The organism is Asanoa hainanensis (genome assembly GCF_900188485.1).
GTDB classification, from domain to species: Bacteria; Actinomycetota; Actinomycetes; order Mycobacteriales; family Micromonosporaceae; genus Asanoa; species Asanoa hainanensis.
The window spans coordinates 1-57,671 of record NZ_FZPH01000018.1 but is presented as its reverse complement, the minus strand read 5'-3'; the positions used below and the strand labels follow the sequence as shown (position 1 = coordinate 57,671).

Genomic DNA, 57,671 nt, shown 5'->3' with positions numbered 1-57,671 from the left:
GGCCGATCGGGGTCCAGTTGACCGGGGCCGAGCAGGCGGCCGCCCGAGCCGCCGAGGCCGCTCACCGCACCCTGCGCGACGCGCTGGTGGTCAGCCTGACGGGCAGCGGCCTGCCGCCCGCCGCGGCTGCCTACCGCCTGCCGGAGCCGGTCGTCGACCGCGCGGCCGCGCTGCGGGTGGCGATCTCCGTCGAGGAGAAGACGGCGGCGGTCTGGCGGGCCGCCCTGTCGGCCACCGTCGACGCCCAGCGTCGCCAGGCCCTCGAAGCGCTCACCGGCTGCGCCGTCCGGGCCACCCGGTGGCGCCGGTTCGCCAAGATCGACCCGATCACCGTCGCCTTCCCTGGGAAGGCACCGGCTTAGCCCGATTTGCCAGCCGCATACTCCGTATGCATACTCAGTAGCCATGTCCATCAGACACGGCCTCCTCGCGCTGCTCGAGCGTGGCCCCATGTACGGCTACCAGCTCCGGGCCGCCTTCGAGGAGTCGACCGGCGCCACCTGGCCACTCAACATCGGGCAGGTCTACACGACCCTGTCCCGCCTGGAGCGCGACGGCCTGGTGCGTCCGCTGCCCGAGAACGACGGGGGGCAGCGGCCGTACGAGCTGACCGACCTCGGCCGCGCCGAGATCACGGTCTGGTTCGTGACGCCGATCAGCCGCACCGACCGGCCCCGCGACGAGCTCGCCATCAAGCTGGCGCTCGCGCTGACCACGCCCGGCGTCGACGTGCGCGCGGTGGTGCAGACCCAGCGGACGGCGACCATCCAGACCCTCCAGGAGCTGACCCGCCTCAAGTCGCGGTCCGACGAGCCCGGCGACCTGTCCTGGCGGCTGATCCTCGACGCGATGGTCTTCCAGGCCGAGTCCGAGGTGCGCTGGCTCGACCACTGCGAGGCCAGCCTCGTCCGCTACCGGCCACCAGACCCGGCCGCACCCACCACCGCCGCGCCGGAGGGCGCCGACACCGACGACCGGACGGAGGCCAACCGGTGATCCTCGAACTGCGCGGTGTGCACCGCACCCACGGCACCGGCGAGACCGCCGTGCACGCCCTGCGCGGCGTCGACCTCGGCGTCGCGCCCGGCGAGCTCGTGGCCGTCATGGGCCCGTCCGGCTCCGGCAAGTCCACCCTGCTCAACCTGGCCGGCGGGCTCGACTCGCCCAGCCAGGGCGCGGTGCTGGTCGAGGGCGAGGTGCTGGGCGACCTCAACCGCAAGCAGCTGGCCCGGATGCGCCGCCGGCACGTCGGCTACGTCTTCCAGGACCTCAACCTGCTGGCCAGCCTGACCGCGGTCGAGAACGCGGCGCTGCCGCTGGAGCTCGACGGCATGTCCGTCCGCAAGGCCCGCAAGCTGGCCGAAGCCGCGTTGGACGAGGTCGGCCTGGCCGACCTGGCCAAGCGCTTCCCCGACGAGATGTCCGGCGGGCAGCAGCAGCGGGTCGCGATCGCGCGGGCGCTGGTCGGCGAACGGCGGCTGGTGCTCGCCGACGAGCCGACCGGCGCGCTCGACTCGGCCACCGGTGAGGCCGTCCTGCGGCTGCTGCGCAACCGGGTCGACGCGGGCTCGGCCGGCGTCCTGGTGACCCACGAGGCCCGGCACGCCGCCTGGGCCGACCGCGTCGTCTTCCTCCGCGACGGCGTCGTGGTCGACACCACGAGCCCGGTCGGCGAGCCCGAGCAGTTGCTCGAGGCCAAGGCATGAGCATTTGGCGCACGTCGTTGCGGATCGCGGTTCGCGAGGCGCGGCGGGCCAAGGGGCGCACCGCGATGGTGCTCGTCCTGATCAGCCTTCCGGTGCTTGGCCTGGCGTTCGCGGCGGTCACCTACGACATGTTCGACCTGCGCCCGTCCGAGAAGATCGACCGGCAGATCGGCGCGGCGGACGCGAAGATCCAGTGGTACGACCACACGGCGATCAGGCAGAACCTCTCGGGCGACAGCTGGACCAACGAGGTCGAGAACGCCGGACCGGGCAAGCCGTTCCAGCCGACCGAGCGGGAGGTGCTCGCCCAGCTTCCGCCCGGCAGCACCGTCGCTCCGCTGAGCAGCGCCTGGCTGGAGATGCGCACCGCCGCCGGCATCGGCAGCCTCGAGGTGGTCGGCATCGACGCCGCCAGCCCGCTGGCCAAGGGCATCGTCACCGTCCTCGACGGCCGGGCGCCGAAGGCCGGCAACGAGGTGGCGCTGAGCCGCCAGTCGATGGACCGGATGGGCACGCACATCGGTGGCACCGTGCAGGACGCCGCCCGCACCACGACGTACTCGGTCGTCGGCCTGGTCGAGTCGCCCAGCAACCTGGGCGAGCTGATGGTCACCCCGCCGGACACCGAGCAGGTCTCCGGCTGGCTGGTCGACACGCCCGGCCCTGTGTTGTGGTCGGACGTGCGACAGCTCAACGCCCAGGGCATCGTGGTCGAGTCGCGGTCGGTCAACCTCGACCCGCCGGCCAACCCCGAGGGCGTGCTGCCCGACAGCGGCGGCGGTGGCCGCGCGGAAGGACTGCAGATCGCCGCCGTCATCGGTGGCCTCGGCCTCTTCGAGGTGGTGCTGCTGGCCGGTCCGGCGTTCGCGATCGGCGCCCGGCGGCGCCGCCGCGAGCTCGCGCTCGTCTCGGCCAACGGCGGCACCCCGGCGCACCTGCGCCGGATCGTGCTGGCCGACGGCGTCGTGCTCGGCCTCGCCGGTGCGGTGTTCGGCATCGTCCTCGGGTCCGCCGCCGCGGTGGTCGCCCGGCCGCTGGTCGAGGTGTACGTGGCCGGCGAGCGGGCCGGCGGCTACCGGTTCTACCCGGTCGCCCTCGCCCTGGTGGCCGCCCTCGCGCTGGTCACGGGAGTCCTGGCCGCGCTGGTACCGGCGGTCTCCGCGGCCCGGCAGGACGTGGTCGCCGCGCTGACCGGCCGGCGGGGCGCACTGCGCTCCCGGCGCCGCTGGGTGGTCCTCGGCGTCCTGCTCGTCGTGTTCGGTGGCCTCGTGGCCGTCGCCGGCGCGCTGACCGGGCGGGCCGTGGGCATCCTCGGCGGCCTCGTGCTGGCCGAGCTCGGCCTGGTGCTGATCACCCCGGCGCTGGTCGGTGTGATCGCGTCGCTGGGCCGGTCCCTGCCGCTCGGGCCGCGGATCGCCCTGCGCGACACCGCCCGGAACCGCGCCGCCGCCGCGCCGGCGATCTCCGCGGTGATGGCCGCGGTGGCCAGCTGCGTCGCCCTCGGCACGTTCCTGGCCAGCGACAACGACCGGCAGGTCGACCAGTACCGGACCGGCCTGCCGCTCGGTTACGCCGCCATCCAGCTCGCCGACGCCGACAAGGGCGTGCCGACGACGGACCGGGTCACGGCCGCCGTGTCGCCGAGCCTGGCGGTCACCGGCGTGCAGCAGGTCGACGGGATCACCTGCCCGACGAAGGGCGGCGAGAGCCAGTGGTGTTACGTGGCGGCCAAGATGCCCGCCGAGCTGGCCTGCCCGTTCAGCACCACCGCCGGAGAGCTTCCCCCTGAGCAGCAGAAGCAGGCGCTGGCCGACCCGCGCTGCGCGTCCGCCCGCTATCAGTTCGGCAACTCGCCGTTCAACGCGGTGGTCGGCACGGGAGCGAACATGGCAGCGCTGTCGGCACCCTCGGCGGAGGACCTCCGGGCGGCGGCCACGGTGCTCGCCGCCGGCGGTGCCGTGGTCAGCGATCCCCACCTGCTCACGGACGGCAAGCTCACCCTGGAGGTACGCGGCGACGACGGCTCGGGCGACGGCACTGAGAAGGTGCTCCGGTCGGCGACCGTCGCGGGCTACGCGCTGCGCACCGGTGTCGAGGCGGCCCAGGGCCCACCGGCGATCGGCATGGTGCAGCGCACCTACCTGTCGCCCGGCGCGGTCGCGGCGCTCGGCCTGAGCACCGTGCCCGAAGGGTTCGTGGTGTCCACCGCGAAGGTGCCCGACCAGAGCGCGCAGGACAAGCTGGCGGCCGCGGTCGCCGAGCTGCCCGGCCAGGGCTACGCCGTGGTCGAGACGGGCGCGCCGACGGGAGTGCCGCTGGAGGCGCTGGTGCTCGCCGCCGCCGCGATCATCGTGGCGCTCGGCGCGACCTTCGTGGCGACCGGCCTGACCGCCGCCGACGGCCGGGCCGACCTGTCGACCCTGGCCGCGATCGGTGCGGCGCCGAGTGTGCGCCGGGTGCTGACGCTCAGCCAGGCCGGCGTGATCGCGGGGCTGGGCTCGCTGCTCGGCACGGCGGCCGGGCTCGGCACGGGCTGGGCGATCCTGGCCGCGTACAACCGGCAGTTCACCGGTCGCTGGCCGCAGGAGCTCCCGTACCCGTTCGCGGTGCCCGGTGTCGTCCTGCTCCTGCTGGTGTCGATCCCGGTGATCGCGATGCTCGGCACCGGCCTGGTCACCCGGGCCCGGCTGCCGATCGAGCGCCGGGCGGATTGATCGAGGGGCGTCCTTAGCCGCAGAATGCGTCGATGTCACTCTTTCGGGCGACGGCCCGGCGCCTCGGACCCACCCGGTTCCTCTACCGGGTGGGTCCGGTGCTCGTGCCGCTGGACCGGATCGTCAGCCGGCTCACCCGCGGTCGCGTGGTGGCCCTCGGCCTGATCCCGTCGGCGCTGATCACCACCCGCGGGCGACGCAGCGGACAGCTCCGCGACAACCCGCTGCTCTGCCTGCCCGACGGCGACGGCTTCGTCGTGATCGGCTCCAACTGGGGCCGGCCGGGGCAGCCGGCGTGGGCGCTCAACCTGCTCGCCGACCCGGCCGCGACGCTGACCATGGGCGGCGCGGCGGTGCCGGTCAAGGCTCGCCTGCTCGACGGCGACGAGCGTGCGCGGGCGTGGGCGCTGCTCGTCGCGGCCTGGCCCGGCTACGTGACCTACCAGACCCGGGCGCCGGGGCGGCGGATGCACGTCTTCCGGCTGGAGCCGGTCTGACCCGGACGGTGTCCCGGCATCGTGCCATCGAACCGGCGGGTACGAGCGTCGTGGCGGGAGCGCGCCCACTCTGATGGGCATGACGGTCATCCATTGGATCGGCCCGACCTGAGGCGACACAATGGCGCCCGTGGCCGATGAGCCGAACCCGTACCTCGCGAACCCCCGTTGGGTGGTGGCCGAGCTCGTCGCCGACGCGGCCCGCCGGCGCCACCCGGCCGACATTCTCGCGATCGGCGTGCACGGCTCACTCGCGCACGGCGACGACACCGACACCAGCGACGTCGACCTGGTCGTGGTCACCTACCGGCGGGGCGCGGGCCCGCAGCCGGTCACCCGGAGGGTCGACGGCGTCCTGGTCGACCTCGGCGTGGTCGGCGCGGAGGAGTACCTGCGGCACGCCCGCACGTTGAGCACCTCGTGGCCGTTGGCCGCCGACCGCTACGTGACCACGAAGCCGATCCACGACCCGGACGCCTGGCTGGAAAAACTCCGCGACGTCCACCTCGGCCGGTTGGCCGAGGCCCGCACCGCCGAATTCACGGCCCTGGCCCGCGAGGCGTGGTGCCGCGGCGCCAGCGCCCACGCTCGCGCGACCCGCCTGGCGGCCTGGTACGAAACCGACACGGCCCTCCTGATGCTGGCCGAGGCCCGCCTGGCCGCCGCCACTGTGGTCGGACTACTGACCCGGACCTACTTCCGCAACGGCGCCGACGCGGTCCGCCGCACGGGCGTGGCTTCAGCCGACCTGTCGGAGCTGGGCACCATCCTGCGCGACCAAGCCAAAGACCTGGCCGACCGCGGCCGTCCCGTTGACGGCACGGTCAGCGATCTTTTCGACCGTTGATCTTCGGCTTCCCACCGCGGACCTGGCAGGGCCGGGCCCCCAGGGCCCGGCCCGGTCTCCGGCGGGAGCAACGGTCGCGCCCACGACGAACCCGGGAACCGATCCAGACCTTGATCTTGATCCTGATTTGGTGAATTTCGCCTATTCGGCGGACAGCCATCCTTGATCGCCAAGCCCGGCGATATCGAGCACCCGCCTGACTCGCCGGGAGGGGATCACCGCGAGATGTGGGATGCGATCAGTGAGACGCACGAGAGCTTGAATTGCGGCTGAGTCGAAAAAGGTCACGGCACGGAGATCCAGGGTGACGTGCTCGGCCGATTCTCGGGTCGCGGCCTGGAACATCTGGTCCGCGGTGGCCATGTCGACCTCGCCGGTCACGACCACGCGGCGGTGGTCGGCGTCACCCTCGCTGGTGGCGGAGAAGACCGTCTCCTCTTGATCCACGGCACAACCTTGGCACACCCCTCAGGCCCCGGCAAGCAACCCCTCGGCGTCGTTAATGTATGAAGCATGTCCGACCGTGCTCCGCTGTCTCCCGGCAAGATCTCGCCGTGGCGCCAGGTGCCGCCTTCGATCGCCCGTCCTGAATACGTCGGCAAGAAGGCACCCACGCCCTGGCGCGGCTCCGACGTGCAGACGCCGGAGACGATCGAGAAGATGCGGGTCGCCTCGCGGCTGGCCGCGCAGGCCACCCAGCTCGCCGGTGAGCACTGCAAGCCGGGGGTGACCACCGACGAGATCGACAAGGTGGTGCACGAGTTCCTGGTCGACCACGGCGCCTACCCGTCGACGCTGGGTTACAAGGGCTTCCCGAAGTCCTGCTGCACCAGCCTCAACGAGGTCGTCTGCCACGGCATCCCGGACACCACCGTGCTGGAGGACGGCGACATCATCAACGTCGACGTCACCGCGTTCATCGGCGGCGTGCACGGCGACACCGACGCGACCTTCCTGGTCGGCGACGTGGCCGAGGAGAACAGGCTGCTGGTCGAGCGCACGCACGAGGCGATGATGCGCGGGATCAGGGCGGTCGCGCCGGGCCGGCAGATCAACGTGATCGGCCGGGTCATCGAGTCGTACGCGAAACGGTTCGGCTACGGCGTCGTCCGCGACTTCACCGGGCACGGCATCGGCGAGGCGTTCCACAGCGGCCTGTACGTGCCGCACTACGACAGCCCTCGGCCGACCGACGTGATGGAGCCGGGCATGACGTTCACGATCGAACCGATGATCACATTGGGTACGTACGAGTACGACATGTGGAGCGACGGCTGGACCGTCGTTACGAAGGACCGGAAGTGGACCGCACAGTTCGAGCACACGATCGTGGTGACCGAGGACGGTCACGAGATCCTGACCCTTCCGTGACCGCGCTGGACCCAGAGCTACCAGCTCCGCACCACCACGCCGACGTCTCCGGCGGCCGCCTACGACCGGCCGTGTTCGGCGCGATGGACGGCCTGGTCACCAACATCGCCCTGATCGCCGGCGTCGGCGGTGGCGGGGTGAGCTCGCACACCCTGGTCCTCACCGGCGTGGCGGGCCTGGTCGCGGGGGCGATCTCGATGGGCCTGGGCGAGTACACGAGCGTGCGCAGCCAGAACGAGCAGGTCGGCGCCGAGGTGGCCAAGGAGCGGCTGGAGCTCGAGCGGCACCCCGAGCAGGAGGCCGAGGAACTGGCCGACGCCTGGGTCCGCCGCGGGCTGCCCCGGGAGCTGGCCACCCAGGTCGCGCACGCGCTGCGCGACAACCCTCGCGAGGCGCTGCGGGTACACGTGCAGGAGGAGATGGGCGTCGACGCCGAGGACCACCCGTCTCCGTGGGCGGCGGCGATCCTCTCGTTCGTGTTCTTCTCGATCGGTGCGGTCATCCCGCTGCTGCCGTACCTGCTCGGCCTGTCCAACCTCTGGGTCGCGCTGGGCGCCGGCGGTGCCGGGCTCTTCCTGGCCGGTGCGCTGGTCGGGCGGTTCACCCAGCGTCCGTGGTGGAGCGGCGGCCTCCGCCAGCTCGTGCTGGGCGGGCTGGCGGCCGCGGCGACCTACGGCATCGGCACGCTGATCGGCGTATCGGCTTCCTGACCGGGACCGTCGACCTCGAAGCCGGGTAGCCCGTCGATGCTGGTGGCGTTCTTGGCGCGCCGGTAGTCGGCCAGCGCCGCCTCGTCCTTCCGCTCCGCCCAGCGCAGCAGCAGGTCGCGGTCGCCCTGGTAGCTCATGAACGGCACCGAGTAGCCGCACGAGTCGCTGACGCGGGTCACCTCGACCGTGATCACACCCCGCAGCCCGTGCAGGTCAGGGGCGTCCGGGAAGTCGGCGAGCAGGCGGTCGAGCTCCGGGCTGCCGATCGGGGTGTGGGTGCCCCGCCCGTGCAGCCGGACGATGTTGGGCGGACCCTCGAACGCGCAGAACATGATCGTGATGCGGCCGTTCTGCCGCAGGTGGGCGAGCGTCTCCGCACCGCTGCCGTGGAAGTCGAGGTAGGCCACCCGATGCTCGCCGAGCACCACGAACGTGCCGGCCATGCCCTTGGGCGACAGGTTGACGTGGCCCTCGTCGCCCGACGGGGCGGTCGCCACGAAGAACATGTGCTGGGCCTCGACGAACTCCCGCAGCCGACCGTCGATCTTCTCGTGCAGCTTCATGCTTCCGATGGTGCCACCGGCCCGCGCGGGGCCCGAAACCGATTTCAGCTGCTGGAACCCGCGTTGACCAGGGCCGCGAAGAGCCGGTGGTCGGTGGTGTCCTCCGGATGCCACTGCACGCCGATCGCGAACCGCAGCGCCGGGTCCTCGACGACCTCGATCAGGTTGTCCTCGGGGCACCAGCCGGTCGCCGTCAGCTTCCCGGGGTCGGCCACGCCCTGGTGGTGGAACGAGTTGACCTCGACCGACTCGCCGAGCAGGCCGCGCGCCAGCGACCCGGGCGCCAGGTCGACCCGGTGGAAGCCGAACCGCGGCCCGGACACCGGCCGGTGGTTGTCGTGGCCGAGCACCTCGGGCAGGTGCTGGTGCAGCTTGCCACCGTAGGCGACCGTCATGAGCTGCATGCCGCGACAGATCGCCAGCGTCGGCAGGTCGGCCGCCAGCGCGGCGCGCAGCAACAGCATCTCCGCGGCGTCCCGCTCGGGCTTGACCTGGGTGGTCGGGTGCGCCGGCTCGCCGTAGAGCGCCGGGTCGACGTCGGACCCGCCCGTGAACACGATCCCGTCGAGACCGTCGAGGGCGTCGACATCGGGCGCGTCGGGGGTGATGAGGACCGCACGCCCTCCGCTGTTGTGCACCGCCTGGACGTAGGCCAGCGGCAGCACGGCGGCGAACGTGTCGTTGAGCCCGAACCTCGCCTCTTCGGCGTAGGTCGTCAGGCCGATCACAGGCCGAGACATCAGCTCACTCTAGCGAAAAAACCGGTTCTTACGATCGCGAAAGGTCTGGTCGAGCGCCAAACCTCAGGGACAAAGATCGCGGTCCCGGGTCCGCGGTGGTCCGGACCGTCGCTCCCGCCGGAGAACGCTCCGCTTCGCTACGCTGCCAGGCTCGCGGCACACAACCGAAAGCAAGGGACCCTTGTTATCGCTTTTCGCATAACAAGGGTCCCTTGCAATCGCTGGCCTGGTCAGGCGGCTCGCGCCGCCGCGTCTACCAGGGACTCGAAGATGCGGCGTTCGCCTGCCTCTTCCGGGTGCCATTGGACGCCTAGGACGAAGGGCTTTGTTGGGTCTTCTACCGCTTCTACTACGCCGTCGTCTGCCCAGGCCGTTACCGTCAGGGAGCCTGGGTCGGCTACGCCCTGGTGGTGGTAGGTGTTGACCTCTACTCGGCCGTCGCCCTCCGGGCCGTCGCCGGCTACCTCGGCGGCCAGGGAGCCGGGCTCCAGGGTGATGCCGTGCCAGCCGTAGACGCCTGGACCGGGCCGGTGCTTGTCCGAGCCGACGACGTCCGGCAGGTGCTGGTGGAGCCGGCCGCCGCAGGTCACCGCGAGCAGTTGCATGCCGCGGCAGATGCCGAGCACCGGCAGGTCGGTGCGCAGGGCCGCCTGAAGCAGCAAGGATTCGCCCCGATCGCGGTCGGGGCGGCTGTCGGTGAGTGGGCCGGGCTCCTCCCCGTACAGGTCGGGCCCAAGATCCGCGCCCCCGGCAATGATCAGTGCGTCGAGGGCGCGGAGTACGTCCGCATCAGTGTCATCCGGGGGAAGTATCACCGCCCGCGCGCCGGCGGCGGTCACCGCATCGACGTAGGACTTTCTGATCAACGCCGCGTCCTGGTCGATCCACACACCCCAGGACGCCGGTTCTACATAGGACGTAATTCCGACGATTGGTCGCACGGTTGTTGAGAACCTCCTGTCTATACTCTGCTACCCGGCGACCAGATCGACAAACGATCGCTACAGGGGTGTGACGTATGCCCCTGTAATTCCGCCGTCGACGACGAATTGCGCCGCCGTCATGAACGACGCGTCGTCACTGGCGAGGAAGGCGACGGCTGCCGCGATCTCTTCCGGCGCACCGAACCGCCCCATCGGCACGTGCACCAGCCGTCGCGCCGCCCGCTCCGGATCCTTGGCGAACAGCTCCAGCAGCAGCGGCGTGGCGATCGGCCCAGGGCACAGCGCGTTGACCCGGATCCCCTCGCGAGCGAACTGGACGCCCAGCTCACGGGTCATCGCCAGGACTCCGCCCTTGCTGGCGGTATAGGCGATCTGCGAGGTTGCGGCGCCCATCAGGGCCACGAAGGACGCGGTGTTGATGATCGAACCCTTGCCCTGCCGGCGCATGTGCGGGATCGCGTACTTGCAGCAGAGGTAGACGCTGGTGGTATTGACCCGGATGACCCGCTCCCAGGCGTCGAGTCCGGTTTCCAGGATCGAGTCGTCGTCCGGCGGCGAGATTCCGGCGTTGTTGAAGGCGATGTCGACCCGCCCGTACCTTTGGGCGACGCCGTCGAACAGCTCGCGGACACCGTCCTCGTCGGACACGTCGCAGAGCACGAACTCCCCGCCCACCTCGTCGGCCGCCGCCTTGCCGGCCTCGGCGCCGACGTCGACGCAGACCACTTTGGCACCCTCGGCGGCGAACCGCCGGGCGGTGGCCAGGCCGATGCCGCTTCCGGCACCGGTGATCACGGCCACCCGGTCTTGGAGCCTGTTCATCGAACCTCTCAATCAGTCGCGAGGAAGACGTTTTTCACGTCGGTGAACGGCAGCAGCGCGTCGGGGCCGAGCTCCCGGCCGAGACCGGACTGCTTCATGCCGCCGAACGGGGTCGAATAGCGGACTGACGAGTTGGAGTTGACCGACAGGTTGCCGGTCTCGACACCACGGGCCACCCGGATCGCCCGGCCGGCGTCGCGGGTCCAGATCGAGCCGGACAGGCCGTACTCGGTGTCGTTGGCCAACCGGATCGCGTCGGCCTCGTCGTCGAACGGCAGCACCGAGACGACCGGGCCGAAGATCTCCTCGCGCCAGTGCCGGTCCGCGGGCGAGTCGGCCAGCAGTACCGTTGGCGCGTACCAGAATCCGGGGCCTTCCGGAGCGGTGCCGGTGAAGGCCACCCGGGCAGCGTCGTCCACATAGGATTTAACGGTGTCCCGCTGCGCGGCGGTGATCAGTGGGCCCATCTGCGCCGTCTCCAGCGCCGGGTCCTCCACGCGGAAGGCCCGCACCGCCGGCTCCAACAGCTCCAGGAATCGGTCGTACGCCTGGCGCTGCACGAGGATCCTCGACCGTGCGCAGCAGTCCTGCCCGGCGTTGTCGAAGACCGCGGCCGGCGCACCCGCCGCCGCCCTCTCCAGGTCGGCGTCGGCGAACACGATGTTGGCGCTCTTACCGCCCAGCTCCAGCGTCACCCGCTTGACCTGGTCGGCACAGCCCCGCATGATCCGCTTGCCGACGTCGGTCGAGCCGGTGAAGCAGACCTTGCGTACCGCCGGGTGGGTCACGAACCGCTCGCCGACCAGGGATCCGCGCCCCGGCACGACGGTGAACACGCCCTCCGGCAGCCCGGCCCTGGTCGCCAACTCGGCCAGCCGCAAGGCGGTCAGCGGCGTGACTTCGGCCGGCTTGAGCACGACGGTGTTGCCGGCCGCCAGCGCCGGCGCGAAACCCCAGCCGGCGATCGGCATCGGGAAGTTCCACGGCACGATGATGCCGACCACGCCGAGCGGCTCGTGGAAGGTGACGTCGAGCCCGCCGGCGACCGGGATCTGCCGGCCCATCAGCCGCTCGGGCGCGCCCGCGTAGTAGTCGAGCACGTCGCGGACGTTGCCGGCCTCCCAGCGGGCGTTGCCGATGGTGTGCCCGGAGTTGCGCACCTCGAGCTCGGCCAGCTCTTCGATGTGCGCGTCGACGGTCGCGGCGAACCGGCGCAGCAGCCGGGCCCGGTCGGCGGGCGCCATCGCCCGCCAGCGCGGGAACGCCGCGTGGGCGCGCTCGATGGCGGCGTCGGTGTCGTACAGGCTGCTCGCCGGCACGGTCTCGATCGCCAGCCCGGTGGCCGGGTTGACCAGGTCGGTCACGGTGTTCTCTCCCCTTTGGTCTACAGGCGCTCGAAGCCGCGGAACAGCTCCCAGTCGGTGACCGCCGCGTCGAAGGCGGCCAGCTCGATCCGGGCGCGGTTGGCGTAGTGGTCGACGACGTCGGCACCGAACGCGGCGCGGGCGGCGTCGGAGCCCTCCCAGAGCGCCGCCGCCTCGCGCAACGTGCTCGGGACCCGGGGTGACGTGTCGTCGCCGTACGCGTTGCCGGTGAACTCGGCCTCCAGGGGCAGCTCGTTCTCGATGCCGTGGATGGTGCCGGCGACGAGCGCGGCGATCGCGAGGTAGGGGTTGACGTCGGCGCCCGGCACCCGGTTCTCCACCCGCATGCCCTGGCCGTGCCCGACCACCCGCAGCGCGCAGGTGCGGTTGTCGCTGCCCCAGCGCAGGGCGGTCGGCGCGAACGATCCCGGCTGGTAGCGCTTGTAGGAGTTGATGTTCGGCGCGAACAGCACGCTGAACTCGCGCATCGTGGCCAGCAGCCCGGCCAGCGCGTGCTGCCCGGTCTTCGACAGATGGGCCGGGCCCTCCCCCAACATTGCCGACTGCCCGTCCGGCCCGCGCAGCGAGAAGTGGATGTGGCAGGAGTTGCCCTCCCGCTGGTTCGGCTTGGCCATGAAGGTGATCGACATGCCCTCCTGGGCGGCGATCTCCTTGGCGCCGTTCTTGTAGATGACGTGGTGGTCGGCGCAGGTCAGCGCGTCGGCGTAGCGGAACGCGATCTCGTGCTGGCCCAGGTTGCACTCGCCCTTGGCGCTCTCCGGCACGAGCCCGGCGCCGGCCATCTCGTTGCGGATCCGGCGCAGCAGCGGCTCGACCCGCGCGGTGCCGAGCATCGAGTAGTCGACGTTGTAGAGGTTGGCCGGGTTCAGGTCGCGGTAGCCCCGCTGCCAGGCGTCCTCGTACGAGTCCTTGTAGAGGACGAACTCGAGCTCGGTGCCGGCGTACGCGGTGAGCTCGTGGGCTCTGAGCTTCTCCAGTTGCCGCCGCAGGATCTGCCGGGGGCTCGCGGCGACGTCGCCGGAGCCGTCGAGCCAGGCCAGGTCGGCCAGGAGCAGGGCCGTGCCCGGCTGCCACGGCACGCGACGCAGGGTGCTCAGGTCGGGCACCATCGCGAAGTCGCCGTAGCCGCGGTCCCAGCTCGACATCGCGTAGCCGTCGACGGTGTTCATGTCGACGTCGACGGCCAGCAGGTAGTTGCACCCCTCGGCGCCGGCCTCGGTGACCTCGTCGAGGAAGAACCGGCCGTGGATGCGCTTGCCCTGGAGGCGGCCCTCCATGTCGGTGAGCGCGAGCGCGACGGTGTCTATCTCGCCACCGTCGACGGCGACGGCGAGCTCTTCGAGCGTGAACGCCGGTTCTCGGGTCATCCTCGCGCCTCCATCAGCTTTTTAAAGGTCTACTAGCAAACCAATACGGCGTCAATCATCCGAGCAAGCCGCGCAGCAGTTCGGCGGTCGCGTCGCAGTGCTCCTCCATCGTCGCCCGCGCGGCGGCCGCGTCCCCGGCAAGAATCGCGTCGACGACGCGGGTATGTTGCCGGTCCGAGTGGTCGAGGTTCTTCTTGATCACAGGAATCGCGACCAGCAGCCGGTCGAGAGCGAGCTGCACGTCCGCGACGGCGGCGGCCAGCGAGGGGCTCCCGCCGGCGGCCGCGATGGCCAGGTGCAGGCGGGAGTCCGCGACGCGCCGGGTGGTCGGGTCGCGGTCGCGGGAGGCGGCCAGACAGGCGACGAGCTGTTGCCGCTCGGGGGCGGTCAGGGTGCGGGTGGCGGCCAGCCCGGCCGCCCCGGGCTCGAGCACCCGCCGAAAATCGAGGGCGTCGTGCAGGCTGTCGCCCATCTGCCGGGCAAGCTCGGCGGCACCCTTCGCTTTCGGCGCGGCCTTCCGTCCCTTGTCGACCTCGCCGGTGACCGGCGCGACCACGAAGGTGCCACCGGTGCGCCCTCGTCGCGACTCGAGAAAGCCGGCCTCGCGCAGGGCCCGGATGGCTTCCCTGAGCGTGACCCGGCTGACCTGCAGCTGCTCGGCCAGATCCCGTTCGGCGGGGAGCCGGTCACCGGCCCCGACGAGCCCGAGCCGAATCGCCTGCGCCAACCGCGACACGGTGATCTCGAACGCGTTCCCACCGCGGACGGGCCGCCAGAGCGGCACCCCGGCAACCGCCGGCGCCGAATCCCCACGCCGCCTCGCGGCCCGGTCCGGTTGGGGCGCGAGCGGTTCGCCGTCGTTGGTCTCGGCTTGTGGGTCGGGATCGCGGGGACGGCGCTGCTTCACGATGGCGGGCACCGCCGCAGCGGACGCGGCCGACCTCCGTGCTGTTCGTGCGGACGGCCGGAGCGTGTCCGCTGCGGCGGATGCATCCGCCGCCGGCTTTCGCCCACGACGGGCAGACGATCGCCGCGGCTCCACGATCTCCGCAACCACCGCCCCCGTTGCGTCAGGGGATGCGGCGGGCCTCTGCCTGCGGTGGTTGGATGGCTGTTGCGGGTGCGTGGCGGTCGCGCGGTCCGCGGCTTTCCTGGATCGGGGGCCACCCGACTCCGCCACCGACGCCGCGTTCGCTGGCGGACGGGAGTCCGCCGCCAGTGCTGCCACGCTGTCCGCAGGAACGACCCGCTTGCGCGGGCCGGGCGAGGTCGCGGCGGGGTCCGGTGGGACGTCGGTGGGTCCGGGGGCGGCGGGCTGGGCGGGCTTGGCCGGGCGGGGTCGCCGGGGCGGTGGGCGGACCGCGTCGGTAGGCATTGCGCGTACCCCCAAATGGATGTGGCCTCTCCCCCGCGACCGGCGGCGTGCCGGTCGCGGAGGAGCCGAAGGCCCGAGGGTCAGGGCGTGGGCGTGCTGGCGCCGGACGTGTCCGGTTCGTCGACTGTACGGCGGGGGCCCGTGAACCACTTGCGGGCGGAGACCCGCCACCAGATCCAGACCGCCAGGAGCACACCACCGACCGCCAGCGGGGCGTAGTTGACCGCGCTCCAGGTGAAGTCGTCGCTGAACGGGACCGCGGCCGGGGTGAACGGCAGGATGAAGTAGATCGAGATCACCGCGATCTCGATGACCGCGATCCAGCCGAGCACCTTGTAGCGCTTGCCGAGCGTCCACGGACCCGGCCGGAACGCGTCGCCCAGGCGCAGGCGCAGCGCGATCGGGATGAGGAACGCCAGGTACAGGCCGATGACCGCGACCGAGACGACCGCGTAGAAGGCGACCGGGATGCCGTTGTACTGGTAGAGCGCCGGCAGCGTCAGCACGCCACCGGCGACGGTGCCGGCGACGATCGCGTACACGGGAGTGCCGTCGCGGTTGACCTTCGACCAGAGTCGCCAGCCCGGGACCGCGCGGTCACGGCTGAACGCGTACGTCATCCGCGACATCGACGTCACGCAGCTCATGCCGCAGAAGAACTGGCCGATGGTGGAGATGATGATGACGATCTTGAACATCACCGGGGTGAGCGCGGTCTCGAAGATGGCGCCCGAGAAGCCGCCTGCCTCGTTGATCGCGTCGACGTCCGTGGCCGCGAACAGGAACGCGAGCAGCAGGATCCAGCCACCGATCGCCGAGTAGAAGATCGACTGCCAGAGACCGCGGGCCGCGGCGTGCGAGGCGCCGCGGGTCTCCTCCGAGACGTGGGCGCAGGCGTCGAAACCGGTGATCGTGTACTGGGTCAGCAGGAACCCGAGCGGCAGGATGAAGAACCAGAACATCAGGCCGTTGTGGTCGCCGTCGCCGAAGCCCGAGTTGTTGAAGCGCTCGGTGAAGACGAACTGGAAGCTCTGGTGGTTGTCCGGAACGATGATCAGAATCAGGACGACCGCCGCCGCACCGGCGACGTGCCACCAGACCGAGACGTTCTGCAGGATGTCGATGATCGCGTGGCCCCAGATGTTGATGATGCCGTGCAGGGCCAGGATGATCACGAACAGCAGGAACGCCTGGTTGAGCGTCCCGGCCCAGCCGTCGAAGAGCGCCGACAGGGTCAGGTTGAGGAACGTCGCACAGCCGTAGTCGACCGACGCGGTGACCGCGATCAGGCCCACCAGGTTGAGCCAACCGGTGAACCAGCCGTGCACCGGCTTGCCCATCTTCGCGGCCCACCAGTAGATGCCGCCGGCGGTGGGATAGGCGGAGACCAGCTCGGACAAACAGAGGCCGATGATCAGGATGAAGATCGAGATCAGGGGCCAACCCCAGGAGATCGCGACTGGGCCGCCGTTGTTCCAGGCTTGGCCGAAGGTGGTGAAGCAGCCGGCCAGGATCGAGATGATGGAGAACGAGATGGCGAAGTTGGAGAATCCGCTCCACTTGCGCCGGAGTTCCTGCTTGTAGCCGAGCTCCGCGAGCCGCTGGGCATCTTCGTCCAATGGCTGCTCACCCGTTTCGGGCGACGTGGTCGTCACTGCGACACCTCCCTGAGGTGGTCATAACGGGGTGGCCGGGCGGCCCGCGGCGGTGTCGATCAGACGACCCAGGTCGGGCGCGTCGAGATCGTTGGTGGCGCGGGCCCATTTGTCGGCCGCTTCGTTCCAGTAGTCGAACGTCGACCCCGGCGCCCGCAGCAGCCCGTGGTGCACGGAGAACCAGAGCGTCCAGGTGACGTTGGACAGGATCAGGTTGAGCCGCACCCGCGCGTGCAACGCGGGCGTGCTCTCTGTGCCGAAGTAGGCGGCCGTCAGAGCCGCCGTCCGGTCGGGGTCGAAGTCGGCCTCGGCCGCTATGTCACCCAGCTCGAAAGCCGGGTCGTTGTTGCCGGACAGCTGGTAGTCGACGATGCGTACCTCGCCGGCCACGTCGATGAAGTTCTCGGGGAGCAGGTCGTTGTGGCACGGCCTGGTTTGTCGTTGTTCGACGGCCCGCGCGATCGCATCCACTTCGGACTCGCGATCGTGGTAGCCGGCCGGCACTCGCAGGTCGTGTCGCGCGCAGAGGTCGAGGAGTTCCCGCCGCTTGGCGACGATGTCGAAGTCGTTGGTGAACCGCGGGCCGGTGTGGAGCTTGCGGCAGGCGGCGGCGATCTTCCGGATCGTCGCGGGGTCGCGCACGTCGTCGGCGTGCAGCGTGCGCCCGGGCAGGAACTCGAGCACGAGCGCGGGTACGTCCGGCATCACCTCGATCACCCGGGCCCCGGCCCCGCTGTCGGCCGCGCGCAGGGTGTTCTCGATCTCCTGCGCGGGCGAGACACCAAGACCAGCGGCGGAGACCGCCGGATCGAGTACGCGCAGCAGGTAACTGCGCCCGCCGGTGTCGACCCGCCAGATGTGGTGCGACAGTCCACCCGCGATCGGGGTGGTGCGCACCGGCCGCCCGGCGAAACGCGGCACACGCCGCAGCACCTCGTCGGCCTCAGGTCGCTCCGCCATCCGCATGCCCGCCTCCGCATGGCGCGTCTTAGGCGGGAGTGTTCGCCTCCGTGATCACCCCGGTCAATACTCACGAGGATAAAAGTTCACTGACCGGATAGCTGATTTGGTCATACCTTTTTGGGTGGTAGGACTGCGCAGGTGCGGACTGATGCGCGTGTGGTGATCGTCGGCGGCGGGGTCGCGGGCTGCAGCATCGCGTACCACCTGGCCCGGCTCGGCTGGACAGACGTCCTGGTCGTCGAGCAGCACGAGCTGACCGAGGGAACCACCTGGCACTCGGCGGGTTTCGTCGGCCAACTGCGCTCGACGATCAGCCAGACGCGCATGATCATGTACTCGTCGGGCCTGTACGCGGAGCTGGCCGGCCTTGGCTTCGACTCCGGGTGGCGCGGCGTGGGCGGTGTCCGCCTGGCCACGACCGCTGCGCGGGTCGAGGAGCTGCTGCGGCAGGCGTCGTCGGCGACCACGTACGGGCTGTCGCTGGAGCTGCTCTCCCCTGCTGAGCTGGCTGACCGTCTTCCGTTTCTCGAGGTCGCCGACGTGCTGCTGGCGGGTTGGCTCCCGGGCGACGGCTACCTGCGGCCCGACCGGTTGGCCGGCGCGCTCGCCGCGGGCGCCCGCGCGCTCGGGGTCTCGTTCGCCACCGGCACGGCGGTGACCGGGGTCGAGGTGGTCGACGGCCGGGTGCGCGCGGTGCACACGTCGCGGGGCCGCGTCGCCACCGAGATCGTGGTCAACGCGGCGGGCGCGGCGGCCGGTCACGTGGGCGGGCTGGCCGGGGTCTCGGTCCCGGTCGTGCCGATCAAGCACCAGTACGTGGTCAGCTCCCCGCTGCCGCTCTCCGACGTGCCTGCCCTGCCGACGGTCCGGGACCCGGACCACATCGTCTACTTCCGGGGCTCCGACGAGGCGGCGACACCGGACGGGCTGTTGATCGGCGGCTACATCCGCACGCCGTCGGTGTGCTGGCCTGCTTCGGGCCCGCCGCTGGCGTCGCCACGGGCGCTGTTCCCGCCGGAGCTGGACCTGTTCGCGGAGTCCTGGGCGGCGGGGCAACATCGGGTGCCTTCGTTGCGTTCGGCCTCGATCGCCCGGGTGGTCAACGGCGCGGAGGCCTTCACCCCCGACGGCGAGTTCCTATTGGGTGAGACCGCGGTGCGCGGCTTCTGGGTGGCGGCGGGCTTCTGCGTACACGGCCTGGCCGCCGCCGGTGGTGTGGGCAAAGTGCTGGCCGAGTGGATCGTCGACGGCCAGCCCGAATACGACGTGTCGCATATGGACATTCGCCGCTTCGGCGCGCACGCGGCCAGCCGTTCCTGGGCAACGGCGAAGGCGCTCGACGCGTACTCCCGCTACTACGACGTGGTCTATCCCCACACCGAGTGGACGGCCGGACGACCGTTGCGCCGGTCGGCCATCTGGCCGCGGACCGGTGCGGCTGCCCTCGGCGAGAAGGCCGGGTGGGAGCGGGTCAACTGGTTCGGTGTGCGGCCGGGTGACCCCGACGCGGCCCGCCCCGCGGGTTGGGCCGGTCGCACCTGGTCGCCGGCGATCGCGGCCGAGTGCCGGGCCACCGCGTCGGCGGCGGGACTGTTCGACCAGTCGTCGTTCGCGAAGCTCGACGTCCGCGGCGCCGGCGCGGCCACGTTCCTGCAATGGATGTGCGCGAACGACGTCGACCGCCCGGTAGGCGGCGTCGCCTACACGCAGTTGCTCAACGCCCGCGCGGGAATCGAAGCCGACCTGACGGTGACCCGCCTGGCCGAAGACCATTTCCGCGTGGTGACGAGCACGGCGTCGGGTGTACGCGACGCCGCGTGGCTGCGCCGCCACGCCCCCTCGGACGTCGTGATCGACGACGTCACCGGCGCCTCCGGGTGCCTGTGCCTGTGGGGCCCGGCGGCACGCGAGATCGTGGCACCGCTGGTCGACGGCGACCTGGACGCCCGCTTCATGCGGGCGAGCCGAATCACCCTCGGACCGGTGCCGGTGCTGGCCCAGCGGGTCACCTTCGTCGGCGAGTTCGGCTGGGAGCTCTACGCGAGCACCGAGTACGTGTTGACCTTGTGGGACCTCCTGGTCGAAGCGGGGGCACCGCACGGCTTACGACCGGCCGGCTACCGCGCGATCGAGTCGATGCGGCTGGAGAAGGGCTACCGCGTCTGGGGCTCCGACATCACCCCCGAGACGACGCCGCACGAGGCCGGGTTGTCGTTCGCCGTCCGCACGGACAAGGACTTCCTGGGCAGCGAGGCCCTCCGTGCTGCCGCCCCCGAACGCCGCCTGCGCTGCCTGGTCCTGGACGACCCGTCGATGGTCTGCCTGGGCACGGAACCGGTCCGGACAGCCGGCGCCGCGGTCGGCCGCGTGACCTCAGGCGGCTACGGCTACCGCGTCGAGGCGTCGATCGCCTACGCCTACCTGCCGTCCACGGTGGCCGAGGGCGATCGGGTCGAGGTAGGCATGTTCGGCGAATGGCAGCACGCCACAGTCACCCGAGAACCCTTGTACGACCCGGACAACACCCGAATCCGAGGCTGACACGAGTCTGGACGAGGTCGGGCTCGACCCACGGACGACGCGCGGCTCTGGACCACGTGGGCAGGGCCCGCGGGAGGAGGCACGGCCACCCCGACCACGCGTCGACGAGGCACTTCGGCTTGCCCGCTGTTCCGACGCGACGGCGCGGCTCAACTGGTTCCGCTTCGAGCCCAGCAGGCCGACCGTGCCACAGCCATTGACGAACAACGCCTGCCGAGCGCCGAGGCCCGATCGCCGCACTGCTCCAGAATCTCGCCGAACGGCGACCTACGCTTCAACCCGATCCGCACCCTTCTCCCGGCCGCATCCAACGGCCTCCGCATCCACTGCCGCAGTGCGCCCATCCACCGCCACGCCCGTGACCGCATCGGCTCCCGCCGCCGCGGTGCCTGGTGCCGTGCGGGCATCTGCCGCCACGCCCGCCCGCATGTCGGCGCCCACGCGCGCATCTGCCGCCACGCCCGCCCGCATGTCGGCGCCCACGCCCGCATCTGCCGCCATGCCCGCGCCTACTGCGGCGCCCGCGCCCTCGACAGCCGCCACGCCGGCGCCCACCGCCGTCCCCGCGGCGCCCGCGATCACCGCCGCGTCTGTGGGTGGGTCGGTGTCGTCGGCGTCCGGGATCGGTTCGCCTGCCAGGCGCCGCAGTGGCGACAGCCAGGCGACGATCACCCCGAGCCCGCTCATCGCTGCCGTGACGATGATCGCGGTCCGCGGGTTTGTCGTCTCCGAGACGACGCCGCCGATGAGGGCTCCGAGTGGCCAGCCCACGCCGAACGAGAGCATTCGGCCGGCCGTGTTCACGCGGCTCTGTAGTCGGTCCGGTGTGACGCGTTGCCGCAGTGTGATGGCCGTGAGGATGACCACCGAATAGACGATCGCCCACAGGGCCAGCAGCACCGCGGCCACCATCCAGTTGGTGGCCAGCCCGCACGCCAAGCCGAACAGCGCCGACAAAGGCAGGAACCACAACGTGACCCTCGGCTCTCCCATGCGCCGGGCGACGCGTGGGAACAGCAGGGCAGCCACGATGCCGCCGGCACCCCAGACTCCATAGAGGACACCGAGCCGGGCGTCCGGTGCGCGGACTCCCAGCGTCTGGTCGAGCCAGGGCACGAACTGGCCCATGAACGCCCCGCCGGTCATCGACTGCAGGCAGCCGACGATGGTCTGCGTGCGCACGATGGGTTGCCGGCCCAGGAAGACGAGGCCCTCGCAGATGTCGCGCAGCAGGCCCGGCGACGGGCCCACCTCGCCGACCTGCAACGGTGCCGCGATCGCCCGCACCAGCAACGCCGACACCGCGAACGAGACCGCGTCGACGACCAGCAGCGGTGCCGGCTGGGCCACCGTGAGCAGCACGCCCGCGAGGCCCGGCACGACGAGCTCCAGCACCGTGCCGCCGCCGTGGACGGCCGAGTTGGCGGACGCGATGCGGGACCGGCCGACCAGGGCCGGCAGGGCGCCGAAGTTGGCGGCGTCGAAGAAGACGAAGAAGATCTGGGTCAGGAACGCCACGACCAGCACGTGTGGCGCGGTCAGCACGCCGAAGGCGTAGGCGGCCGGGATCGAGCCCAGCACCACCGCGTTGACCAGGTCGGCGGTCACCATCACCCGGCGGCGGTCGAGGCGGTCGGCGAGGGCGCCGGCGAACAGGCCGAAGCACAGGTAGGGCAGGCCCTCGGCGACGACGACCAGCGCGGTCCAGAGTGCCGAGCCGGTCACCGAGTAGATCAACACCGGCAGCACGACGTAGGTCACCAGCGAGCCGGTGACCGACACCATCCGGGACAGCCAGTAGCGACGGAAGTCGGTGTCGGCGAGGAGAGTCACGCGGACATCATGCCGGGGGGCACCGACAAAATACGTTGCCGCGTCGATTTCCGTACCCCATGATTGGTCTCAGGTCAAGGGGCCCCAAAGACACCGCGCACTCGGAAAGCGCGAACGCACCGGTGCGATTTACCTCTCTCATCGCACCGGCGCGAGGCGGCGGGCGGGCGCGCGTGCCAAAACGTGTGTCCGCCCGCCCGTCAACCGTCGAACCTCAACCCCCCGGCATCTCCGCCGAACGCAGCAGCTCGGCAATCGTCGCGGGCGCGGCAGGCGTGCCGAAATGCCGACCCTGCCCGCTGTCGCAACCCAGCGCCGTCAACCGTTCCACCTGCTCCAGCGTCTCCACCGACTCCGCGGTCACCGACAGCCCGAGCGCGTGCGCGAGCCGCACCAGCGCGTCGACGATCCGCTCGGCGACCACGCTCGCCGGATCCTGCGCCCGCATCCCGTCGACGAACGGGCCGGCCAGCTTGAGGGTGTGGATCGGGAGCTGCCGCAGGTACGCGAGATTCGAGTAACCGGTGCCGAAATCGTCGATCGCCAGCCGTACGCCGGTGCTCGCCAACCGCCGCAACGCCCGCACCGGCTCGCCACCCGGCGCCATCAGGGCGCTCTCGGTGAGCTCGAGCTGGAGCAGGTCCGGCGGCAGTCCACTGTGGCGCAACGCGCCGGCGACCTGGTCGACGATCTCCGGGTCACTGACCTGGCGGGCCGACAGGTTGACGCTGACCATCAGCCGGGCGCGCGGAAACTCCTTGTGCCACCGGCCGGCCTCGGCGCAGGACCGCTCCAGCACCCACTGGCCGAGCCGGATGATCAGACCGGTCTCCTCCGCCAGCCCGATGAACTGGTCCGGCGAGAGCAGCCCGAGCGTCGGGTGCTGCCAGCGGATCAGGGCCTCCACCGCGCGCATCCCACCGTTGCCGAGTGAGACGATCGGCTGGTACTCCACGACGAACTCGTCGCGGGCCAGCGCGGCCGGCAGCGCCGCGGCCAGCGCGGTGCTGGTCGCCTCGCGGGCGGCGCGCTCCGGGTCGTAGCGGGCCCACCGGCCACGGCCGCCCTCCGCCTTCGCCCAGTAGAGCGTGGTGTCGGCGGCCTTCATCAGGTCGGCGGCGGTGCCCTCGGTGACGAACCGGTCGACGACGCCCACGCTCGCTGACACGGCGAGCTGGTTCGCTCCGATGTAGACAGGGTCGGCGACGGCCCGCAGCGCCGACTCGGCCACCTCGATCGCGGTGCCCTCCTCGTCGACGTCCTCGACCAGGATGACGAACTCGTCGCCGCCCATCCGGGCCACCAGGTGACCGGCGCCGGCACCCGCCTCGGCGAGCCGGCGCGCGACGACGATGAGCAACTGGTCGCCGACGTCGTGGCCGAGGGCGTCGTTGATGGCCTTGAAGCCGTCGAGGTCGAGGAAGCAGACGCCGACGCGACGGTCGTGCTCGCGGTCCTGGAGCACCGCTTCGAGCCGTTCGAAGAAGAGCGTGCGGTTGGGCAGCCCGGTCAGCGGGTCGTGCAGGGCCTGGAAACGCAGCCGCTGCTGCAACGCGTACCGCTCGGTGATGTCCTGGACCATCGCCACCGTGAAGCGTGGCCGCCCGTCGTCGTGGCGGATCAGCGTGACCGCGAGGTCGGTCCAGAGCTCGCTGCCGTCCTTGCGGAAGTAGCGCTTCTCGATGCGTACCCGATCGCGTTTGCCCTCGATCAGGTCTTCGTAGAGCTCCCAGATCCCCGGGGCGTCGCCGTCGTGGAAGAGCGTGCTGACGTTGAGTTCGCGAAGCTCGTCGCGCGAGTAACCGAGCATGTCGGCGAACGACTGGTTGACGTCGACGATCTGGCCGGTCAGGTCGCCGATGCCGATGCCGATGGCGGCACCGCTGAACACCGCGCGGAAGCGGGCCTCGCTGTCCCGCAGCGCCTGCTCCGCCTCGTTGCGCGCCTCCCACGCCGACCGGCTGATCCGCTCCTGCTGCGCGAACGTGCGGTCGCGCAACGCCCAGGCGAACCCTTCGGCCAGCGCCGCCTGCAGCCGCGTGAGCCGGGCCGCCTGGTCCGGCAACGCCAGGCCCGGCACCACGTCGTCGACCAGATGCTCCGTGAGCGCCCGCAGCGACCAGCCGAGCGTGTCGGGCTCGGTGAGGTTGGCCTCGACCAGCGCCCGACCGACCTCGCGGGCCGGCTCGGCACTGAACTCCTCCGCGGCCAGCGCCTGGGCGAGCCGGACGGCGTGCCCGGTCAGCAGCTCCTGCACCTGTTCGCTGGTCATCGGCACGAACGCACGACGGGCGATGGCGTGCGTCCATCGCCCGGCATAACGCTGTGCGCCCGAGGTGCTGATCTCCGGAGCGGAGAGTGCCATTGTCAGCCCGCGGCCGGCTTTCGGGCGACCCCACCGAACGCGCCGAACCGCTCGGGCTGGTCGTCGACGTCGTCAGGCGAGTCCGGACGCCACAGTGGCATGTGGACGACGCCGGGTTCGAGCAGCTCCCAGTCGCCGAAGTAGGCGGAAACCTGGGCCTTGGACCGCAGCGTGATCTCGGTGGCGGTGCGCGCCGACAGCTTCTGCGCGTCGAGCATCTCCTGCGGCTGGTCCTCGTACGTCGAGTGGGAGATCACCAGGTAGCTGCCGGGCGGCACGGCGTCCCGCAGCGCGGCCATGAGGCGGTCGGGATCGTCGCTGTCGGGTACGAAGTGGACGATGCCGGCCAGCAGTACGCCGATGGGCTTCGTGAAGTCGAGCAGACCGGTCTCGCGCGCCTCGGAGAGGATGTGCGCCGGGTCGCGGACGTCGGCCTGGATGACGGCGGTGAGCGGGTTGTCCTCCAAAATGGAGCGACTGTGCGCGACGGCGACCGGGTCGATGTCGACGTACACGATCCGGGCCTTCGGGTTGATGCCCTGAGCCACCTCGTGCACGTTGCCGACGGTCGGGATGCCGGAGCCGATGTCGAGATACTGGTCGACGCCGAGGCGGGTGAGCTCCGCGACCGCGCGGCGCAGGAAGGCCCGGCCCGCGCGCATGGTGTCGGCCAGGTTCGGCGTCATCGCGGCGATCTGCTGGGCGAGCTGCCGGTCGATCTCGAAGTTGTGTGCCCCGCCCAGGAAGTAGTCGTAGACCCGGGCGGCGCTCGGCCGGCTTAGATCGACCTCCGTCGGTAGCGCCCTGGACTGTTCCATCGTCCGCCTTCGTTCGATGTCGCTGGGCTCGTGGTCGCGCCCGAGCATACTTCTTCCGTGCGGCCGTGCGGTGCTACCCGCGTCGCACCTCCTATTTTGCTCCGTCGGCGGCTGGCACCGGGGTGGCTGCTGGGGAAGCTTTTGCGGGCAGTTGCTCCGCGAGCATGCCGGCCTGGTGCGCGAGCGCGCCGACGACCGCGGGCACGACGGGCAGGACCCAGTCGGCGACGACGCCGGTGTGCGGAAGGTTGAGGATCAGCACGGCGGCCGTCGCACCACCGAGCCCGTGTACGAGACCGCGCCAGGCGGCCCGGCCGGTCTGGGTAACCGCGGCGATGCGCGCGGAGCGTCCGGTGAGGGTGGGGAAGGTGCTGAGCGCGCGGGCGTCCCGGCGGCCGAAGTTGACGCCGGACACGGCCGCGGTGACGGAGGTGCCACCCACGACGGCCGGCAACAGGTCGCGGGTCATCATGTAGAGCACGAGGAAGGCGCCGAGGCCGATCCCGACGGAGATGGCGGCCCGCTTCCATTCGCGCTTGTCGCCGGGGTACCAGTAGTACTTGACCGTGCCCTCGGAGACTTGCTTCTCGATCCTGCCCACCGAGGACCTCCAGTGACGTTTGGTGTCTGATTCGTCACTTAGCGTAGAGGGCGGGCCGATTCCGGCAATCGGAGATTAGCCGAGGAATCCCATCATCTGGGAGGCCTGGGGTCAGAACAGGACCGTCGCGAACTCGCCGACCGGACGGAAACCACAGCGGTCGTACGCCCGACGGGCCGGCTCGTTGTAGTCGTTGACGTAGAGGCTGACCGTGGGGGCGACCCGGCGCAGCGCGTCGCGCATCACCGCGGCCAGGGCCGGCGCCGCCAGCCCCTTGCCGCGCCAGTCGGGCGCGACCCACACACCCTGGATCTGCGCGGTGTGTTTGGTGACGACGGCGAGCTCGGCCTTGAAGATCACTTCACCATCGACCACGCGGGCGTACGCGCGGCGGGCCCGGACCAGGTCCGCCACCCGCCTCCGGTAGCCGACGCCGCCGTCGTCGAGCATCGGCGAGACGCCGACCTCCTCGGTGTACATCGCCACCGCCGCTGGAAAGAGCAGATCGGTCTCCTCGGTGCGGACGACCCGCACGGCCTTGTCGACGCTCAGGTCGGGCACCGCGTCGGCCATCAGCAGCGGCTGGTGCGGGCGGACATCCCGGGCCGGTCCCCAGTGGTCGGACAGCCGCTCCCAGAGGCCGAGGACGGCGTCGGACCGCCCGACGATCGACGAGCAGGTGCGGTCCTCGGCGGCCAGCCGCTCGGCGAACGCCGCGACCGCGGTTGGCCCGGCGTGCACGGGGGTCAGGTGGCCACCCAGCCAGCAGAGCGCCTCGACGTGGCGGCGCGACCCGTAGCCGAAGACCCGCCCGTCGGCCCGCCACCAGGCGAGCCCGCGCGCGGCGACCCGCTCGGCCACCTGGGCCGCGCCATAGGGGTCGGTGTCCAGCAAGCGCTCGACCGCTCCCCGCTCGGTCTCGCCGAGCTGCCGGACGGGCACCATCAACACGTTCTCAAGGGTGCCAGATCGCGGTGCGAACGGCTTCCCCCGGTTTCGGCCCTTGATCATCTCCTTGTTCGTTGTGAGCCAGCTCACTGCGTGTTGTCGACGATGCATTGCCGATATATCGTCAACGTATCGACAACAGATCGGAGGACGACCAGATGAGGTTCCAGCGAGAAAATCTTCATCGCGGCCATCACGGTGGCCATGACGCACGGATGCGCGGTCACGGCTTCCCGGGGGGCGACTTCGGTGGCTTCGGCTGGGGTGCCGGCGGCTTCGGCGGCGGCCCGGGTGGCGGCCGCGGGCGCGGCGGCCGAGGGGGACGCCGACCCAACGTGCGCGCCGCCCTGCTCGCGCTGCTCACCGAGCGGCCGATGCACGGCTACGAAATGATCCAGGAGCTCGAGCAGCGCACGGGCGGCATGTGGCGGCCCAGTCCGGGCTCGGTCTACCCCACCCTCCAGCTGCTGGAGGACGAGGGCCTGATCGCCAGCACCACCGAGGGCGGGCGCAAGAGCTTCGCCCTGACCGAGGCCGGCCAGGCCGAGGCGACCGAGGCTGCCGCGCAGGCTCCTTGGAGCGCCTTCGAGGCCGCCGGCGCCGTCAACAGCTGGCAGGACATCCGCGAAGCGGCGATGGGCACGATGAACGCGCTTCGCCAGGTGCTCCGCACGGGATCGGACGACCAGCGCACCCGCGCGGCCGAGGTACTCGACGAGGCCCGCCGCAAGCTCTACGCGATCCTGGCCGAAGACCCCGAGACCCGGTGATGCTCAACGCGAAAGGCTCCACGAGATCTGCTCTCGTGGAGCCTTTCGTCTCTCTTGGCCTCCGGCCGCAGCCGCCGGACCCGGCACCCGGGGATCAACCGCAAGCAGGGTCTCGCCCGAAGCCGCCGCCGCGCCGGCTGGCTCTCGGCAACCCCAGCCCAGCGACAGGCTCGCGACTGACCGCCCACCTGCCTGCGGCGGTGTCGCCTCGGCGGCAGGGGCTCGGTTTGGGGGTTTCGCTGACCGTGACCCGACGCGGGGCTGGCGAGCGGAGCGCAGCGCAGCGGTCCCTCGCGGGAGGAACGGTCCGCACCACCGCGAACCCGAGTCATGATCCAGACTTTGACCCTGCGAGAACTCGTCTAGTGGACCGTGACGGTCGGGCCGATGGCGAGCTCGCGCAGCTCCTCCGGCAGGTCCGCGCCCATCTCCTCGGCCAGGCGGACCGCCTCGGCGATCAGGGTCTCGACAATCTGCCCCTCGGGCACCGTCTTGATGACCTGGCCCTTGACGAAGATCTGGCCCTTGCCGTTGCCGGACGCCACGCCGAGGTCGGCCTCGCGGGCCTCGCCCGGGCCGTTGACGACGCAGCCCATGACGGCGACCCGCAGCGGCACCGGCAGGCCCTCGAGCCCGGCGGTGACCTCTTCGGCCAGCTTGTAGACGTCGACCTGGGCCCGGCCGCAGGACGGGCAGGAGACGATCTCCAGGCCGCGCTCGCGCAGACCCAGCGACTCGAGGATCTGCTGGCCGACCTTGACCTCTTCGACCGGCGGCGCGGACAGCGACACCCGGATGGTGTCGCCGATGCCCTCGGCCAGCAGCGCGCCGAACGCGACCGCCGACTTGATCGTGCCCTGGAACGCCGGGCCGGCCTCGGTCACGCCGAGGTGCAGCGGGTAGTCGCACTGTTCGGCCAACTGCCGGTACGCCCGGATCATCACGACCGGGTCGTTGTGCTTCACCGAGATCTTGATGTCGCGGAAGCCGTGCTCCTCGAACAGCGAGCACTCCCACAGCGCCGACTCGACCAGCGCCTCGGCCGTCGCCTTGCCGTATTTCTGCAGCAGTCGCTTGTCGAGCGAACCGGCGTTGACCCCGATCCGGATCGGCACCCCGGCGCCCGACGCGGCGACGGCGATCTCCTTGACCTTGTCGTCGAACTGGCGGATGTTGCCGGGGTTGACCCGGACTGCCGCACAGCCGGCGTCGATCGCCGCGAACACGTACCTCGGCTGGAAGTGGATGTCGGCGATGACCGGGATCTGCGACTTCTTCGCGATCGCGGGCAGGGCCTCCACGTCGTCCTGCGACGGCACCGCCACGCGGACGATCTGGCAGCCGGACGCCGTGAGCTCGGCGATCTGCTGCAGCGTCGCGTTGATGTCGGCCGTCAGCGTGGTCGTCATCGACTGCACCGACACCGGCGCACCACCACCGACCGCCACGGAGCCCACCTGGATCTGGCGGCTCTGCCGGCGTGGGGCCAGCGGCGGGGGCGGAACGGCCGGCATGCCGAGACTGATCGCGGTCACGGGAACACTCACCTCGGAACGGTTGTGCGCGGGATCTAGAAGAGCGTGATGGGGTTGATGATGTCAGCAGTGATCGTCAGCAGGGTAAAAGCCCCACCTATCAGGATAACGACGTACGTAACGGGCATCAGCTTGTAGTAGTCGACGCGCCCTGGGTCGGGCTTGCCGAGCCGCGCGGCGACCCACGACCTGGCCCGCTCGAACCACGAGATCGCGATGTGGCCACCGTCAAGGGGTAGCAGCGGCAGCAGGTTGAACACACCAATAAAGAAGTTCAACGAGACGAACAGCAGGACAAAGATTTCCCATGCGCTGTGTTCGACGGCCTCGCCACCGAGCCGGCTGGCTCCGACGACGCTGATCGGGGTGTCGGCGTCGCGCGGCTCGCCGGTGACCGCGTCCCAGAGGGCGGGGATCTTCTGCGGGATCCGCTGGAGCGACTGCACGGTGCCGACCGCGAGGTTGCCGGTGTAGTCGGCGGTGGCGGGCACGGCTTCGACCGCGTTGTATTTGACCATGACGGGCACGCCCGGCGGCGGGATCGGCCCCTGGACGCCGAGGGCGCTCACCGCGCTGACCGGGCCTTCCGGGTTGTCGACCGGAGGCCGCTGCACCGAGGCGAGGTTGACGTTGACCTGCTGGTCGGCGCCGCCGCGCTGGTAGTTGACCGTCGCCTGGGAGCCCGCCGGGAGCTTGCGGATCTCGTTGACCAGGTCGTTGTAGGTCGCCACCGGCACACCGTTGATGGCGGTGATCTTGTCGTCGTCCTGGAGGCCGGCCTGCTTGGCCGGGCTCGCCGGGTCGCCGGGGATGCAGTCGCGGTTGGCGGTCGCTCCGACGATCACACAATCAGTGATCTTGACGTACGCCGGCTGCGGTTTGGCCAGTTCCGGGTTAGGCAGGCCGATGAACATCGCGGCCAGCCAGAGCGTGACGATGGCCAGCAGGAAGTGGGTGACCGAGCCGGCGCTCATCACCACGGTGCGCTTCCAGAGGGGGAACCGCCACATCGCGCGCGGCTCGTCGGCCGGGTCGACGTCGTCGTCCTGCGGCGTCATACCGACGATCTTGCAGAAGCCGCCGAGGGGGATGCCCTTGAGCCCGTATTCGGTCTCGCCACGCTTGAACGACCACAACGTCGGCCCGAAGCCGACGAAGTACTTGGTCACCTTCATGCCGAAAGCCTTGGCGGTGAGCATGTGCCCGGCTTCGTGCAAACTGACCGATATCAGGATGACAAGGGCGAAAAGCGCCACACCGATCAGATACATCAAGCTCCCCTCACCGCTGACCCGATCAGTTCCCGCGCCTGCCTCCGGGCCCAGGTTTCCGCGGCGAGCACGTCATCGACGGTACCTGGTTCGGCGAAGTCGGGTGCGGCCGTGAGGACTTGCTCGACGGTGTCCACTATGCCGAGGAAGGGCAAACGGCCGGCCGTGAAGGCGGCCACACACTCTTCGTTGGCGGCGTTGTAGATCGCCGGCCGGCACCGCCCCGCCCGGCCCGCGTTCTTGGCCAGCTCGACCGCCGGGAACGCGGCGACGTCGAGCGGCTCGAAGGTCCAGGTGTTGGCCGTCGTCCAGTCGACCGGCCTGGCCGCGTCGGGCACCCGGTCGGGCCAACCGAGGCCCAGCGAGATCGGCAGCCGCATGTCGGGCGGGCTGGCCTGCGCGATCGTCGAGCCGTCGAAGAACTCCACCATGGAATGGATCACCGACTGCGGGTGGACGACAACCTCGATGCGGTCGTAGTCAACGTCGAACAGCTCGTGCGCCTCGATCACTTCGAGCCCCTTGTTGACCATGGTGGCCGAGTTGATCGTGACCACCGGCCCCATGTTCCAGGTGGGGTGGGCCAGGGCCTCGTCGGGCGTGACCTCGGTGAGCTCGTCGCGGCGGCGCCCCCGGAAGGGCCCGCCGCTGGCGGTGAGCACCAGCTTGCGCACCTCGCGCTCGGCGCCGGACCGCAGGCACTGGGCCAGCGCGGAGTGCTCGGAGTCGACCGGCACGATCTGCCCGGGCCGCGTCACCGCGGCCTTGACCAGGCTGCCGCCGGCGATCAGAGACTCCTTGTTGGCGAGCGCGAGGGTACGGCCGGCCTTCAGCGCGGCCAGGGTCGGCGCCAGGCCGAGCGAGCCGACGACGCCGTTGAGCACCAGGTCGGCGGGCCATTCGGCCAGCTCGGCCATGGCGGTCGGCCCCGCCAGGATCTTGGGGATGCGGAAGTCGCCGGTCGCGTAGCCCTTCTTGGCCGCCTCGGCGTAGAACGCGAGCTGGAGATCCTGCGCCGTGGACGCCCTGGCCACCCCGACGGCCTCGACGCCGAGCTCGAGCGCCTGGGCGGCGAGCAGGTCGACATTGCCGCCACCGGCGCCGAGCGCCACCACACGGAACCGCTCGGGATTGCGGCGCACGATGTCGACGGCCTGAGTGCCGATCGAACCCGTGCTGCCGAGCAGGACAATCTCGCGGGGCGCGGGCCGGTTTGCTTGGGTCACTCGGTCATTCTCCCCTATCGGGACGCGGGGTCCGAAGTTGTCCACAGGCCGGCGCGGGGAGGTGGCAGAAGGCCGTGCCGCTCCAGCAGGTCGCGCAGGTCGGCGCGGTCAGTGCTGGACAGGGCCCCGATCGGCACCGGGATGTACTGGTTCCGCGCCTGGAACAGCAGCAGCGTGTTCGAGAAGATCTCCGCACGCAGCAGTGCCGTCCAGGGCATGCGCGACTCGCCGTCGTCGTAGCGCCGCAGGACGCCGTCCTCGTCGAACTCGTACTCGATGGTCATGCCGGCGGTCGCCCGCTGCTGCCGTCGCACCGACGCCACCATGAAGCTTGGCGACGCCAGCAGCACCAACCCGATGACGATGATCGCGGCGTCGAGCGCCAGGTCGCCGCCGTCCAGCACCGCGATGGCGACGATGCCGAGCGCGAGCACCAGCAGTCCCACGGCCCAGAAGCTACGGAACACCCAGCGCGACACGTGGCGGAGGGCCGCGACGGGCCGCCGGGGATCCGGGGCGGCGACGATGACGATGCGCACCGGAGGAGGGTAGATCGGCTGCCTGGTCCGGCGGGTGCCCGGTCAGCGATCTGCCGCCGGTGCGCTGCGGCTCGAGGCCGCTCGAGGCCGCAGGTGACGGCCCGCGGCAGGTGCCCGCCCGCGGCCGCAGGTGGCGGCTCGCGGCGGTCGGCCGGTCCGGTCAGCGATCGCCGGCCGAGAGCCGGTAGGTGTCCAGTTCGATTCCGCCGTACCAGGTTGTCCGGGTTCCGACCGAGGCCATGCCCAGCCGGTGAGCGACGGCGACCGAGGGCGCGTTGCCTTCCCGGATGACCGCGTAGATCTCCTGGAGGCCGGCCGCGAACACGCGGTCGATGGCCGCGCGCGCTGATTCCGTCGCGTAGCCGTGCCCCCACGAGTCCGGATGCAGATGCCAGCCGACCTCGATGTCGTCGCTCGGCTCGTTGTCGACGCCGGGCAAGGGCACGACGAGCACCGAGCCGGCCGTGGCGCCGGTGTCACGGACGTCGACCGCCCAGATCCCGTGCAGGTCGTCGCTCCGGTCCCGCCACCGCCGGACGACGGCCAACGCCTCGCTCGGGCTCTCGAGCACACGCGGCCGGGCACCGAGCCACTGGGCAACCTCCCAGCGGGACAGCATGTCGAAGACCCGAGCGACGTCGGCGTCGCTCTCGGTCCACTGCCGAACGATCAGGCGATCCGTCTCGAAGACCGTCATGTCCAGGGATGTTAGGGAGTGCCGGTCGCCCTTCCGGGGAAAGTGAGGGCATGATCGAGGGCCTGGGAAGGGTGGCGCGAGCCGCGTTCGCCCCCTTGCGTGGCCGGGACCTGTCGCTGCACGCGGCCGCCATCACGTTCTACGGCGCGATCGCGATCGTCCCGGTCTCGCTCCTCGCACTCTGGCTCACCGGCCTCGTGGTCGGTGCTGACCGGGTGCGTCGACTGACCGCGTACGCGACGGACACCCTGCCCGCATCGATCGGCGCCGACCGGGCGGCGGCCGCGCTGGTCGAGGGTGGCCTCACGCTGACACCATTGCTGGCTCTCGCGGCCCTGCTGCCAGCCTCGTTCTACGGCGAGGGCCTGCGGCGGGCGTTCGTGTCGGCGGCGGAGCCCGGCACGGAACGCCTGGTGGGTTGGCGCGGCCGCCTGCTGTTGCTGCCGTTGCTCGCGCCGACGCCCGCACTGGTGCTCGCCACCATCGCCGCGTTGCCCTACACGACGGGCCTGGTCCGCCGCGGTGGCTGGTCGGTGGTGCTAGGCGTGGTCCTGTCGTTCCTGGCCGTTTGGCTGGTCCTGACGCCCGTGCTGATCTGGGTGTACCGGGTTGTCGGCCCCGGCCGACCCGACTGGCGCTCCACCTGCCTGGTGGGTTCGTTCACGGCCGCCAACCTGTCCGGCTTCCTGCATGGGTTCGTCCTGTTCACCTCCTTCCCGCTGGACCTAGGCATTCCTTTCGGTGGCTTCGACGCGGTCGGGGCCGCAGTGGCGGTGCTGCTCTGGCTCTACCTGTTCCACGTCATCGTGCTGGCCGGGTATTCCGGAACGCTCGCACTCAGCAAGACCCTCGCCGAGCGTCATGCGGCAGCGGCTCGCGCGGCCTGAACCAGATCGACCACGTGGTCCGGCCCTTAACACGCCGGCCCTGGCACGGACCCGCGCGACCCAACCAGATCGACCACGTGGTCCGGCCCGTCGCACGCAGGCCCTGGCACTGACCCGCGCGGCCTAGCCAGAAAGACCAAGTGGTCTGGCCCGTAGCACGCGGGCCCGCCTCCGGCGCACACCCGCGGGGCAAGCGGGTTGTCAGCCCGCGCGGCCACTGGCCGTCAGGGCGTCCTCCTTGGCCGCCGCGTCCGGGTGGGGGTCGAGCTCACGGATGCCGAACCGGCGGTAGACCGCGCCGAACGGTCCCGGCGCCCACCAGTTCCAGCGGCCGAGTAGTCGCATCGTCGCCGGGACGAGAAGTAGTCGGACCAGCGTCGCGTCGACGATGATGGCCACGATCATGCCGACGCCGATCAGCTTGATGAAGGCGATGCCGCCGCTGGCGAAGCCCGCCACGACCACCGTCAGCAGCAAGGCGGCCGCCGTGATGATCCGGCCGGTGTGTTGGAGGCCAGACGCCACCGACGCCGTGTTGTCGCCGGTGCGGTCCCACTCCTCGCGTACCCGGGACAGCAGGAAGACCTCATAGTCGGTCGCCAACCCGAACAGGACGGCCAGCATCAGGATCGGGTTGCTGGGTTCGATGAAGCCGGTCGGCGTGAACCCGAGGAAGTCGGCGAAATGCCCGTCCTGGAAGACCCAGACGACCACGCCGAACGAGGCGCCGATCGAGACGAGGTTCATCAGGACCGCCTTGATCGGCAGGACGATCGAGCCGAACGCCAGGAACAGCAGGATCAGCGTCGCCAAGGCCATGATCAATGCCATCCACGGCAGGTGCGCGACCAGGCTGTCGATCAGGTCGATGTCAGCCGCGGTGCGACCACCGACCAGGATGTCGACGCCGTCGGGCGCCGGCAGGTCACGGATCGCCCGCACGACGCCCTGGGCCGCGTCACCGGTCGACTCACCGTGGTAGGTGACGGTGAGCAGCGACGACGCCCCCTCCGACGCGGTCACCTGGACCCCGGTCACGTCCGGCAGGCCGGTCACGGTCGAGGCCAGCCGCTGCGCCTCGGCCTGGCCGCCGCCGGACACCAGCACCTCGATCGGCCCGACCGTGCCACCGGCGAAGTCGGCGCTGATCGCGTCGGACACCACCCGCGGCTCGGAGCCAGGCGGCAGCACCCGCTCGTCGAAGCCCCCGAAGCTGATCCGCAGGACGGGTGAGGCGAGGACGGCGAGGACCACGACGACGCCGGCCGCGTACACGATGGGTCGGCGCATCACGCTCCGCGCGATCCGGGCCCAGGCACCGTCACCGCCGGTGTGCTCCGGCCCGCGCCGCCAGGGCAGCGGGATGCGTAGTGCGTTGACCCGGTGACCGAGCACGGCCAGCAGGGCCGGCAGCGCCGTCAGTGCCGCCAGCATCGCGACCAGCACGGCGGCCAGCCCGCCGAAGCCCATCGAGCGCAGAAACGACTGCGGGAAGATCAGCAGACTGGCCAGCGCGAGCGCGATGGTCAGGCCGGAGACCAGGACGGTGCGACCGGCGGTGGCCATGGTCCGCCCGATCGCCGCGGGCGGCTCGTGCCCGGCGGCCAACTCCTCGCGGAATCGACTGACGATGAACAGCGCATAGTCGACCGCCATACCCAGCCCGATCAGCGTGATGATGTTGACCGCGAAGACGGACACGTCGGTGACCATGTTGATCAGCCGGACGACGACCAGTGACCCCAGGATCGCGATGCCGCCGATCATCAACGGGGTGGCCGCGGCGGCCAGGCCACCGAAGATCAGCACGAGCAGGACCAGCAGCACCGGGAGCGAGAACATCTCAGCCCGGGCCAGGTCTTCGCTCGTCTGCTTGTTGGCCTCGTGGAGGAACGGGATCGTGCCGCCCGTGCGCGTGGTGATGCCAGGTGCGGTCAACGCCGGCTCGATCGTCTCGTACGCGCTGGTCTTCCCGTCCGGGTCGATGGCCTTGAGCTGGACCATCGCGTAGGTGGCGTGCCGGTCCCCCGAGACCAGCGCCGGCGACTGGGTGTCGTAGAAGCTGGTCACGCTCGCGACCTCAGGCAACGCCCGGACCTTGGCCAGCGTCGCGGTCACCGGGTCGCGGAACCCGGGGTCGTCGACGGCCGCGGTCGCGTCGGAATAGAGCACCAGCACGTCGACATCCTGGTTGCCCAGCTCGGCGATCGTGCGGTCGCGGAACTGCGTCGACTCGGACTTCGGGTCGTCGAACCCACCGCCCGTCAACGCGCCGAACACACCCGTGCCCCAGGCCGCCCCCACCAGCACCAACGCCGCCGCGGCGGCCAGCACGAGCCAACGGAACCGGACCACCGCCCGCCCCCACCATGCGAACATGGATCCCCCCAGAGATCTGTGCCAAACTACGAACAGCGTTAGGAGAATGAACGCCGTTAACTATGGCAACGGTGTTCCCGGGAGTCAAGGGAGTTCGCGTTTGAGCGCGCCGACACGCCGTGAGCGCCTCCGCACCTCGACTCTCACCGAGATCAAGGACGAGGCCCGGCGGCTGCTGGTCACCGGAGGCCCGGACGCCATCTCCCTGCGCGCGATCGCCCGCGAGATGGGCATGACCGCGCCCGCGATCTATCGCTATTTCGACAGCCTCGACGCGCTCGTCGAAGCGCTCGCGGGCGACCTCTACATCGAGCTGTCCGAGGTCGTCTCGGCCGCCAAGCACGACGCCGGCGATGATCCGGTCGCGCAGATCATGGCGATGGCCAGGGCGTTCCGCGAGTGGTCGGTCGCGCACCCCGCCGAGTTCGCCTTGATCCTCGGCAGCCCGCTGCCCGGCATCGTCGCCTTCCAGGAGAGCTGCGACGACGAGCACCATCCGGGCGTCGAGTTCGGGCGCCCGTTCATGGAGACGATCAACGCGCTCTGGCTCCGCGAGCAGTACCCCACCCCGCCCCGCTCGATGATGGAGGAGCGCCTGGCGGCCCACCTGGAGCCGTTGCGCGCCGGCCACGGCGAAGAGGTGCCGATCGAGGTGGCGTGGGCGTTCCTGAGCGGCTGGTCACGGCTCTACGGGCTGGTGTCCATGGAGGTCTTCCATCATCTGCGGTGGGCGGTGTCCGATCCGGGCGCGCTGTTCGAGATGGAGCTGCACTCCTTCGTCGGCCAGTTCACGGGACAGAGCGACAAGAGCTGACCCACTCGGGCGTACGCACGGCGGCGTTTCTGTCGGAGCCCCCGCACATAATGGTCCGGTCGCATCGAGCCACCACGAAAGGACCGGCCGTGACCACCGAGCCCACCGTGACCGACCGTCCGGCGCAGGACTACATCGCCATCAAGCGCACGGTGACGATGAGTTCGATCGCCGACATCGCCGACCGCATCCCTGATCTGTTCACGTTCCTGAGGCAACGCGGCATCGCGCCGGTCGGCCCACCGTTCCTCAAATACAACGTGATCGACATGGCCGGCGACCTCGAGATCGAGGCCGGCGTCCCGGTCAACATGCCCGTCGCCTGCAGCGGCGAGATCTTCGCCGACGTCCTACCCGCGGGCCGCTACGTGACCGTCACCCACGTCGGCCACCCCGACGAGCTCCTGGACGTGACCGCCAACCTCCTCGGCTGGGCACACGGCCGCCACCTGGAGTTCGACCACCACGACTCCCCCGCCGGCGACGTCTGGCGCTGCCGACTAGAGACCTACAACTCCAACCCGGCCGAGGTGCCGGTCGACAAATGGGAGACGGAGCTAGCCTTCCTACTCCGCTGACCAGCCCGACCGCCGTTACCGCGGCTCCGGCGGCGTCACTGTCCGCGGCGGATGCGGCCTCGGGCGGCGTGCGCTGTCGACGCGGGTGCGTCGCTGTCCGTGGGTCGGTACCGCCTGGACCGACCGGCACAGCCGCCGCTCCGGAAGCGTCAACGCCCGCGGCCGACACCGGCTAGGCCGGCGTAGCCGCCGCTTCGGGTGTGTCGCCGTCCGTGGCCGGTGCCGGTTCGCCGGCGCGGCGTGCGCGGATCTGGTGGCCGACGCCGGTGAGGCAGCGCCCGCTCGGCAGGTCGAACCGCCACCCGTGCAGCTGGCAGGTCAGCTGGTCGCCGTCGACGATGCCGAAGCGGGTGAGGTCGGCCTTCAGGTGCGGGCAGCGCCGCTGCACGACCCAGTCGCCGAGGGTGATGTCCTCGGCGTCGGTGGTGCGCTCGTGCTCGTCGTACCAGCCCTCGGCGTACTGCAGCCGCTCCTCGGACAGGCACTTGAAGAAGGCGTAGACGAACTCGTTGTACTGCCCGATCCGCGCCGCGGAGAAGCGGCACGAGAGGAACAGCGAGTTGACCCAGTCGACCTCGTCGATGAAAAGGAGGTGTTCGATGAGCGCGCGCTCGGTGCGGAAGCGGTAGCGGACCTTCTCGTCCGCGTACCGCCGGACCTCCTTGCCCGGGAAGTCCACCACGATCGACTCGACCGCGTCGCCGTCGTAGCCGACCAGGTCGAAGCGGACCGGTCCCCCGACGCCCTTGGCCAGGTAGATCGACTCTTCGAGGAGCGGCTCGATCCGCCGCTTCATCTCCTTGAGCACGTCGATCTCGGGGTGCCGCCACGACGCCTTCTCGGCCTCGATGATCGGGCGCTTGCGCTCCCGCATCTCCTCGAGGTGCGCGACCTTGTTGGCGAAGAACTCGTCGACGTCGGTCGGGTGTGTCGTCTCGATCGAGGTCTCGGTGATCTCCGAGACGCTGCCGGGCAGGAGGACGACGCCGTTGGTGCCGCCGACCTTGGCGTACTCCTTCATGAAGACCGACTGGTCCGGGAAGATGTTGCCCTCGTCGCCGAAGATGTCGTTGAACTGCCACAGCTCGTCGTCCAGGAAGCACGGCGGCCCGGCGATCGGGAAGACGTGCGACGCCTTCAGGTCGTCGATGTAGCGCCAGGTCCGGTCGAACTGCCGGTCCCGCTTCTGCTTGCCGAACGCGGTCTTGGCGGCTTGGGGCAGCTCGTAGACCATCGGGTACCAGATCGCGCCCGAGAACTGCAGCATGTGCGCGTGCACGTGGCCCAGCGACTCGAAGAGCGCCAGGTCGGTCGGCCGGGCGTCGTTCTGGTTGAGCAGCCGCACGCCGTCGTACTCGACCCACAGAGAGGAGTCACCGATCGGCCCGTCCGTCGGCGACGTCAGCGCCTGGATCATGACCTTCAGACCGCCGTCGAGCTCGAGAACCTCCTCCGACACGGTCTTGATGAAGTCAGTGAAGCCCAACTCGCGGAGCTGGTCCTCGAGCTCGCTGGTCGGGTACTCCGGCAGCAACACGCGCGCCTTCTTCGACACGAACCGCCGCAGGTGCGCGGCGTCGAAGTGGTCGCGGTGCAGGTGGCTCAGGTACAGGTAGTCGACCTGGCCGAGCGTCTCCCAGTCGAGCAGCGAGTTGTCGGGGAAGGGGAACCACGAGGCGAAATAGGCCGGATTCACCCATGGATCACACAGGATGCTCCCCGCTGGGGTGTCGATCCGCATGGAGGCATGTCCCGTCCCGGTCACTCGCACGGCAGCAAACCCCCAAGATCAAAAGCGAGTCAGGTACGGCGAAAACGCTACCCGACGAGCCGGGGTGCCCGATCCTCGACGCCACGGACGTGCCACACTGATCTCCGCACGCAGCCGAGGGAGGAGCCACGAGGTGGCAGAGCACGAGCCGGTCATCGCCCCTGACCAGAGGAAGCCGGGCCACCGCAAGGGCGGCCGGATCGGCGCGATCGTCGTCGCCATCTCACTGGTGCTGATGCAGTTCTGCAACAACGAGGTCACCGGCGTCGAGCGCATCTGGCTCAACGGCATCGCCGCCGCCCTGATCCTCGCGGTCATCGGCGACTCCGTCCTCCGCCGCAACGGCCTACGCTCCTAAAGCCGGCCCGGCCGCGTCCGGTCGGCAGCCAAACCGCGAACGATCCAGACCCGGCTTTCCCGGGTCCGTCGTGGGCGCGACCGTCGCTCCCGCCGGGGACCGCTCGCTCCGCATCGCTGCCAGGCCCGCGCCGCAAGACCAAACGCCGCGCCGATCCCGAGCGCACCAGGCGCGTCCACCTGGGATCCGCAGGGATTCCGTGCCACCTGGCGCGTCTGCTGGGCTCGGATTACCGGCGGGCGCTTCCGAGTCTCGCCGCACCGCGACGTGCCGCTCGAGCGCCCGGGCCAGACCGCAAGACCCGACCTGCCGGTGGACGCCGCCACGAAGGGCCAACCAGCGAGCTCCGCACCGCGTAGCGCACAGACGCCCTGCTCGGGCTCCCAGCACCGGACCCGCCGGTCTCCACACCCGCAACGCGCGGGCGCCGCCATCGGTCGCTCCAGCACCAGGCCCGAAGCCTCGAAGCCGGCACTGCACGCACCGCCATCGGAGACGGCCGACGGCAGCACGCTAAGCATTCGGGCCAGCGTCCGGTCCGGAAGCCGAGTCGGCGCGGAGCCGCCGGCTCGCCCGCAGAGCCCGACCGCGCTCGACCTCGATACCGCATCGCCAGAGCCGGCGGCCGCCACGCGTCCAGCCAAAGCAATCCCGCCCACCGGTCAGCGAGACCAGCGGGCGGGATGGCTGAAACAACGAGCGGCTCAGCGCCGCCGGACGATGTCGCGGATTTCCAGCAGCGCCTGCTCGACCTCGGCCTCGAAGTAGCCTCCGGGCACCAGGCCGAACTGGGCCGCGTCGAAGTCGGCGTCCGTGGTCGGGATCGGGCCGCGGCCGGTCATGCCGGTCAGTACGTCCTCGAAGAAGCGGTCGACCTGCATCGGGTCGTAGCCGCTGCCGAACCGGCGGACCTGGAACGACCGCCGCATCGAGTCGACCCGCGCGAGGTCGCTGCCGGGCGGGCCCATCAGCGGCGGGCCACCCATGCCGGGAGCGCCCATGCCGCCACCGGGCGCGCCACCCATCGCCAGGCCGGGGCCACCACCCATACCGGGACCGCCACCCATGCCAGGACCGCCGCCCATGCCGGGCCCGCCCATGCCAGGACCGCCGCCCATACCGGGACCGCCACCCATGCCGGGACCGCCACGAGGGTCACCCGGACCGCCTCGGCCCGGGTCGCCGCGCTCCGGCATCCGGATCTCCGCGGTCATGTCCATCCGGCCGCGGCGGCCGGGCTGCTCCGGGCCGTCGTAGCCGTCGTCCTGCGGCGGGAACCCGCCACCGCGCATCGCGGGCGCGCCAGGGCCAGCGCCCGGCACGGGTCCGCCACCCTGCGGGCCGTCGTAGCCGCGCGGGCCGGCGTCGAAGCCGCCACCGTACGGCGGGGGGCCGCCCGGACGCGCGTACGGGTCGTCGTTGGGGATCGGCCGCGTCGGCAGCGGGTTACCGCCCATGGCCGCGGCACGGCGGTCCGGCGGCGGGCCGAAGGACCCGGCCGGCGGCGCCGGGATCGGCGGACCGAGCTGGCCGGGCGGGCCCATCCGGTCCGGCGGACCCATCCGGTCCGGGGGACCGAGCTGGCCGGGCGGACCCATGCGGTCCGGCAGGCCCATCCGGTCGGGGCCGGAGAAGCGGCCGTTGCGCTCCTCGAGCTCGCCGACCTGCCGCTCGACGCGGTCGAGGTGCAGGTCGACCTGCCATTCGTCGTACCCGCCGAACCGGACCCGGAAGACGACGTCGTGAACCTCCTGCGCACCGACCGGCTGGCCGATCGGATCGCCGGCGAGGGTCGCCTCGACGCGGTCCAGGAAGGCGTCGACCTCGTCGACCTTGTAGCCGCGACGCAGTGCCCGACGGCGGAATCGTTGACCCTGGCTCGCCACTATGTCTCCTGGTTAGTTCGCTCGGCCGCGGCCCCGAACGCGGTCATGTCGGCACCTCGGACGCCGCGAGCTGACCGCACGCGCCGTCGATCTCGCGACCCCTGGTGTCACGCACGGTAGTCGACACGCCCGCCGCGCGCAGCCTCCGGACGAACTCGCGCTCGACCGGCTTGGCACTCGCATCCCACTTGCTGCCCGGAGTCGGGTTGAGCGGAATGAGGTTGACGTGGGCGAGCCGCCCGGCCAACAGACGCCCGAGCAGATCAGCCCGCCACGGCTGGTCGTTCACGTCTTTGATCATCGCGTATTCGACGGAAACACGGCGCCCCGTGCGATCCGCGTAATGCCACGCGGCGTCGAGCACCTCGGCCACCTTCCACCGTTGGTTGACCGGCACCAGTTCATCGCGCAGATCATCATCGGGCGCGTGCAGCGACAACGCAAGAGTCACTTGTAGGTCTTCGTCGGCCAGCTTGCGCATCGCCGGCACCAGGCCGACCGTCGAGATCGTGATGTGTCGCTGTGACAGCCCGAGACCCTCGGGCGCCGGCGAGGTCAACCGCCGCACGGCCGCCAGGACCCGGTTGTAGTTGGCCAGCGGCTCGCCCATGCCCATGAACACGATGTGCGAGAGCCGCGACGGCGACCCGGCGATCGCACCGGACGCGGCGACGCCCGCGAGGTAGACCGCCTGGTCGACGATCTCCGCGGTGGACAGGTTGCGGGTCAGCCCCGCCTGGCCGGTCGCGCAGAACGGACAGGCCATACCGCAACCGGCCTGGCTGGAGATGCAGACGGTGACGCGATCCGGATAGCCCATCAGCACGCTCTCGACGAGCGAGCCGTCGTGCAGCCGCCACAACGCCTTGCGGGTGGCGCCGTCGTCGGTGGCCATCTCCCGTACCGGTGTCAGGAGCCGCGGCAGCAGGTCGTCCGCGATCTTCGCGCGGGTCGCGGCGGGCAGGTCGGTCATCGCGTCGGGGTCGCGCACCAGCCGGCCGAAGTAATGCGTCGACAGCTGCCGCGCGCGGAACCGCGGCTCACCGAGCGCGACCAACGCGTCCTCACGGCCCGACACGTCGAGATCGGCAAGATGGCGCGGCGGCATCGCCGGCCGCCGCCCGGCGGTCGCGGCCGACTGAATGATGGGCAGGCTCGTCATGGCGGCTCAAGTCTCCCACGGCTGTTCGATCACCTTCACCTGCCCGGGTGCCGGAACAGAAATAGTGAGATCAAAAGCCAATTCATCGACGCACGTACGTCGTGGGCACGACCGTTCGCTCCCGCGCGCACCGCTTGCTGCGCTTCGCTGCCGGGTCCGCGCCACGCGAAAAGCCCGCATTTACCCCCGCATCACGATAGGCACGGCCGAAAGTGCGGGAAGGTGATGCGCGGCCGCAAGCCCTGCAAATGCCCCAATGGCCGCCGGTCGCGCAGCAATCCGCGTACACCGTTTTCGCCGGAAGTGATTTCCGAAACGTCGCTTTCCCCGCCCACCGTAGGGCGGGTCAGCGCACCGGAGCGAAGATCGCCAGCAGCAGGTAGGCGGTCGGGACCGCGAACAGGATGGAGTCGAGGCGGTCCATCAGCCCGCCGTGACCCGGGAGCAGCCGGCTCATGTCCTTGATGCCCAGGTCGCGCTTGAGCATCGACTCGCCGAGGTCGCCGAGGACCGCCGCCACACTGATGGCCGCGCCGATCAGCGCACCCCACCAGAAGTCGACACTGAGCAGGAAGTAGCAGCTCAGGGCGGTGCCGATGGCGGCTGCGACGAGCGAGCCGCCGAACCCTTCCCACGACTTCTTGGGGCTCACGCTCGGCGCCATCGGATGGCGGCCCAGGAAGACACCGGCCGCGTAGCCGCCGGTGTCGGAGAGGACGACGCCGATCAGCACGACCAGGACCCGGTCGGCGCCGTCCTGCGGCACCGCGAGCAGCGCGGCGAACCCGGCGAGGAACGGCACGTAGACCGCGATCAGGACGGACGCGGTCAGGTCCTGTTTGAAGCCCTTCGGCCCGTCGGCGAGCCGCCACACGGTCGCCGCGAGCAGCGTCGCCACCAGGCCGAGCATCAGGGCGTCGGCACCGGCGTACCAGGCCAGGCCGACCATCAGCACCCCGCCCGCGATCAGCGGGATCGCCGGCGGGTGGGCCTTGACCTGACGGAACGCGCGGCTGACCTCCCAGATGCCGACCGCGACGGCCAGCGCGAGGACGCCGAGGAAGGCGGGCTTGTACGCGTACAGCGAGACGAGCAGGACCGCACCGAGGGTGACGCCGACGCCGATCGCGGCCGGCAGGTTGCGACCGGCGCGGCTGGTCTTCTGCGCGGTCGGCGGCTTACCCGGGCCGGCGCGGCGCTTGCCGGGGCCGGGGCGACGCGGCGGCGCGGGGTCCTCGCCGGCGTCGTCGCCGCCGCCGGGCTGGTGCTGGGCGCGCGGGGTGACCAACGGGAGCTGGGCCGTTTCGGCGGTGTAGCCGTTGACGTCCTGCTCCCGACGCGGGTCCGGCTCCGGCAGTCCGATGCCGGGCTGTGTGGGGCCGGCCCACCCCGGGACATCGAGGTTGGTCGGAAACCCGGGGTCGTACTTCTCGGGCGCGACACCGGAGTGTCGCGCCCGAAGCGGATCAGCGCTCGAATAGGGGTCGGAGTAGGACATCACGCCACAATCGAGCCCGCCGTCGAACGTCTCATGTCGCCGAGCCCCCTTCGCCCATCGATCTCCTGACCAGGAGGAATCGTGCCGAGCCTACTGCACCTGCGGCATTCTCCGACTCAGACCTCGAGCAGCTCGGTCTCCTTGTGCTTGAGGAGTTCATCGATCTGGGTGACGTACCGGTGGGTCAGGTCGTCAAGGTCCTTCTCGCCCCGTCGACCGTCGTCTTCCCCGGTCTCGCCGTCTTTCACCAGCCGGTCGAGCTCTTCCTTGGCCTTGCGTCGTACGTTGCGCACCGCGATCTTGGCTTCCTCGGCCTTGTGCCGCGCCACCTTGATCATGTCGCGGCGCCGCTCCTCGGTCATCTGCGGGAGCACGATGCGCAGCTGGTTGCCCTCGTTGTTGGGGTTGACACCGAGGTCCGAGTCGCGGATCGCCTTTTCCATCGCGGCGAGCTGCGAGTTGTCGTACGGCTTGATGATCGCCATCCGAGGCTCCGGCGTGCCGACGGACGCCATCTGGGTCAGCGGCGTCGGAGTGCCGTAGTAGTCAATGATGATCTTGGAGAACATCGCGGCGTTGGCCCGACCCGTGCGGATCGCGGCGAACTCCTCCTTGGCGTGGCTGACCGCGCCATCCATCTTTTCCTCGGCCTCGAGGAGTGTGTCGTCGATCACCGGGTCCGTCGCCTCCTTCTGGGGATGTGGCTCTCAGTTGGCTGTGATCAAGGTGCCGATGCGCTCGCCGGCGACGGCCCTCATGATCGTGTCGTCGCCCTCGGCGCCGAACACCAGCATCGGCAAGCCGTTCTCCTCGCAGAGGCTGAACGCGGCGGCGTCGGCCACCCGCAGCCCACGCCGGAGCACCTCGGCGAACGTGACCGAGTCGAACTTGCTGGCCGTCGGGTCCGTACGCGGATCGGCGGTGTAGACCCCGTCGACACCGTTCTTGCTCATCAACACCACGTCGGCACGGATCTCCAGCGCACGCTGGGCGGCGACGGTGTCGGTGGAGAAGTAGGGCATACCGGCGCCCGCACCGAAGATGACCACGCGGCCCTTCTCCAGGTGCCGGATCGCCCGCAGCGGGATGTACGGCTCGGCGACCTGCGCCATCGTGATCGCGCTCTGCACGCGGGTCTCGATGCCCTCCTTCTCCAGGAAGTCCTGGAGGGCCAGGCAGTTCATGACGGTGCCGAGCATGCCCATGTAGTCGGCCCGGGCGCGGTCCATGCCGCGCTTCTGCAGCTCGGCACCCCGGAAGAAGTTGCCACCACCGACGACGACGGCGACCTGGACGCCGCGGCGGACCACGGAGGCGATCTGGCGGGCGACGGCCTGCACCACGTCGGGGTCGACACCGACCATGCCACCGCCGAAGACCTCACCGGACAGCTTGAGTACGACCCGGCGGGGCCGGCCCGGAGGAGGTGCGGTGGGATCCTCGACCACCTGCGTCGACTCGCCTGCCACGTCCGTCATCCGACCGCCTCTCGCCTCGGCACCCCGTCGGTGCGCATCGCTTCCCGGCACCGATCTCCGGTGCCCGTCGCCGCGGCACCGATCCGGTGCCGCCTGGAGCGTGTTGCCCACGCGGGCCACCGGCGCCCCCAGCCGGTGGCGCGCCCCCGCCCGACGGACGGGGGCGCGGCAGCCGGTCAGGCCTGGCCGACCTCGAAGCGGACGAACCGCGTCACCTCGATGCCGGCTTCGCCGACGACCTGCTTGACGGACTTCTTGTTGTCAGCGACCGAAGCCTGCTCGAGCAGCACGAAGTCCTTGAAGAAGGCGTTGGTGCGACCCTCGACGATCTTCGGCAGCGCGGCCTCGGGCTTGCCCTCTTCGCGGGCGGTCTCCTCGGCGATGCGGCGCTCGGACTCGACGACGTCGGCCGGCACCTCGTCACGCGTGAGGTACTTCGGACGCATCGCGGCGATCTGCATCGCCACGCCACGCGCGTCGGCGTCGGCGGCCTCGTCGCTCTTGCCGGTGTACTGCACGAGCACGCCCACCGCGGGCGGCAGGTCCTGGCTCTTGCGGTGCAGGTAGACGCCGACGGAGCCGCTGTCGTCAAGGACGGCGAAGCGGTTGAGCACCAGCTTCTCGCCGATCTTGGCCGAAGCCTCCTGGACGGTGTCGGCGACGGTGCGGCCGTCGGCGAGCTTGCTCGCCAGCAGCGCCTCGACGTCGGTGACACCGGCGGCCTCGGCGTGCTCGACGAGCTGCTGCGCGAGCGCGACGAAGTCGGCGTTCTTGGCGACGAAGTCGGTCTCGCAGTTGAGCTCGAGCAACGCCCGGCCGGAGTGCGCCACCAGACCGTTGGCGGCGGTACGCCCGGCGCGCTTGCCGACGTCCTTCGCACCCTTGATCCGCAGCACCTCGACGGCCTTGTCGAAATCGCCGTCGGCCTCGGTGAGCGCCTTCTTGCTGTCCATCATGCCGGCGCCGGTGAGATCGCGGAGCTTCTTGACGTCCGCGGCGGTGAAGTCAGCCATGACTCTCTCTTTTGATGGTTAGTGGGGGTCGTGGCCGGGCCCGCCCGGTAGGGCGGGCCCGGGGCCAGCTCATTCCGCGGCGACGGTTGCGGTCTCGTCGGCGGGCTTCTCGTCGGCCTTCTTGTCCGCGCCCTCGAGGAGCTCGCGCTCCCACTCGGCCAGCGGCTCGTCGGTGCCGACGACACCCGGCTCCGGCTTGTCGTCGCCGCCACGCTGACCACGGCCCGAGCGGGCGATCAGACCATCGGCGACGGCGGCCGCGACGACCTTGGTCAGCAGCTCGGCCGACCGGATCGCGTCGTCGTTACCCGGGATCGGGAAGTCGACCTCGTCGGGGTCGCAGTTGGTGTCGAGCACCGCGATGACCGGAATGCCCAGCTTGCGGGCCTCGTCAACCGCGATGTGCTCCTTCTTGGTGTCGACGATCCACACGGCGGCCGGGATCTTCTGCATGTCGCGCAGGCCGCCCAGGGTGCGGGTCAGCTTGATCTTCTCGCGCGAGAGCTGCAGGGTCTCCTTCTTGGTGTAGCCGGCGGCGGTGCCGCTGAGGTCGCCGAGCGCCTCGAGCTCCTTCATCCGCTGCAGCCGCTTGTAGACCGTCTGGAAGTTGGTGAGCATGCCGCCCAGCCAGCGGTGGTTCACGTAGGGCATGCCGACCCGCGAGGCCTGCTCCGCGATCGCTTCCTGCGCCTGCTTCTTCGTGCCGACGAACAGCACGCTTCCACCCTCGGCGACGGTGGTGCGGATGTACTCGTACGCCTTCTCGATGTAGTCGAGAGTCTGGCGCAGGTCGATGATGTAAATACCGTTACGCTCGGTGAAGATGAAGCGCTTCATCTTCGGGTTCCAGCGCCGGGTCTGGTGCCCGAAGTGGACACCGCTCTCCAGCAGCTGACGCATGGTCACGACGGCCATGGTGGGGTACTCCTCGTGTTGTCCCTGGTTGTCACGCCGGCCGGGCGGCCGAGCGTCCTGGCGCCCGGTCGACGGTCATGGTGGGCCCAATCAAAATCAGGACCAGGGGACCGTCGCTCACCTCGAGCCACAAGGACGCGAACGCGAGAAGGGCGCGCGAGGTCGACCGCCCTGCGGCGGTCGCCAAAACCCAAGTGTACGCCGTCTGCGGTCGCCACCCTTCCCCACCTCCACGGACCCTTCCACCACGACAATCAATCGCCGTTGCGTCGGTTATATGGCTGGTTGTCAGTTGCGATCGATTCGCTCCATTCGCCAAGATCCAGATTCCGTGGCTGCGATGGGTGACAGCGCCAACTGCTGCCGCTCTGACCCGACGCCGTCCCACCGCTCGCGCCCGACACGGCCACCCCAGCCGAGGCGTGCGGACCCAGGCAGCGCCAACCCAGCCCGGGTCGTCAGGGCGGCGGGGTCGGGTCGGGGAGGTCGGCGAGTTCTCGATCCAGGTGCGCGAGCTTGGTGGCATGGCGCAGTTCGAGGCCGGCTCCGCGGGTCGCGGCGAAGGCAGCCCTGCACCTGTGGCGTTCCGACCTTCGTCGGGCGGCAGCGTCCACGCCCGCCCGCAGGCGCTCATTCATCTCGTCCTCCGTCGGATAGGTCATCGCGCGTACTCCTTGACTCCGGATGAAGGGCCTCGGGCGAGGGAGGCCGAGCCACGCACACAAGCTCGATCACCTCGACGATCACCGCCCGCGCCGCCAGCACACGGACCGCCAACCACCGCGGGCAACGGAGACCGCCCACCCGCAGCCGGGCAGCTCGGTGCGCGCCCGCGAGACCGGCGTCGGACGCCGCCATGGAGGCTCGGGGCGGCGGGAAGCGAGCGGGACGGGGGCGGAGCCATCCGCATGCGCCCGCGAAGTCCGCGTTGGGCGCTGTCATGGCGGCCCCGGGCGGCGGAGGGCGAGTGGGACGAGGCCGTAACCGCCCGCGCGGCGGGCGACGAAGCCCAGCGTTTCCAGCAGCGTGAGCTTGCGCAGGGTCGTGCGGATGTCGACGCCCGCCCGGACGGCCAGCGCGTCCGGTGTGATCGCGCCGCGCCGAGGCATCGACTCCAGCACGAAGGTCGCCTGGTCGTCGAGCTGGTCGCGTGGCTGTTCTGGGCCTTGCGCCACCGGGGCCAGGTCGGCGCCGATCCGGCCGACCTCTTCCAGGACGTGCGCGACGTTGGTGACCAGCCGCGCGCCGTCGTGCTGGCGCAGGATCTCGTGGCAGCCGACCGACATGGCCGACGTGACCGGCCCGGGCACGACCATGGCCGGACGGCGCAGAGCGAGCGCACGCCGCACGGTCTGGGTGGCTCCGCTGCGCGCGGCGGCCTCGACCAGGACCGTGCCCCGGGTGGCCGCGGCGATCACCCGGTTGCGGATGAGGAAGCGCGGCCGCAGTGGGTCGGCGCCCGGTGGCCACTCGCTGACCAGCAGGCCGGTGTCGGCGATGCGGTCGAACAGGGCCGTGTTGGCGACCGGGTAGGCGCGCTCGATGCCGCACGCGAGCACCGCCACGGTCAGCCCGCCGACGGCCAGGGCACCCCGATGCGCGGCCGCGTCGATGCCGAACGCACCGCCCGACACCACCGTCCACTCGCGTTCGGCCAGGCCGTAGGCGAGGTCCGTGGCGACGTGCTCGCCGTACTGGGTCGCCGCCCGCGAGCCCACGATCGCGACCGAGCGGTCGAACGCCTCGGCCAGCGGCCAGGTCCCGCGCACCCAGAAACACAACGGCGGCGCCAGCTCACGGTCGACCCGGCGGTCGGTGCCGGCGAGTCGGACGTGTTCGAGCCCGGCGAGCTGCGCGGGCCACTCGTCGTCTTCCGGGATCACCACGCGGGCCCCGAGCCGGCCCCCCGTCGCCAGCGCGGCCTCGGCCGCCGGGCGGGGGTCGCCGGCGGCCAGGCGGGCGCGGACGGCGTCGCGGGCCGCGTCGTCCGGGATCTCGCCCGCCAACGCCATCGACAGCGCGTCGTGCGGGCCGTGCCGGGCGACCAGCCGGTGCACCGCCCGGGTGCCGGGCTCGGCGAGCAGGGTCAGCGCGACCCGGGCCAGCCGGAGGTCGGGCTCAGCCATCGAACCGCCTCCCGCCACCCGTACGGAGCGCCAGCGCCTCGTCGACGTCGTCAACGTTCGGCCGGTCGCGGCCGTCGAGATCGGCGATCGACCAGGCCAGCCGGAGGACCCGGTCGAAGCCCCGGGCCGACAACGACCCGCTGTCGAGCCGCCGGCGCAACGGCTGGGTGTCGCGCGGCGGCAACCGCCAGGGTGGCTGGCGCAGGCGCGGGCCGGGCACTTCGGCGTTGACCCGCCAGCGCTCGGCCGACCAGCGCGCGGACGCGGCCGCCCGGGCCTTGGCCACCCGCTCGGCCACGTCGGCCGACGGCTCGCCACCGCCGCTGGTGACGAACAGGTCGGCGGCGGTGACCGGCATCAGCTCGATCTGGACGTCGATGCGGTCGAGCAGCGGCCCCGACAGCCGGCCCAGGTAGCGGCGCCGGGCCAGCGGCGTGCACTCGCAGTGCGCGTCTCCCTGCGGCTTGGCACAGGGGCAGGGGTTGGCCGCGACGACGAGCTGGACCCTGGCCGGGTATTCGGTCGTGCCGCCCGTGCGGCTCAGCAGCACCCGGCCGGACTCCAGCGGCTGGCGGAGCGCCTCGAGCGCCCTGGCGGCGAATTCGGGGGCTTCGTCTAGAAACAGGACGCCTCGATGCGCCAGCGAGACCGCGCCCGGTCGGGCCAGACCGGAGCCGCCACCGACCAGCGCGGCGAGCGTCGCCGAATGGTGCGGAGCCTGGAACGGCGGGCGACGCACCAGGCGACCGCCCTCGGGCAGCAACCCGGCCACCGAGTGCAACGCCGAGACCTCGAGGGCGGCGTCGTCGTCAAGCGCAGGCAGCAGCGACGGCAACCGCTCGGCGAGCATCGTTTTCCCAGCACCTGGCGGACCGAAGAGGGCCACGTGATGTCCGCCGGCGGCAGCCACCTCGATCGCGCGCCGGCCCATTGCCTGGCCCGCGATGTCGGCCAGGTCGAGCATCGGCGGCTCGGGTGGCGGGTGGTCGGAGGGCGGGTCGAGCAACGCGCCACCGGTGCGGACGTAGGCCACCAGCCGGTGCAGGGTCTCGACCGCCTTGACCGTGACGCCCGGCACGACCGCGGCCTCGGCCGCGTTGGCCAGCGGCACCACCGCGCGGTTGATGCCGGCGCGCAGGGCCGCGACGACCATCGGCAACACCCCGCGCACGGGGCGCACGCTGCCGTCGAGACCTAGCTCACCCAGGATCACGACACCGTCGAGGGCAGCTAGCGGTAGCTCGCCGGCCGCCCCCAACAGTGCCGCCGCGATGCCCATGTCGAAGGCAGAGCCGTATTTGGGCAGGGTCGCGGGCAGCAGGTTGACGGTGATGCGCCGGTTGGGCCAGCGCTCACCGGAGTTGACAACCGCCGCTCGTACCCGGTCGCGGGCTTCGTTGAGAGCCGTGTCCGGCAGCCCGGACATCACGACGGCGGGCAGCCCGGCGGAGAGGTCGGCCTCGACCTCGACCAGGTGTCCGGTGACACCGACCAACCCGACGGACAGCACCTTCGCGTAGCTCACGAGGTACGACGGTGCCGGGCGGAGGCATGATCCCGCTCGACGCCTGTGGACAACTCTCGGTTGTGGACAACGCACACGCCGTGCCCGGACTGTGCTAGAAGGCGCCACGGATGTGGTCTATCTCGACGTTGCCCGGACGACGGACCAGGACGGCGATCACGTCGAACCGGATCTCGCGCGGATGCGCGTTGGTGTGCAGGGCCAGCCACCGCGCCCCGAGCCTGCGCAGGCGGCGCGCCTTGGCCGCCACCACCGCCTCGGCCGGCACACCGAAGCCGAGCCCGCGCCGGGTCTTCACCTCGCAGAAGACCAGTGCGTCGCCGTCCCACGCGATGATGTCGATCTCACCGAGCGGGCAGCGCCAGTTGCGCGCGACGATCCGGAAGCTCTCGTCGGCCAGGTGCTGCGCCGCCCGCCGTTCACCCCACGCGCCGAATGCCTGTCGTACCACCGTCATGGGCCGACGATGCGTGACCAACAGGTGAGACCGCACCCTCCCCTGTGGACAACGATGGCCTGTGGAAACCGGCGCCCAGCACCACGGAGCGTGATACATCACTCCACCGGGACCGGAATCGCCGCGCTTAAACTCGCATTTCGGATACCCGGCTGGCCGGTTCCGAGGAACCTCAATTACCGTGCGGCGCGTGGACGGACGACGCGGGTACCCGGACGACGAGCAGCAACAGCGCTGGACCGATGACGACCAGGGCACGGGCGGTGGCGGCTGGCGCGAGGGTGGCTACCCCCGCGAGGCCGGCGGCGACCGCGGTGCCGAGCCGTCGTTCAACGGGTTCGTGAGCGGCTACGGCGGCGCACCGGGCGATCCGCGGTGGAGCGGCGACGGCCCGCCGGACCAGCCGTCGTGGAACACCTCCGCGCGCCCGTTGCCGGCCGACGGCATGCGGCGCCCGATGGACGACGGACCCCCGAGGTTGTACGCGGTCGACCCGAGCGCCCCGGCGACGGGCGAGATGCCCCGTTCCGTGCCGATGGAGCCGCACATCCCGGTCGGCGAGCCGGTGCCGCCGCCGCTGTCGCTCCCCGAACCAGGGCCGGGCGGACCGGGTCTGCCCGCCGACGGTCTGAACGCGCCCACGGGCCTGATGCCGCCCATCGCACCGCGGGACGAGACCCAGCGCTTCCCGACCGAGCCGATGCGCCGCCCGGGTGCCGCACCCGGTGCGCCCGCCGACGGCGTCTACCGCACGCGCCGGCCGGGCCTGTTGCTGATCTACGGCGTGGTCACCGCCATCTTCGAGATCGGCGCACTGCGGATCTTCTTCGACTCGATGTTCAGCGGCGACCTGGTCATCGCGGGCATCGTCTCCGGAATGCTGCTGATCGCCGGCCTCCCCCTGCTCGCGGCCGGCCTCTACGCCGCCACGACGGGTGGTGCGCGGGCCGCCGAGGGCCCGGGCGGCTGGCTGCGCCCACCGGCCGTTTACCTCGTCGTCGGCCTCGGCCTGATCATCGCCGCCGGATTAGCGGCCGCCTGACAACGACGGCGCGGCGGCTTGACGTGAGGTCCGACGGCGGTGACCGTCGCGGTGATGGCCCGATCGACGCAGGCACTCCACGAGTCGCTTCCGCCCGCGATGCGCGAGGCGGTCGACGAGTTCGCGCGGCACCTGGCACAGGTCGAGAATCGATCGGCCCACACCGTACGCGCGTACGTCGGCGATGTCGTCTCGTTGCTCGACCACGCCGTGCGGATGGGCGGCGCGACCCCGGGCGACCTCGACCTCGCCGTGCTGCGCAGTTGGCTGGCCCGCCTGCGTACGCTCGGCGGCGCCCGTGCCTCCCTGGCCCGCAGGGCCGCCGCGGCCCGCACGTTCAGCGCGTGGGCGCACCGCGGCGGGCTGCTGGACAGCGATGTCGGCGCCCAACTCGCCACGCCCAAGGCGAACCGCGACCTGCCCGCCGTGCTGCGCGCCGACCAGGCGACCGAGCTCGTGCTGGCACCGGGTGACGAGGCCGCGCCGACGCTGCTGCGCGACCGCGCGGTGTTGGAGCTGCTGTACGCCACCGGCATCCGGGTCAGCGAGCTGTGCGGACTGGACCGGGCCGACGTCGACGCCGGCCGTCGCGTGGTCCGGGTGCTCGGCAAGGGCAACAAGGAACGCTCGGTCCCTTATGGACAACCGGCGCAGGAGGCGGTCGACGACTGGCTCCGGTTGGGCCGGTCCGCGCTGTCCACGCCCGCCAGCGCCGACGCGTTGTTCCTCGGCGCGCGGGGTGGCCGCCTGCAGGCGACGGTGGTGCGGCGGCTCGTCAGCGGGTACGCCCGAGCGTCCGGCCTCCCCCACACCACGCCGCACGGTCTCCGCCACTCGGCCGCCACCCACCTGCTGGAGGGCGGTGCCGACCTGCGGGCGGTGCAGGAGCTGCTCGGGCACGCGTCACTCGCCACGACGCAGATCTACACACACGTCTCCATGGAGCGCCTGCGCGCCGCCTACCGCCAGGCCCACCCGCGCGCCTGACCTCACCACGTCGCGTCGGCTAAGAACCCGAGCGGCAACAGGAGCAGCGCGCCGCAGGTCACACCGAGGATGACCGGTGCGCGGGCGGCGGCCCGGGTCGGCGCGAGCGCCAAGGGGATGACGGCCGCCAGATGCACGCAGGCGAGGAAGTAGAACAACACGCTGAACGGCACGAGCGCCGCGATCGCCAAACCGATCGCGACCTGGAAACCGCGCGGCGGGCGGATGACGGCCGGCAGGGCGGTGGCCAGGACGGGGATGGCGAGGAACGGAGTGAGTTCCGGCCAGTCCGGCGCGATAACGGCGGCGATGCTGGCGCAGTATCCGGCGGCGAGCCACGCAAGGGCCCGCTGCCCGGGCGTCGAATAGGGAAGTTGAACACGTTCAAGCACGATCGCGACGGTACGCCCTCCCGCCTTGTCCATCGTGCGGGGTGGGGTCAGGCGGAGATTCGGTCCGAAAGGTAGCGGGTCAGGACTCGGGCGTGCAGGTCGAAGGCCAGGTCGGTGGTGTCGCGCGTGACCTGCCAGCCGGCGACCTCGGCGTTCGGGGTCGACGCCGGCAGCGCCGCCGCGGTCGTCGCCGGGAGCAGGCCGAAGATGAGCACCGTGCCGTCCGGGGCGCTGTGCACGTCGAAGAGTGACACGTCGGAATCCGCGACCACGATCCCGGTCTCCTCAAACAGCTCGCGGGTCACCGCCCGCTGCCATGACTCGCCGTGGTCGACGAAGCCGCCCGGCAAGGCCAGCAGGCCCACGCGCGGCGGGATCGCCCGCCGGATGACCAGCACGCCGTCGTCGACCGGCAGCACCGCGACCGCGACCGGGACCGGGTTGCGGTACGTGGTCTCGCCGCACGCCGCGCAGACCCGCGGCCAGGGCTGGTCGGGCGCGTAGGCGGCGCCACAGAACGAGCAGTGCGCGTCGCGGGAGGCCATTCACGAAGCCTACGGCGGACCCGGCCCCGATCAGCGGGACGACTCGTACGATCATCGGTATGAGGTCCACGCGTGGTTGAGCCGCAACCGCCCACCCCGATCCCCGGTGCCCGGCTGCTCTTCTCGCTCGACCCGGGCGTGGCACATCTCAACCACGGCTCGTTCGGCGCGGTGCCGATCAACGTGCAACGCGCTCAGCAGCGCCTACGCGACGAGGTCGAGAGCAACCCGCTGCGGTTCTTCGACCGTGGCTTCTTCGACCGCATCGCGCACACCCGGCGGCACCTCGCGACGTTCCTCGGCGCCGACCCGGACCGCACCGCGCTGGTCGGCAACGCGACCACCGGCATCGCGATCGCGCTCCAGTCGCTGCGGCTGCGGCCCGGCGACGAGATCCTGACCACCAGCCACGGGTACGGGTCGATCTCATACGCCGTCGAGCGCGAGTGCGCCCGCACTGGTGCCACGGCCGGCCTGGTCACGCTGCCGCTGCGGGCGAGCGAGACCGAGGTCGTGGCGCGGATCCGCGCCGCGTTGCGTCCGGACCGCACCCGGCTGCTGATCGTCGACCAGGTCACGTCGTCGACCGCGTACCAGCTTCCCGTCGCGACCATCGCCACCGTCGCGGCCCGGCTGGGCGTGGCGGTGCTCGTGGACGGTGCCCACGCCCCCGGCATGCTGCCGGTCGAGGTCGACCGCATCGGCGCCGACTTCTGGGTGGGCAACTTCCACAAATGGGCGTACGCGCCGCGCGGCACCGCCGTGCTCAGCGTCGCCGAGCGCTGGGTCGACCAGATCGAGCCGCTCGTCGTGTCGTGGCTCCAGCCGAAGGGCTTCCCCGACAACGTCGAGTTCCAGGCGACGCTGGACTACACGCCGTGGCTGGCCGCGCCGGTCGGCCTGTTCACCCTGCGCGGCCTCGGCATCGACCGCGTGCGTGAGCACAACGCGGCCCTCGCCGCCTACGGGCAGCGGGTGATCGGCACGGCCCTGGGCCTGACACCGGAGGAGCTGCCCGACCCGGGCGGCCCCGACGTGCCCATGCGCCTCCTACCCTTACCCGAGGGCGTCGCCACCACCCAACCCGATGCCGTCACCCTGCGGGAGCGGATCTCCGACGAGCTCAAGACCGAGGTCAGCCTCAACGCCTGGAACGGCCGTGGCTGGCTGCGGATCTGCGGCCAGGTCTACAACCAAGCCGCCGAGTACGACCGCTTCGCCGAACGCCTCCCCTCCCTTCTCCGATAACCGCCCGCCAGCGCCGGCCCTACCGATCGGCGGGGTCTAGATGGGCAACAGCCGGACCCGGAAGCCAAGTAGGAGCATCGGGTCGAGATACTCGCCGTCCCGACGTAGGCCCCAGTGCAGGCAGGCCGGTGCGGGACACCCCGCGTGCCCGGGCGCGACCATCCCGATCGGGTCGCCGGCCGCGACGTGGTCGCCCTTACGGACCGCCGGGATCAGTGGCTCGTAGGTGGTGCGCAGCCCACCCGCGTGCTCGATGCTGACGACCTGCCGGTTGATCACGGTGCCGGCGAAGACGACCTCGCCAGAGCCGGCCGCCCACACGGTGGCGCCGGGCACCGAGGCCAGGTCGACGCCGCGATGACCCGGCCGCCAGGGTCTGGGCGGCCCGTCGAACCGCCGAGTGACCCGCAGCGGCGGGGCGACCGGCGGCCTGAACCGACCAACAGGTGCCGCCACCATAGAAAGAACAGGCGGACCCGGCTCGCTCAGGTCAGGCGCCCGACCACGCGATCGAGCAAACAACGGGAGTGCTCCACGCGACCGGCCGAGCAACGTGGCCGACGATCGCGACGTGAACTCGTTAGGCGCGAGGTCCGCCGATAGCGGCGGCATGGCCAAGGGCGAGTAGGCGGCCGCCACGGTGACCGCCGGGCCGGCCCGGACCGCCGCCGGAAATCCTCTGGCCAACGCGGCGCCGACCGCCGGCCCGAACCTGGCCGCGGAGGGCGAGGCCAGCCTCCCGACCGGCACGAGGATCGCGATCGCGACCACCAGCACGACGGCAGCGAGATACAGCGTGGCGTTACGGAGTGCGTACCGATTCATGCATGGCAGCCTCGTCGTGGCCAGGGGGAGCGGCAACGGCGCGTACGGCGGCCTGTGGATTGTGGATAACGCCCGCCGGGGGTGGCGTTGTGGTAGGCGTCGTCAGCTGCCGAAGCCGGAGTCGGCCGGGAGGGAGATGTCGGGCTTCTCGAGCTCTTCGACGTTGACGTCCTTGAAGGTCATCACTCGGACATTCTTGACGAAGCGGGCAGGACGGTACATATCCCAGACCCAGGCGTCGTGCATCTCGACCTCGAAGTAGACCTCGCCGTCCGAGTTGCGGACGTGCAGGTCGACCTGGTTGGCGAGGTAGAAGCGGCGCTCCGTCTCGACGACATAAGAGAATTGGCGGACGATATCGCGGTATTCCCGGTAGAGCTGCAGCTCCATCTCGGTCTCGTATTTCTCGAGATCCTCTGCGCTCATCGCTCTCCGCCCTTCATGGCACCATCTTCCCCCACCGGCGTGGGCGGCCGAAGCCGCTCGCCGGACGCCACGCCGACGGTACCCCCTGGGGACTCCGCGCGCCCTACCGGATCCCGACGGGCTCGAACGTCACCCGAAGGGCAGGTTGGACGAGGCCCGAAGCATCAAGATCAGGTCGTGATACAGACCACTTTCTCAACGTCATACAACCCGGCTTTCCCGGGTTCGCGGTGGCCCGGACCGTTGCTCATTGGGTGATCCTGGTGCTGCCTGGTTGTTGGATGGCCGGGTAGCACCTGGGCCGTTAGATCATCGCCAACCGTTGCAGCCCCCGGTTTGAGGGCCTGCGGGAGTTTCCGCGGGGTCTGGCGGTCCGGGACATCCCGACTGGCAACAGGGCTACTGCGCCGTTGAGCGCCCGTCAATGAGCGTCCGGCGGTGATGTCCCGAACCACCAGGTGCTTCCCCACTGGGTTGAGCAGCGGAGGAGCTTGGGTTGAGTGTGACTGATGACGGCGGCGCGGCGCGAGCGGTGAGGGTCGGTGTCGACTGGGCC

Annotated in this window: 54 protein-coding genes (1 of these 54 running past the window's edge); 17 read left to right on the top strand and 37 right to left on the bottom strand. The window is 71.0% G+C overall.

Annotation, left to right across the window (positions count from 1 at the left end):
• From CHC05_RS33240 to CHC05_RS33215, 6 genes are all read left to right on the top strand, one after another.
• Positions 1-362: the 3' portion of a ferritin-like domain-containing protein gene (locus tag CHC05_RS33240; RefSeq protein ID WP_089254597.1), read on the top strand. The gene continues 58 nt to the left of window position 1, outside the view; 362 of the gene's 420 nt are visible here — the last part of the coding sequence; the start codon falls outside the window, past its left edge; its stop codon occupies positions 360-362.
• A 43-nt stretch (positions 363-405) separates the two neighbouring features.
• Positions 406-996 carry a PadR family transcriptional regulator gene (locus CHC05_RS33235; protein ID WP_089254596.1) on the top strand — a complete coding sequence of 197 codons (591 nt, stop codon included), beginning with the start codon at positions 406-408 and terminating at the stop codon, positions 994-996.
• Positions 993-1,706 (top strand): ABC transporter ATP-binding protein, encoded by a 714-nt coding sequence (locus CHC05_RS33230; RefSeq protein ID WP_089254595.1) that lies wholly within the window; start codon positions 993-995, stop codon positions 1,704-1,706. The genes CHC05_RS33235 and CHC05_RS33230 overlap by 4 nt, the downstream gene beginning before the upstream one ends.
• The gene (locus tag CHC05_RS33225) at positions 1,703-4,420 is read left to right on the top strand and encodes an FtsX-like permease family protein (protein WP_089254594.1); all 2,718 of its coding nucleotides are present in this window, start codon (positions 1,703-1,705) and stop codon (positions 4,418-4,420) included. The genes CHC05_RS33230 and CHC05_RS33225 overlap by 4 nt, the downstream gene beginning before the upstream one ends.
• A 32-nt stretch (positions 4,421-4,452) precedes the next feature.
• Positions 4,453-4,917 carry a nitroreductase family deazaflavin-dependent oxidoreductase gene (locus CHC05_RS33220; protein WP_089254593.1) on the top strand — a complete coding sequence of 155 codons (465 nt, stop codon included), beginning with the start codon at positions 4,453-4,455 and terminating at the stop codon, positions 4,915-4,917.
• Between the two features lie 130 nt (positions 4,918-5,047).
• Positions 5,048-5,764, top strand: a complete 717-nt coding sequence (locus CHC05_RS33215; RefSeq protein ID WP_245871346.1) for a nucleotidyltransferase domain-containing protein — start codon at positions 5,048-5,050, stop codon at positions 5,762-5,764.
• Positions 5,765-5,905: 141 nt separating this feature from the next.
• On the opposite strand, the gene CHC05_RS33210 is transcribed toward CHC05_RS33215, so the two are convergent.
• The gene (locus CHC05_RS33210) at positions 5,906-6,211 is read right to left on the bottom strand and encodes an STAS domain-containing protein (protein WP_089254591.1); all 306 of its coding nucleotides are present in this window, start codon (positions 6,209-6,211) and stop codon (positions 5,906-5,908) included.
• A 66-nt stretch (positions 6,212-6,277) separates the two neighbouring features.
• Between CHC05_RS33210 and map the strand changes: the two genes are divergently transcribed.
• Both map and CHC05_RS33200 read left to right on the top strand, forming a co-directional pair.
• A complete protein-coding gene (gene map / locus CHC05_RS33205) occupies positions 6,278-7,135 on the top strand; it encodes a type I methionyl aminopeptidase (RefSeq protein ID WP_089254590.1) in 858 nt (285 codons plus the stop codon).
• A gap of 83 nt (positions 7,136-7,218) precedes the next feature.
• Positions 7,219-7,845 (top strand): VIT1/CCC1 transporter family protein, encoded by a 627-nt coding sequence (locus tag CHC05_RS33200; RefSeq protein ID WP_089254679.1) that lies wholly within the window; start codon positions 7,219-7,221, stop codon positions 7,843-7,845.
• On the opposite strand, the gene CHC05_RS33195 is transcribed toward CHC05_RS33200, so the two are convergent.
• The 9 genes from CHC05_RS33195 to CHC05_RS33155 all read right to left on the bottom strand — a co-directional run bounded on the left by CHC05_RS33195 (position 7,806) and on the right by CHC05_RS33155 (position 17,662).
• A complete protein-coding gene (locus CHC05_RS33195; RefSeq protein WP_089254589.1) occupies positions 7,806-8,408 on the bottom strand; it encodes a pyridoxamine 5'-phosphate oxidase family protein in 603 nt (200 codons plus the stop codon). The genes CHC05_RS33200 and CHC05_RS33195 overlap by 40 nt on opposite strands.
• A gap of 44 nt (positions 8,409-8,452) precedes the next feature.
• Positions 8,453-9,148: a gamma-glutamyl-gamma-aminobutyrate hydrolase family protein gene (locus tag CHC05_RS33190; protein ID WP_089254588.1), complete on the bottom strand. Its 696-nt coding sequence runs from the start codon at positions 9,146-9,148 to the stop codon at positions 8,453-8,455.
• Between the two features lie 230 nt (positions 9,149-9,378).
• Positions 9,379-10,089, bottom strand: coding sequence for a gamma-glutamyl-gamma-aminobutyrate hydrolase family protein (locus tag CHC05_RS33185; RefSeq protein WP_089254587.1), 711 nt, complete (start codon positions 10,087-10,089; stop codon positions 9,379-9,381).
• Positions 10,090-10,149: 60 nt separating this feature from the next.
• Positions 10,150-10,914, bottom strand: a complete 765-nt coding sequence (locus CHC05_RS33180) for a 3-oxoacyl-ACP reductase (RefSeq protein ID WP_089254586.1) — start codon at positions 10,912-10,914, stop codon at positions 10,150-10,152.
• An 8-nt stretch (positions 10,915-10,922) separates the two neighbouring features.
• Positions 10,923-12,278, bottom strand: coding sequence for an aldehyde dehydrogenase family protein (locus CHC05_RS33175; protein WP_089254585.1), 1,356 nt, complete (start codon positions 12,276-12,278; stop codon positions 10,923-10,925).
• 20 nt (positions 12,279-12,298) lie between these two features.
• On the bottom strand, positions 12,299-13,666 hold the full coding sequence (locus tag CHC05_RS33170; RefSeq protein WP_089254584.1) for a glutamine synthetase family protein: 1,368 nt from the start codon (positions 13,664-13,666) through the stop codon (positions 12,299-12,301).
• A gap of 55 nt (positions 13,667-13,721) precedes the next feature.
• Positions 13,722-14,585, bottom strand: coding sequence for a FadR/GntR family transcriptional regulator (locus CHC05_RS41030; protein WP_218824769.1), 864 nt, complete (start codon positions 14,583-14,585; stop codon positions 13,722-13,724).
• Between the two features lie 536 nt (positions 14,586-15,121).
• Positions 15,122-16,696, bottom strand: a complete 1,575-nt coding sequence (locus tag CHC05_RS33160; protein WP_089254583.1) for an amino acid permease — start codon at positions 16,694-16,696, stop codon at positions 15,122-15,124.
• 21 nt (positions 16,697-16,717) lie between these two features.
• On the bottom strand, positions 16,718-17,662 hold the full coding sequence (locus CHC05_RS33155; RefSeq protein ID WP_089254582.1) for a choline/ethanolamine kinase family protein: 945 nt from the start codon (positions 17,660-17,662) through the stop codon (positions 16,718-16,720).
• A 135-nt stretch (positions 17,663-17,797) separates the two neighbouring features.
• On the opposite strand from CHC05_RS33155, the gene CHC05_RS33150 reads away from it, so the two are divergent.
• A complete protein-coding gene (locus CHC05_RS33150) occupies positions 17,798-20,200 on the top strand; it encodes a GcvT family protein (protein ID WP_089254581.1) in 2,403 nt (800 codons plus the stop codon).
• A gap of 267 nt (positions 20,201-20,467) precedes the next feature.
• Here CHC05_RS33150 and CHC05_RS33145 read toward each other — a convergent pair whose 3' ends face one another.
• The 5 genes from CHC05_RS33145 to CHC05_RS33125 form a co-directional block, all read right to left on the bottom strand.
• Positions 20,468-22,033 carry an MFS transporter gene (locus CHC05_RS33145; RefSeq protein ID WP_218824768.1) on the bottom strand — a complete coding sequence of 522 codons (1,566 nt, stop codon included), beginning with the start codon at positions 22,031-22,033 and terminating at the stop codon, positions 20,468-20,470.
• Positions 22,034-22,247: 214 nt separating this feature from the next.
• Positions 22,248-24,398, bottom strand: coding sequence for a putative bifunctional diguanylate cyclase/phosphodiesterase (locus CHC05_RS33140; protein ID WP_089254580.1), 2,151 nt, complete (start codon positions 24,396-24,398; stop codon positions 22,248-22,250).
• 2 nt (positions 24,399-24,400) lie between these two features.
• Positions 24,401-25,216, bottom strand: a complete 816-nt coding sequence (locus tag CHC05_RS33135; RefSeq protein ID WP_089254677.1) for an SAM-dependent methyltransferase — start codon at positions 25,214-25,216, stop codon at positions 24,401-24,403.
• A gap of 91 nt (positions 25,217-25,307) precedes the next feature.
• Positions 25,308-25,817 (bottom strand): patatin-like phospholipase domain-containing protein, encoded by a 510-nt coding sequence (locus CHC05_RS33130; RefSeq protein ID WP_089254579.1) that lies wholly within the window; start codon positions 25,815-25,817, stop codon positions 25,308-25,310.
• Positions 25,818-25,928: 111 nt separating this feature from the next.
• On the bottom strand, positions 25,929-26,768 hold the full coding sequence (locus CHC05_RS33125; protein ID WP_089254676.1) for a GNAT family N-acetyltransferase: 840 nt from the start codon (positions 26,766-26,768) through the stop codon (positions 25,929-25,931).
• Between the two features lie 155 nt (positions 26,769-26,923).
• On the opposite strand from CHC05_RS33125, the gene CHC05_RS33120 reads away from it, so the two are divergent.
• Positions 26,924-27,535 carry a PadR family transcriptional regulator gene (locus CHC05_RS33120; protein ID WP_089254578.1) on the top strand — a complete coding sequence of 204 codons (612 nt, stop codon included), beginning with the start codon at positions 26,924-26,926 and terminating at the stop codon, positions 27,533-27,535.
• 362 nt (positions 27,536-27,897) lie between these two features.
• Here CHC05_RS33120 and ispG read toward each other — a convergent pair whose 3' ends face one another.
• From ispG to CHC05_RS33095, 5 genes are all read right to left on the bottom strand, one after another.
• Positions 27,898-29,070, bottom strand: a complete 1,173-nt coding sequence (gene ispG, locus CHC05_RS33115; RefSeq protein WP_089254577.1) for a flavodoxin-dependent (E)-4-hydroxy-3-methylbut-2-enyl-diphosphate synthase — start codon at positions 29,068-29,070, stop codon at positions 27,898-27,900.
• Positions 29,071-29,105: 35 nt separating this feature from the next.
• On the bottom strand, positions 29,106-30,344 hold the full coding sequence (locus CHC05_RS33110; RefSeq protein ID WP_089254576.1) for a M50 family metallopeptidase: 1,239 nt from the start codon (positions 30,342-30,344) through the stop codon (positions 29,106-29,108).
• Positions 30,341-31,534, bottom strand: a complete 1,194-nt coding sequence (dxr, locus tag CHC05_RS33105; RefSeq protein ID WP_089254675.1) for a 1-deoxy-D-xylulose-5-phosphate reductoisomerase — start codon at positions 31,532-31,534, stop codon at positions 30,341-30,343. Before dxr ends, CHC05_RS33110 begins: the two co-directional genes overlap by 4 nt.
• 47 nt (positions 31,535-31,581) lie before the next feature.
• The gene (locus tag CHC05_RS33100; protein WP_089254575.1) at positions 31,582-32,106 is read right to left on the bottom strand and encodes a YcxB family protein; all 525 of its coding nucleotides are present in this window, start codon (positions 32,104-32,106) and stop codon (positions 31,582-31,584) included.
• A gap of 160 nt (positions 32,107-32,266) precedes the next feature.
• Positions 32,267-32,803: a GNAT family N-acetyltransferase gene (locus CHC05_RS33095; protein ID WP_089254574.1), complete on the bottom strand. Its 537-nt coding sequence runs from the start codon at positions 32,801-32,803 to the stop codon at positions 32,267-32,269.
• Between the two features lie 50 nt (positions 32,804-32,853).
• On the opposite strand from CHC05_RS33095, the gene CHC05_RS33090 reads away from it, so the two are divergent.
• A complete protein-coding gene (locus tag CHC05_RS33090) occupies positions 32,854-33,690 on the top strand; it encodes a YhjD/YihY/BrkB family envelope integrity protein (RefSeq protein ID WP_089254573.1) in 837 nt (278 codons plus the stop codon).
• 201 nt (positions 33,691-33,891) lie between these two features.
• Here CHC05_RS33090 and CHC05_RS33085 read toward each other — a convergent pair whose 3' ends face one another.
• Entirely contained in the window at positions 33,892-36,069 is a 2,178-nt protein-coding gene (locus CHC05_RS33085; protein WP_089254572.1) for an MMPL family transporter, read from the bottom strand.
• A 100-nt stretch (positions 36,070-36,169) separates the two neighbouring features.
• On the opposite strand from CHC05_RS33085, the gene CHC05_RS33080 reads away from it, so the two are divergent.
• Positions 36,170-36,883, top strand: coding sequence for a TetR/AcrR family transcriptional regulator (locus CHC05_RS33080; RefSeq protein WP_179266485.1), 714 nt, complete (start codon positions 36,170-36,172; stop codon positions 36,881-36,883).
• Positions 36,884-36,972: 89 nt separating this feature from the next.
• On the top strand, positions 36,973-37,461 hold the full coding sequence (locus tag CHC05_RS33075) for a GyrI-like domain-containing protein (RefSeq protein WP_245871344.1): 489 nt from the start codon (positions 36,973-36,975) through the stop codon (positions 37,459-37,461).
• 172 nt (positions 37,462-37,633) lie between these two features.
• Here the strand turns inward: CHC05_RS33075 and CHC05_RS33070 are convergent, their stop codons facing one another.
• Positions 37,634-39,232 (bottom strand): Rieske 2Fe-2S domain-containing protein, encoded by a 1,599-nt coding sequence (locus tag CHC05_RS33070; protein WP_089254569.1) that lies wholly within the window; start codon positions 39,230-39,232, stop codon positions 37,634-37,636.
• Positions 39,233-39,365: 133 nt separating this feature from the next.
• Here CHC05_RS33070 and CHC05_RS33065 point away from each other — a divergent pair, with 133 nt between their 5' ends.
• Complete coding sequence (locus CHC05_RS33065; protein ID WP_089254568.1) at positions 39,366-39,590, top strand: hypothetical protein; 225 nt, start codon at positions 39,366-39,368, stop codon at positions 39,588-39,590.
• A 704-nt stretch (positions 39,591-40,294) separates the two neighbouring features.
• On the opposite strand, the gene CHC05_RS33060 is transcribed toward CHC05_RS33065, so the two are convergent.
• From CHC05_RS33060 to CHC05_RS33015, 11 genes are all read right to left on the bottom strand, one after another.
• Positions 40,295-41,476, bottom strand: coding sequence for a DivIVA domain-containing protein (locus CHC05_RS33060; RefSeq protein ID WP_089254567.1), 1,182 nt, complete (start codon positions 41,474-41,476; stop codon positions 40,295-40,297).
• A gap of 43 nt (positions 41,477-41,519) precedes the next feature.
• A complete protein-coding gene (gene rlmN, locus CHC05_RS33055) occupies positions 41,520-42,638 on the bottom strand; it encodes a dual-specificity RNA methyltransferase RlmN (protein ID WP_089254566.1) in 1,119 nt (372 codons plus the stop codon).
• A gap of 346 nt (positions 42,639-42,984) precedes the next feature.
• Complete coding sequence (locus CHC05_RS33050; RefSeq protein WP_089254565.1) at positions 42,985-44,136, bottom strand: phosphatidate cytidylyltransferase; 1,152 nt, start codon at positions 44,134-44,136, stop codon at positions 42,985-42,987.
• 116 nt (positions 44,137-44,252) lie between these two features.
• Positions 44,253-44,810 carry a ribosome recycling factor gene (gene frr, locus CHC05_RS33045; RefSeq protein WP_089254564.1) on the bottom strand — a complete coding sequence of 186 codons (558 nt, stop codon included), beginning with the start codon at positions 44,808-44,810 and terminating at the stop codon, positions 44,253-44,255.
• Positions 44,811-44,843: 33 nt separating this feature from the next.
• Positions 44,844-45,614 (bottom strand): UMP kinase, encoded by a 771-nt coding sequence (gene pyrH / locus CHC05_RS33040; RefSeq protein WP_089254563.1) that lies wholly within the window; start codon positions 45,612-45,614, stop codon positions 44,844-44,846.
• A gap of 176 nt (positions 45,615-45,790) precedes the next feature.
• Entirely contained in the window at positions 45,791-46,627 is an 837-nt protein-coding gene (tsf, locus tag CHC05_RS33035) for a translation elongation factor Ts (RefSeq protein WP_089254562.1), read from the bottom strand.
• 69 nt (positions 46,628-46,696) lie between these two features.
• Positions 46,697-47,542, bottom strand: coding sequence for a 30S ribosomal protein S2 (gene rpsB, locus CHC05_RS33030; RefSeq protein ID WP_089254561.1), 846 nt, complete (start codon positions 47,540-47,542; stop codon positions 46,697-46,699).
• Between the two features lie 458 nt (positions 47,543-48,000).
• Complete coding sequence (locus CHC05_RS41025; RefSeq protein WP_144022887.1) at positions 48,001-48,204, bottom strand: hypothetical protein; 204 nt, start codon at positions 48,202-48,204, stop codon at positions 48,001-48,003.
• 276 nt (positions 48,205-48,480) lie between these two features.
• Positions 48,481-49,668: a DNA-processing protein DprA gene (gene dprA / locus CHC05_RS33025; RefSeq protein WP_089254674.1), complete on the bottom strand. Its 1,188-nt coding sequence runs from the start codon at positions 49,666-49,668 to the stop codon at positions 48,481-48,483.
• A complete protein-coding gene (locus tag CHC05_RS33020; RefSeq protein WP_089254560.1) occupies positions 49,661-51,193 on the bottom strand; it encodes a YifB family Mg chelatase-like AAA ATPase in 1,533 nt (510 codons plus the stop codon). Before CHC05_RS33020 ends, dprA begins: the two co-directional genes overlap by 8 nt.
• 94 nt (positions 51,194-51,287) lie before the next feature.
• A complete protein-coding gene (locus CHC05_RS33015; RefSeq protein WP_089254559.1) occupies positions 51,288-51,650 on the bottom strand; it encodes a YraN family protein in 363 nt (120 codons plus the stop codon).
• A gap of 190 nt (positions 51,651-51,840) precedes the next feature.
• On the opposite strand from CHC05_RS33015, the gene CHC05_RS33010 reads away from it, so the two are divergent.
• Both CHC05_RS33010 and CHC05_RS33005 read left to right on the top strand, forming a co-directional pair.
• Positions 51,841-52,692 (top strand): hypothetical protein, encoded by an 852-nt coding sequence (locus CHC05_RS33010; RefSeq protein ID WP_089254558.1) that lies wholly within the window; start codon positions 51,841-51,843, stop codon positions 52,690-52,692.
• A 54-nt stretch (positions 52,693-52,746) separates the two neighbouring features.
• Positions 52,747-53,679, top strand: a complete 933-nt coding sequence (locus CHC05_RS33005) for a tyrosine recombinase XerC (RefSeq protein WP_089254673.1) — start codon at positions 52,747-52,749, stop codon at positions 53,677-53,679.
• 2 nt (positions 53,680-53,681) lie between these two features.
• Here CHC05_RS33005 and CHC05_RS33000 read toward each other — a convergent pair whose 3' ends face one another.
• Together CHC05_RS33000 and CHC05_RS32995 are read right to left on the bottom strand one after the other, a co-directional pair.
• Positions 53,682-54,071 carry a hypothetical protein gene (locus tag CHC05_RS33000; RefSeq protein ID WP_144022886.1) on the bottom strand — a complete coding sequence of 130 codons (390 nt, stop codon included), beginning with the start codon at positions 54,069-54,071 and terminating at the stop codon, positions 53,682-53,684.
• Positions 54,072-54,118: 47 nt separating this feature from the next.
• Positions 54,119-54,616: an NUDIX domain-containing protein gene (locus CHC05_RS32995; protein WP_089254556.1), complete on the bottom strand. Its 498-nt coding sequence runs from the start codon at positions 54,614-54,616 to the stop codon at positions 54,119-54,121.
• 72 nt (positions 54,617-54,688) lie between these two features.
• On the opposite strand from CHC05_RS32995, the gene CHC05_RS32990 reads away from it, so the two are divergent.
• The gene (locus tag CHC05_RS32990; RefSeq protein ID WP_089254555.1) at positions 54,689-55,864 is read left to right on the top strand and encodes an aminotransferase class V-fold PLP-dependent enzyme; all 1,176 of its coding nucleotides are present in this window, start codon (positions 54,689-54,691) and stop codon (positions 55,862-55,864) included.
• Between the two features lie 36 nt (positions 55,865-55,900).
• On the opposite strand, the gene CHC05_RS43540 is transcribed toward CHC05_RS32990, so the two are convergent.
• Positions 55,901-56,689 carry a murein hydrolase activator EnvC family protein gene (locus CHC05_RS43540; RefSeq protein WP_245871343.1) on the bottom strand — a complete coding sequence of 263 codons (789 nt, stop codon included), beginning with the start codon at positions 56,687-56,689 and terminating at the stop codon, positions 55,901-55,903.
• 102 nt (positions 56,690-56,791) lie between these two features.
• Positions 56,792-57,115 (bottom strand): DUF2469 domain-containing protein, encoded by a 324-nt coding sequence (locus tag CHC05_RS32980; RefSeq protein WP_011905215.1) that lies wholly within the window; start codon positions 57,113-57,115, stop codon positions 56,792-56,794.
• Positions 57,116-57,671: the final 556 nt, after the last annotated feature.

Bases quoted from the DNA above. Each gene is read 5' to 3' on its own strand.
- CHC05_RS33095 (WP_089254574.1), bottom strand. From the start codon at position 32,803: ATGACGGTCTTCGAGACGGATCGCCTGATCGTTCGGCAGTGGACCGAG.
- CHC05_RS33135 (WP_089254677.1), bottom strand. From the start codon at position 25,216: ATGGAACAGTCCAGGGCGCTACCGACGGAGGTCGATCTAAGCCGGCCG.
- CHC05_RS33220 (WP_089254593.1), top strand. From the start codon at position 4,453: ATGTCACTCTTTCGGGCGACGGCCCGGCGCCTCGGACCCACCCGGTTC.
- CHC05_RS33195 (WP_089254589.1), bottom strand. From the start codon at position 8,408: ATGAAGCTGCACGAGAAGATCGACGGTCGGCTGCGGGAGTTCGTCGAG.
- CHC05_RS33190 (WP_089254588.1), bottom strand. From the start codon at position 9,148: ATGTCTCGGCCTGTGATCGGCCTGACGACCTACGCCGAAGAGGCGAGG.
- CHC05_RS33170 (WP_089254584.1), bottom strand. From the start codon at position 13,666: ATGACCCGAGAACCGGCGTTCACGCTCGAAGAGCTCGCCGTCGCCGTC.
- CHC05_RS43540 (WP_245871343.1), bottom strand. From the start codon at position 56,689: ATGAATCGGTACGCACTCCGTAACGCCACGCTGTATCTCGCTGCCGTC.
- map (WP_089254590.1), top strand. From the start codon at position 6,278: ATGTCCGACCGTGCTCCGCTGTCTCCCGGCAAGATCTCGCCGTGGCGC.
- CHC05_RS33120 (WP_089254578.1), top strand. From the start codon at position 26,924: ATGAGGTTCCAGCGAGAAAATCTTCATCGCGGCCATCACGGTGGCCAT.
- CHC05_RS33155 (WP_089254582.1), bottom strand. From the start codon at position 17,662: ATGCGGATGGCGGAGCGACCTGAGGCCGACGAGGTGCTGCGGCGTGTG.
- CHC05_RS33090 (WP_089254573.1), top strand. From the start codon at position 32,854: ATGATCGAGGGCCTGGGAAGGGTGGCGCGAGCCGCGTTCGCCCCCTTG.
- CHC05_RS33140 (WP_089254580.1), bottom strand. From the start codon at position 24,398: ATGGCACTCTCCGCTCCGGAGATCAGCACCTCGGGCGCACAGCGTTAT.
- CHC05_RS33200 (WP_089254679.1), top strand. From the start codon at position 7,219: ATGGACGGCCTGGTCACCAACATCGCCCTGATCGCCGGCGTCGGCGGT.
- CHC05_RS32995 (WP_089254556.1), bottom strand. From the start codon at position 54,616: ATGGCCTCCCGCGACGCGCACTGCTCGTTCTGTGGCGCCGCCTACGCG.
- CHC05_RS33085 (WP_089254572.1), bottom strand. From the start codon at position 36,069: ATGTTCGCATGGTGGGGGCGGGCGGTGGTCCGGTTCCGTTGGCTCGTG.
- dprA (WP_089254674.1), bottom strand. From the start codon at position 49,668: ATGGCTGAGCCCGACCTCCGGCTGGCCCGGGTCGCGCTGACCCTGCTC.
- pyrH (WP_089254563.1), bottom strand. From the start codon at position 45,614: ATGACGGACGTGGCAGGCGAGTCGACGCAGGTGGTCGAGGATCCCACC.
- CHC05_RS32980 (WP_011905215.1), bottom strand. From the start codon at position 57,115: ATGAGCGCAGAGGATCTCGAGAAATACGAGACCGAGATGGAGCTGCAG.
- rpsB (WP_089254561.1), bottom strand. From the start codon at position 47,542: ATGGCCGTCGTGACCATGCGTCAGCTGCTGGAGAGCGGTGTCCACTTC.
- tsf (WP_089254562.1), bottom strand. From the start codon at position 46,627: ATGGCTGACTTCACCGCCGCGGACGTCAAGAAGCTCCGCGATCTCACC.
- CHC05_RS33235 (WP_089254596.1), top strand. From the start codon at position 406: ATGTCCATCAGACACGGCCTCCTCGCGCTGCTCGAGCGTGGCCCCATG.
- rlmN (WP_089254566.1), bottom strand. From the start codon at position 42,638: ATGACGAGCCTGCCCATCATTCAGTCGGCCGCGACCGCCGGGCGGCGG.
- CHC05_RS33015 (WP_089254559.1), bottom strand. From the start codon at position 51,650: ATGACGGTGGTACGACAGGCATTCGGCGCGTGGGGTGAACGGCGGGCG.
- CHC05_RS33050 (WP_089254565.1), bottom strand. From the start codon at position 44,136: ATGTCCTACTCCGACCCCTATTCGAGCGCTGATCCGCTTCGGGCGCGA.
- CHC05_RS33180 (WP_089254586.1), bottom strand. From the start codon at position 10,914: ATGAACAGGCTCCAAGACCGGGTGGCCGTGATCACCGGTGCCGGAAGC.
- CHC05_RS33005 (WP_089254673.1), top strand. From the start codon at position 52,747: ATGGCCCGATCGACGCAGGCACTCCACGAGTCGCTTCCGCCCGCGATG.
- CHC05_RS41025 (WP_144022887.1), bottom strand. From the start codon at position 48,204: ATGACCTATCCGACGGAGGACGAGATGAATGAGCGCCTGCGGGCGGGC.
- CHC05_RS33225 (WP_089254594.1), top strand. From the start codon at position 1,703: ATGAGCATTTGGCGCACGTCGTTGCGGATCGCGGTTCGCGAGGCGCGG.